This is a genomic window from Pseudomonas sp. AC193 (assembly GCF_979258075.1).
Genome location: NZ_OZ409832.1, coordinates 2187225 through 2244755, shown reverse-complemented (window position 1 = coordinate 2244755; position 57531 = coordinate 2187225). Strand labels below are relative to the sequence as shown.

50 protein-coding genes and 1 pseudogene (2 of these 51 running past the window's edge) are annotated in these 57531 nt (G+C 59.3%); 30 read left to right on the top strand and 21 right to left on the bottom strand.

The annotated features are described in order from the left end of the window. From ACZZ0D_RS10305 to ACZZ0D_RS10290, 4 genes are all read left to right on the top strand, one after another. Positions 1-93 carry the 3' end of an MFS transporter gene (locus ACZZ0D_RS10305; RefSeq protein WP_463553132.1) on the top strand. 1086 nt of this gene lie to the left of the window's left edge, so only the last 93 of its 1179 coding nucleotides appear in the window; its start codon lies beyond the left edge, outside the window; it ends in the stop codon at positions 91-93. 155 nt (positions 94-248) lie between these two features. Further along, positions 249-935 (top strand): HPP family protein, encoded by a 687-nt coding sequence (locus ACZZ0D_RS10300; protein ID WP_463553131.1) that lies wholly within the window; start codon positions 249-251, stop codon positions 933-935. Positions 936-1157: 222 nt separating this feature from the next. After that, positions 1158-2264, top strand: a complete 1107-nt coding sequence (locus ACZZ0D_RS10295) for an enoyl-CoA hydratase/isomerase family protein (RefSeq protein WP_463553130.1) — start codon at positions 1158-1160, stop codon at positions 2262-2264. A 3-nt stretch (positions 2265-2267) separates the two neighbouring features. Further along, on the top strand, positions 2268-3419 hold the full coding sequence (locus ACZZ0D_RS10290; protein ID WP_463553129.1) for an acyl-CoA dehydrogenase family protein: 1152 nt from the start codon (positions 2268-2270) through the stop codon (positions 3417-3419). 214 nt (positions 3420-3633) lie between these two features. Here ACZZ0D_RS10290 and ACZZ0D_RS10285 read toward each other — a convergent pair whose 3' ends face one another. The 6 genes from ACZZ0D_RS10285 to ACZZ0D_RS10260 all read right to left on the bottom strand — a co-directional run bounded on the left by ACZZ0D_RS10285 (position 3634) and on the right by ACZZ0D_RS10260 (position 10587). After that, positions 3634-4407, bottom strand: a complete 774-nt coding sequence (locus ACZZ0D_RS10285; RefSeq protein WP_463553128.1) for an enoyl-CoA hydratase — start codon at positions 4405-4407, stop codon at positions 3634-3636. A gap of 15 nt (positions 4408-4422) precedes the next feature. Further along, on the bottom strand, positions 4423-5550 hold the full coding sequence (locus ACZZ0D_RS10280) for an acyl-CoA dehydrogenase (protein WP_463553127.1): 1128 nt from the start codon (positions 5548-5550) through the stop codon (positions 4423-4425). Between the two features lie 142 nt (positions 5551-5692). Next, the gene (locus tag ACZZ0D_RS10275) at positions 5693-6886 is read right to left on the bottom strand and encodes an acetyl-CoA C-acyltransferase (RefSeq protein ID WP_463553126.1); all 1194 of its coding nucleotides are present in this window, start codon (positions 6884-6886) and stop codon (positions 5693-5695) included. A gap of 12 nt (positions 6887-6898) precedes the next feature. After that, complete coding sequence (locus tag ACZZ0D_RS10270; protein WP_463553125.1) at positions 6899-7660, bottom strand: SDR family NAD(P)-dependent oxidoreductase; 762 nt, start codon at positions 7658-7660, stop codon at positions 6899-6901. Positions 7661-7676: 16 nt separating this feature from the next. Continuing rightward, complete coding sequence (locus ACZZ0D_RS10265; protein WP_463553124.1) at positions 7677-9341, bottom strand: AMP-binding protein; 1665 nt, start codon at positions 9339-9341, stop codon at positions 7677-7679. A gap of 229 nt (positions 9342-9570) precedes the next feature. Continuing rightward, complete coding sequence (locus ACZZ0D_RS10260; protein WP_463553123.1) at positions 9571-10587, bottom strand: AraC family transcriptional regulator; 1017 nt, start codon at positions 10585-10587, stop codon at positions 9571-9573. A gap of 292 nt (positions 10588-10879) precedes the next feature. Here ACZZ0D_RS10260 and efeU point away from each other — a divergent pair, with 292 nt between their 5' ends. Genes efeU through efeO (ACZZ0D_RS10240) form a run of 4 tightly spaced genes read left to right on the top strand, consistent with a single transcriptional unit; the run spans position 10880 to position 15098 of the window. Then, positions 10880-11719 carry an iron uptake transporter permease EfeU gene (efeU, locus tag ACZZ0D_RS10255; protein ID WP_463553122.1) on the top strand — a complete coding sequence of 280 codons (840 nt, stop codon included), beginning with the start codon at positions 10880-10882 and terminating at the stop codon, positions 11717-11719. An 8-nt stretch (positions 11720-11727) separates the two neighbouring features. Continuing rightward, positions 11728-12927, top strand: coding sequence for an iron uptake system protein EfeO (gene efeO, locus ACZZ0D_RS10250; protein ID WP_463553121.1), 1200 nt, complete (start codon positions 11728-11730; stop codon positions 12925-12927). An 18-nt stretch (positions 12928-12945) separates the two neighbouring features. Continuing rightward, the gene (gene efeB, locus ACZZ0D_RS10245; RefSeq protein WP_463553120.1) at positions 12946-14244 is read left to right on the top strand and encodes an iron uptake transporter deferrochelatase/peroxidase subunit; all 1299 of its coding nucleotides are present in this window, start codon (positions 12946-12948) and stop codon (positions 14242-14244) included. Between the two features lie 29 nt (positions 14245-14273). Next, positions 14274-15098 carry an iron uptake system protein EfeO gene (gene efeO / locus ACZZ0D_RS10240; RefSeq protein WP_463553119.1) on the top strand — a complete coding sequence of 275 codons (825 nt, stop codon included), beginning with the start codon at positions 14274-14276 and terminating at the stop codon, positions 15096-15098. Between the two features lie 234 nt (positions 15099-15332). Here efeO (ACZZ0D_RS10240) and pssA read toward each other — a convergent pair whose 3' ends face one another. Next, complete coding sequence (pssA, locus tag ACZZ0D_RS10235; RefSeq protein WP_400748104.1) at positions 15333-16676, bottom strand: CDP-diacylglycerol--serine O-phosphatidyltransferase; 1344 nt, start codon at positions 16674-16676, stop codon at positions 15333-15335. Positions 16677-16882: 206 nt separating this feature from the next. Between pssA and ACZZ0D_RS10230 the strand changes: the two genes are divergently transcribed. Together ACZZ0D_RS10230 and ACZZ0D_RS10225 are read left to right on the top strand one after the other, a co-directional pair. Then, positions 16883-17446, top strand: a complete 564-nt coding sequence (locus ACZZ0D_RS10230) for a TetR/AcrR family transcriptional regulator (RefSeq protein ID WP_463553118.1) — start codon at positions 16883-16885, stop codon at positions 17444-17446. Between the two features lie 54 nt (positions 17447-17500). Next, positions 17501-17980 carry a nuclear transport factor 2 family protein gene (locus ACZZ0D_RS10225; protein WP_463553117.1) on the top strand — a complete coding sequence of 160 codons (480 nt, stop codon included), beginning with the start codon at positions 17501-17503 and terminating at the stop codon, positions 17978-17980. A 71-nt stretch (positions 17981-18051) separates the two neighbouring features. Here the strand turns inward: ACZZ0D_RS10225 and sfnG are convergent, their stop codons facing one another. Next, the gene (gene sfnG / locus ACZZ0D_RS10220; RefSeq protein WP_463553116.1) at positions 18052-19158 is read right to left on the bottom strand and encodes a dimethylsulfone monooxygenase SfnG; all 1107 of its coding nucleotides are present in this window, start codon (positions 19156-19158) and stop codon (positions 18052-18054) included. Between the two features lie 333 nt (positions 19159-19491). Here sfnG and ACZZ0D_RS10215 point away from each other — a divergent pair, with 333 nt between their 5' ends. After that, entirely contained in the window at positions 19492-20271 is a 780-nt protein-coding gene (locus tag ACZZ0D_RS10215; protein ID WP_053120291.1) for a TSUP family transporter, read from the top strand. Here ACZZ0D_RS10215 and nudC read toward each other — a convergent pair. From nudC to ACZZ0D_RS10200, 3 genes are all read right to left on the bottom strand, one after another. Beyond that, complete coding sequence (nudC, locus tag ACZZ0D_RS10210) at positions 20239-21069, bottom strand: NAD(+) diphosphatase (RefSeq protein WP_463553115.1); 831 nt, start codon at positions 21067-21069, stop codon at positions 20239-20241. The genes ACZZ0D_RS10215 and nudC overlap by 33 nt on opposite strands. 6 nt (positions 21070-21075) lie before the next feature. After that, positions 21076-21888, bottom strand: coding sequence for a crotonase/enoyl-CoA hydratase family protein (locus ACZZ0D_RS10205; RefSeq protein ID WP_053120295.1), 813 nt, complete (start codon positions 21886-21888; stop codon positions 21076-21078). 197 nt (positions 21889-22085) lie between these two features. After that, on the bottom strand, positions 22086-22856 hold the full coding sequence (locus ACZZ0D_RS10200; RefSeq protein ID WP_463553114.1) for a class I SAM-dependent methyltransferase: 771 nt from the start codon (positions 22854-22856) through the stop codon (positions 22086-22088). A 160-nt stretch (positions 22857-23016) separates the two neighbouring features. Here ACZZ0D_RS10200 and ACZZ0D_RS10195 point away from each other — a divergent pair, with 160 nt between their 5' ends. From ACZZ0D_RS10195 to ACZZ0D_RS10185, 3 genes are all read left to right on the top strand, one after another. Continuing rightward, complete coding sequence (locus tag ACZZ0D_RS10195; protein WP_463553113.1) at positions 23017-23550, top strand: tetratricopeptide repeat protein; 534 nt, start codon at positions 23017-23019, stop codon at positions 23548-23550. A gap of 63 nt (positions 23551-23613) precedes the next feature. Beyond that, positions 23614-24096, top strand: coding sequence for a sigma-70 family RNA polymerase sigma factor (locus tag ACZZ0D_RS10190; RefSeq protein ID WP_463554789.1), 483 nt, complete (start codon positions 23614-23616; stop codon positions 24094-24096). Continuing rightward, positions 24096-24851: an anti-sigma factor family protein gene (locus ACZZ0D_RS10185; protein ID WP_463553112.1), complete on the top strand. Its 756-nt coding sequence runs from the start codon at positions 24096-24098 to the stop codon at positions 24849-24851. The genes ACZZ0D_RS10190 and ACZZ0D_RS10185 overlap by 1 nt, the downstream gene beginning before the upstream one ends. Here ACZZ0D_RS10185 and ACZZ0D_RS10180 read toward each other — a convergent pair. The 3 genes from ACZZ0D_RS10180 to ACZZ0D_RS10170 all read right to left on the bottom strand — a co-directional run bounded on the left by ACZZ0D_RS10180 (position 24835) and on the right by ACZZ0D_RS10170 (position 29246). After that, positions 24835-27099: a hypothetical protein gene (locus tag ACZZ0D_RS10180; RefSeq protein ID WP_463553111.1), complete on the bottom strand. Its 2265-nt coding sequence runs from the start codon at positions 27097-27099 to the stop codon at positions 24835-24837. The genes ACZZ0D_RS10185 and ACZZ0D_RS10180 overlap by 17 nt on opposite strands. A 139-nt stretch (positions 27100-27238) precedes the next feature. Next, the gene (locus ACZZ0D_RS10175; protein WP_463553110.1) at positions 27239-28540 is read right to left on the bottom strand and encodes an ATP-binding protein; all 1302 of its coding nucleotides are present in this window, start codon (positions 28538-28540) and stop codon (positions 27239-27241) included. 4 nt (positions 28541-28544) lie between these two features. Next, positions 28545-29246, bottom strand: coding sequence for a response regulator (locus tag ACZZ0D_RS10170; RefSeq protein ID WP_053120306.1), 702 nt, complete (start codon positions 29244-29246; stop codon positions 28545-28547). Between the two features lie 275 nt (positions 29247-29521). Here ACZZ0D_RS10170 and ACZZ0D_RS10165 point away from each other — a divergent pair, with 275 nt between their 5' ends. The 10 genes from ACZZ0D_RS10165 (at position 29522) to ACZZ0D_RS10120 (ending at position 41606) form a co-directional block, all read left to right on the top strand. Continuing rightward, entirely contained in the window at positions 29522-30679 is a 1158-nt protein-coding gene (locus ACZZ0D_RS10165; RefSeq protein WP_463553109.1) for an efflux RND transporter periplasmic adaptor subunit, read from the top strand. A gap of 15 nt (positions 30680-30694) precedes the next feature. Continuing rightward, positions 30695-33787 carry a multidrug efflux RND transporter permease subunit gene (locus ACZZ0D_RS10160; RefSeq protein WP_463553108.1) on the top strand — a complete coding sequence of 1031 codons (3093 nt, stop codon included), beginning with the start codon at positions 30695-30697 and terminating at the stop codon, positions 33785-33787. A 142-nt stretch (positions 33788-33929) separates the two neighbouring features. Continuing rightward, the gene (locus tag ACZZ0D_RS10155; RefSeq protein ID WP_426620078.1) at positions 33930-34571 is read left to right on the top strand and encodes a DUF1345 domain-containing protein; all 642 of its coding nucleotides are present in this window, start codon (positions 33930-33932) and stop codon (positions 34569-34571) included. A 75-nt stretch (positions 34572-34646) separates the two neighbouring features. After that, positions 34647-35501, top strand: a complete 855-nt coding sequence (locus tag ACZZ0D_RS10150) for an AraC family transcriptional regulator (RefSeq protein ID WP_463553107.1) — start codon at positions 34647-34649, stop codon at positions 35499-35501. Positions 35502-35538: 37 nt separating this feature from the next. Then, positions 35539-36147 (top strand): LysE family translocator, encoded by a 609-nt coding sequence (locus ACZZ0D_RS10145; protein ID WP_463553106.1) that lies wholly within the window; start codon positions 35539-35541, stop codon positions 36145-36147. A 135-nt stretch (positions 36148-36282) separates the two neighbouring features. Further along, positions 36283-37308, top strand: a complete 1026-nt coding sequence (locus tag ACZZ0D_RS10140; RefSeq protein WP_463553105.1) for a LacI family DNA-binding transcriptional regulator — start codon at positions 36283-36285, stop codon at positions 37306-37308. A gap of 157 nt (positions 37309-37465) precedes the next feature. Next, positions 37466-38248, top strand: a complete 783-nt coding sequence (locus ACZZ0D_RS10135) for a sugar phosphate isomerase/epimerase family protein (protein WP_463553104.1) — start codon at positions 37466-37468, stop codon at positions 38246-38248. Next, a complete protein-coding gene (locus ACZZ0D_RS10130) occupies positions 38241-39260 on the top strand; it encodes a sugar kinase (protein ID WP_463553103.1) in 1020 nt (339 codons plus the stop codon). Before ACZZ0D_RS10135 ends, ACZZ0D_RS10130 begins: the two co-directional genes overlap by 8 nt. Before the next feature lie 56 nt (positions 39261-39316). After that, on the top strand, positions 39317-40615 hold the full coding sequence (locus ACZZ0D_RS10125) for an MFS transporter (RefSeq protein WP_463553102.1): 1299 nt from the start codon (positions 39317-39319) through the stop codon (positions 40613-40615). A gap of 13 nt (positions 40616-40628) precedes the next feature. After that, positions 40629-41606 (top strand): 2-hydroxyacid dehydrogenase, encoded by a 978-nt coding sequence (locus ACZZ0D_RS10120; protein WP_463553101.1) that lies wholly within the window; start codon positions 40629-40631, stop codon positions 41604-41606. A 462-nt stretch (positions 41607-42068) separates the two neighbouring features. Here ACZZ0D_RS10120 and ACZZ0D_RS10115 read toward each other — a convergent pair whose 3' ends face one another. The 4 genes from ACZZ0D_RS10115 to ACZZ0D_RS10100 all read right to left on the bottom strand — a co-directional run bounded on the left by ACZZ0D_RS10115 (position 42069) and on the right by ACZZ0D_RS10100 (position 47664). Continuing rightward, positions 42069-43256 (bottom strand): pyridoxal phosphate-dependent aminotransferase, encoded by a 1188-nt coding sequence (locus ACZZ0D_RS10115; RefSeq protein WP_159812343.1) that lies wholly within the window; start codon positions 43254-43256, stop codon positions 42069-42071. 41 nt (positions 43257-43297) lie between these two features. Then, positions 43298-44923, bottom strand: a complete 1626-nt coding sequence (locus ACZZ0D_RS10110) for a methyl-accepting chemotaxis protein (protein WP_463553100.1) — start codon at positions 44921-44923, stop codon at positions 43298-43300. A gap of 286 nt (positions 44924-45209) precedes the next feature. Further along, entirely contained in the window at positions 45210-46349 is a 1140-nt protein-coding gene (locus ACZZ0D_RS10105; RefSeq protein WP_463553099.1) for a glycerate kinase, read from the bottom strand. A 190-nt stretch (positions 46350-46539) separates the two neighbouring features. Beyond that, the gene (locus ACZZ0D_RS10100) at positions 46540-47664 is read right to left on the bottom strand and encodes a sugar diacid recognition domain-containing protein (protein ID WP_159812346.1); all 1125 of its coding nucleotides are present in this window, start codon (positions 47662-47664) and stop codon (positions 46540-46542) included. A 171-nt stretch (positions 47665-47835) separates the two neighbouring features. Here ACZZ0D_RS10100 and ACZZ0D_RS10095 point away from each other — a divergent pair, with 171 nt between their 5' ends. The 3 genes from ACZZ0D_RS10095 (at position 47836) to rarD (ending at position 51452) form a co-directional block, all read left to right on the top strand. Next, positions 47836-49146, top strand: coding sequence for an MFS transporter (locus ACZZ0D_RS10095; protein ID WP_053120336.1), 1311 nt, complete (start codon positions 47836-47838; stop codon positions 49144-49146). Positions 49147-49325: 179 nt separating this feature from the next. Then, positions 49326-50339, top strand: coding sequence for an aldo/keto reductase (locus tag ACZZ0D_RS10090; RefSeq protein WP_463553098.1), 1014 nt, complete (start codon positions 49326-49328; stop codon positions 50337-50339). 231 nt (positions 50340-50570) lie between these two features. Next, positions 50571-51452, top strand: a complete 882-nt coding sequence (rarD, locus tag ACZZ0D_RS10085; protein WP_463553097.1) for an EamA family transporter RarD — start codon at positions 50571-50573, stop codon at positions 51450-51452. Between the two features lie 144 nt (positions 51453-51596). Here the strand turns inward: rarD and hppD are convergent, their stop codons facing one another. After that, positions 51597-52673 (bottom strand): 4-hydroxyphenylpyruvate dioxygenase, encoded by a 1077-nt coding sequence (gene hppD / locus ACZZ0D_RS10080; protein WP_053120348.1) that lies wholly within the window; start codon positions 52671-52673, stop codon positions 51597-51599. A gap of 595 nt (positions 52674-53268) precedes the next feature. Here hppD and ACZZ0D_RS10075 point away from each other — a divergent pair. Further along, positions 53269-54805 (top strand): annotated as a pseudogene (locus ACZZ0D_RS10075) (EAL domain-containing protein). A gap of 233 nt (positions 54806-55038) precedes the next feature. Further along, a complete protein-coding gene (locus tag ACZZ0D_RS10070; RefSeq protein ID WP_463553096.1) occupies positions 55039-55404 on the top strand; it encodes a histone-like nucleoid-structuring protein, MvaT/MvaU family in 366 nt (121 codons plus the stop codon). Between the two features lie 207 nt (positions 55405-55611). Here the strand turns inward: ACZZ0D_RS10070 and ACZZ0D_RS10065 are convergent, their stop codons facing one another. Further along, a complete protein-coding gene (locus tag ACZZ0D_RS10065; RefSeq protein WP_400644941.1) occupies positions 55612-56130 on the bottom strand; it encodes a DUF4946 domain-containing protein in 519 nt (172 codons plus the stop codon). Between the two features lie 140 nt (positions 56131-56270). On the opposite strand from ACZZ0D_RS10065, the gene gloA reads away from it, so the two are divergent. Then, positions 56271-56792 carry a lactoylglutathione lyase gene (gene gloA / locus ACZZ0D_RS10060; RefSeq protein WP_401238134.1) on the top strand — a complete coding sequence of 174 codons (522 nt, stop codon included), beginning with the start codon at positions 56271-56273 and terminating at the stop codon, positions 56790-56792. Positions 56793-57046: 254 nt separating this feature from the next. Here the strand turns inward: gloA and ahpF are convergent, their stop codons facing one another. Continuing rightward, a protein-coding gene (ahpF, locus tag ACZZ0D_RS10055; protein ID WP_400644936.1) for an alkyl hydroperoxide reductase subunit F crosses the window boundary here: on the bottom strand, positions 57047-57531 show its 3' portion. It continues 1078 nt past the right edge of the window; the window shows 485 of its 1563 coding nt (coding positions 1079-1563); its start codon lies off the right edge, out of view — the gene reads right to left on this strand; it ends in the stop codon at positions 57047-57049.

Genomic DNA, 57531 nt, shown 5'->3' with positions numbered 1-57531 from the left:
CCGAGCATGTTCTACGCGTTGAGTGCATTGGCGGCGGTGGGTGGTTATTTGTGTGTCATCAGCGGACGTCGTGTCGCTTCAGTTCAATATTAATGCACTGAAACTGCATTTATATGAATTTGTCAGCATAGAAATAGATCGGCACACTGTGCGCGTTCCTCCCCCAATGTTGGAACACTTCGAGGGCTTTCCGGATTGCCGGACGAGTCCTTTTTTTTGTCCGGAATTTGTAGAAGGATCGGTTTTACATGCTCGCTCGCTGGTTGCCCGCCGCCATCAATACCCGCCCCACCGAATGGAGCCGCGCCGCGATCGGCATGGCGCTCGGCACGCTGTTCAGTGTGTGGGTGTGCGCGCAGGTGTTTGGTCATGACGTCGCGTACCACTTGATCGGGCCGCTGGGTGCTTCGGCGGTGTTGCTGTTTGCCGTTTCGTCCGGCGCCCTCGCGCAGCCGTGGTCGATTCTCGGCGGTTACTTGTGTGCCGGCGTCGTCGCTTTGCTGGTGGCTCATGTACTCGGGCGAACTCTCGGCAGTGCGTGCCTGGCGGCGGGCATGGCGCTGATTCTGATGTGTTGGCTGCGTTGCCTGCATCCACCGGCGGGTGCTTTGGCGTTGACGTTGGTGCTGGCCGACCCGGCAACGATCGCCATGGACTGGAAAGCCATGGAGCCGGTGATGCTCGGCGCCGCGTGCATGCTGCTCAGCGCTTTGGCGTACAACAATCTGACGCGGATTCGTTATCCGAAACGCGCGGCGGAACCGGCGCCATTGGTGGCCCAAGTGGACAGCCAGGCAATCACCGCCGAAGACTTGAAGCTGGCGCTGGCCGACATGGAAGCCTTCATCGACATCACCCCCGAAGACCTCGAACAACTGATCCACGCCAGCGAACTGCACGCCAAGCGCCGCAGCATCACCGCAACCTTCACCTGACCTTTGTAGGAGCTGCCGAAGGCTGCGATCTTTTGACTTTGTTTTTCAAGATCAAAAGATCGCAGCCTTCGGCAGCTCCTACAGAAGTAATCGCGTTAAGGCAAAAACGCAGACAGCCCCTGCACATATCCCCGTTGTACATGGCAAATTTGCACTGTTACGATCCGGTAACGCTCGCGCGCGAGCTTCTAAAATAAAGACAATAAAAGCAGGGAGTTACTGATGACAGCTCAGGCTTCATCCCCGCGGACTCAGTCCATGGATGCCACGCAAAACGAAGTGCTGACCGAGGTTCGCAACCACATCGGGCACCTGACCCTCAACCGCCCCGCCGGCCTCAACGCCATCACCCTCGACATGGTTCGCCTGTTGCAACAGCAGCTCGACGCCTGGGCGACCGATGCCGACGTCCACGCCGTTGTCCTGCGCGGTGCCGGCGAAAAAGCCTTCTGCGCCGGCGGCGACATTCGTTCCCTGTACGACAGTTTCAAAAGCGGCGACACGCTGCACGAAGATTTCTTCGTCGAGGAATACGCCCTCGACCTGACGATTCATCACTACCGCAAACCGGTGCTGGCCTTGATGGACGGTTTTGTCCTCGGCGGCGGCATGGGCCTGGTGCAAGGCGCGGATCTGCGCGTGGTCACCGAGAAGAGCCGTCTGGCGATGCCGGAAGTGGCGATCGGTTATTTCCCGGACGTCGGCGGCAGCTATTTCCTACCTCGGATTCCCGGTGAACTGGGGATTTATCTGGGCGTCAGCGGCGTGCAGATTCGCGCCGCCGATGCGCTGTATTGCGGCTTGGCTGACTGGTATCTGGACAGCAGCAAACTCGCACTCCTCGACGAAAAACTCGACGCGATGGAATGGCAGGACACGCCGCTCAAATCGCTGCAAAACCTGCTGGCGAAACACGGCGTGCAAACCCTGCCCGACGCACCGCTCGAAAAACTTCGCCCAGCGGTCGATCACTTCTTTGCCCTGCCCGACGTGCCGAGCATGGTCGAGCAATTGCGCGCGGTGACCGTTGCCGACAGCCATGAATGGGCAACCATCACGGCTGATCTGCTGGAAACCCGCTCGCCGCTGGCCATGGCCGTCACCCTGGAAATGCTCCGTCGCGGTCGCCACCTGAGCCTGGAAAATTGCTTCGCCCTGGAGCTGCATCTCGATCGCCAATGGTTCGCCCGTGGCGACCTGATTGAAGGCGTACGCGCCCTGCTGATCGACAAAGACAAGTCACCACGCTGGAACCCGCCGACCCTCGCCGCGCTGGACGCTGCGCACGTCGCGAGTTTCTTTCACGGTTTTGATGAGAGCGGGAGCTGAGCCATGCACGATCTCGAACTGACTGAAGAACAAGTGATGATCCGCGACATGGCCCGGGACTTTGCCCGTGGCGAAATCGCGCCGCACGCACAAGCGTGGGAAAAGGCAGGCTGGATCGACGATGCGCTCGTGGCGAAGATGGGCGAGCTCGGTTTGCTCGGCATGGTGGTTCCCGAAGAATGGGGCGGCACCTACGTCGACTACGTGGCTTATGCGTTGGCGGTGGAAGAGATTTCTGCTGGCGACGGCGCGACCGGCGCGTTCATGAGCATCCACAACTCGGTTGGCTGCGGCCCGGTGCTCAATTACGGCAGCGAAGCACAAAAGCAAACCTGGCTGGCGGATCTGGCCAGTGGCAAAACCATCGGCTGCTTCTGCCTGACCGAACCGCAGGCCGGCTCCGAAGCGCACAACCTGCGCAGCCGCGCTGAATTGCGTGACGGCCAGTGGGTGATCAACGGCGCCAAGCAATTTGTCAGCAACGGCAAGCGGGCGAAACTGGCGATTGTGTTTGCCGTGACGGATCCGGAGCTGGGCAAGAAAGGCATCTCGGCGTTTCTGGTGCCGACCGATACCGCTGGTTTTATCGTTGACCGCACTGAACACAAGATGGGCATTCGCGCGTCGGATACCTGCGCGGTGACGCTGAACAATTGCAGCATTCCCGAGGCCAATCTGCTCGGTGAGCGTGGCAAAGGTCTGGCGATTGCCCTGTCGAATCTTGAAGGTGGGCGCATTGGTATCGCGGCACAAGCGCTGGGCATTGCCCGTGCGGCGTTTGAAGCGGCGTTGGCCTATTCGAAGGATCGCGTGCAGTTCGACAAGCCGATCATCGAACACCAGAGCATCGCCAATATGCTTGCGGACATGCACATGCAGATCAACGCGGCACGGCTGCTGATCTTGCACGCTGCGCGACTTCGTTCGGCGGGGAAGCCGTGTTTATCGGAGGCTTCGCAGGCCAAGTTGTTTGCTTCGGAAATGGCCGAGAAGGTCTGTTCGTCGGCGATTCAGATTCATGGCGGGTATGGCTATCTGGAAGATTATCCGGTCGAAAAATACTACCGCGATGCGCGGATTACCCAGATTTATGAAGGGTCGAGCGAGATTCAGCGGATGGTCATTGCGCGGGATTTGAAGAACTATCAGTTGTGATTGTGTCCGGCCCCTTTTCCCTCACCCCAGCCCTCTCCCAAAGGGAGAGGGGGCCGATCGAGGTGTCTTTCGCCATGCATCGACCTGAAAGACCGTGTCGATTATGGATTCAACAAAGTTCTTTCAGGTCGGCGTACCTCTAAAGCATCCCCCAATCAGTCCCCTCTCCCCCCGGGAGAGGGTTAGGGTGAGGGGCTTTTAAGCTCAATTCAAATCACTTGCCCTTGAACTCCGGCGCACGCTTGGCCACAAACGCCGCCATCCCTTCTTTCTGATCCTGCGTCGCAAACGCCGCATGGAACACCCGACGCTCAAAACGCACGCCTTCCGTCAGGTTCACTTCAAACGCACGATTCACACTCTCTTTGACCATCATCGCAATCGGCAACGACTTGCTCGCAATCACCGCCGCAACCTTCAGCGCTTCATCCAGCAGCTCATCACTCGGCACAATCCGCGCGACAATCCCGCAACGCTCAGCCTCGACCGCATCAATCAAGCGCCCGCTCAGGCACATTTCCATGGCTTTGGCTTTGCCGACTGCGCGGGTCAAACGCTGGGTGCCGCCCATGCCCGGCAGTACGCCGAGGTTGATTTCCGGTTGACCGAACCTGGCGTTGTCGCCGGCCAGAATGAAGTCGCACATCAGCGCCAGTTCACAGCCACCGCCGAGGGCAAAACCGTTCACCGCAGCGATGATCGGCTTGCGGCGGTTGGCCACGCGATCGCTGTCGCTGAACAGGTCGTCCATGTAGATCTGCGGGTAGGTCAGCTCAGCCATTTCCTTGATGTCGGCACCGGCGGCGAAAGCCTTTTTCGAACCGGTGATGACGATGCAACCGATGTTCGCGTCCGCTTCCAGCGTATCCAGCGCCTGGTTCACTTCGCTGACCAGTTGCGCGTTCAGGGCGTTCAGCGCCTGCGGACGGTTGAGGGTAATCAGGCCAACACGGCCATGGTTTTCCAAGAGAATCGTTTCGTAAGCCATGGGTAAAATTCCTTGTCAGAGATTGCGCGAAATGACCATGCGCTGAATGTCGCTGGTGCCTTCGTAGATCTGGCAGACGCGCACGTCGCGGTAGATACGTTCCAGCGGGAAGTCGTTGAGATAACCGTAACCGCCGAGGGTTTGCAATGCCATCGAGCAGACCTTCTCGGCCATTTCCGAGGCGAACAGTTTGGCCATCGACGCCTCGACCAGTGCCGGCTGGCCGCTGTCACGCAGGGCCGCCGCGTAATGCACCATCTGCCGGGCGACGGCAATTTGCGTGGCCATGTCAGCGAGGCGGAACGCGACGGCCTGATGTTCGATGATCGGCTTGCCGAAGGTGTCACGTTCGCGGGCGTAATCACGCGCCGCTTCGAACGCCGCACGTGCCATGCCGACCGATTGTGACGCGATGCCGACACGGCCACCTTCAAGGTTGGCCAGAGCGATTTTGTAGCCCTCGCCCTCCTCACCCAAACGGTTGGCCACCGGCACCTTCACGTCTTCGAAGAGAATCTGGCAGGTGTCGGAGGCATGCTGGCCGAGCTTGTCTTCGACCCGCGCGACTTTGTAGCCCAGCGAATCGGTCGGCACGATAAACGCGCTGATGCCGCGCTTGCCGGCGCTCGGATCGGTGACGGCGAAGACGATGACGATCCCGGCGTTTTGCCCCGAAGTGATGAACTGTTTGCAGCCGTTCAGCACGTAGTGATCGCCGTCCAGACGCGCGCGGGTTTTCAGGCTGCTGGCGTCGGAACCGGCCTGCGGTTCGGTCAACGCGAAGGCACCGAGCATGGCGCCGCTGGCCAGCGGTTTGAGGAAGCGTTCGCGCTGATCGTCGTTGCCGAACTTGAGGATCGGCACACAGCCGACCGAGTTGTGCACGCTCATGATCGTCGAGCAGGCACCGTCGCCGGCAGCGATTTCTTCCAGGGCCATGGCGTAGGCCAGGTAGCCGGTGTCGCAACCGCCCCACTGCTCCGGCACGAGCATGCCGAAGAAGCCCAGCTCGGCCATTTCGCCGATGGCTTCCTTGGGGAAACGGTGCTCGCGATCCCACTCGGCGGCGAACGGCTTGAGGCGTTCCTCGGCGAACTGCCGGGCCATGTCGCGGATCTGGGTCTGGTCTTCGTTGGGAATCATGGTGAATCCTTAAATATCAGTCGCACCGCTTTCCCTGTAGGAGTGAGCCTGCTCGCGATAGCGGTGGGTCATATAAATCAGTGGTGACTGACACGACGTCATCGCGAGCAGGCTCACTCCTACAAGGGGATTGGTGTTGGGTTCAGTAGAGGCATTCCACAGCCATGGCCGTGGCTTCGCCGCCGCCGATGCAGATCGCAGCGATACCGCGTTTGAGGTTTCGCTGGCGCAGGGCCGACAGCAACGTCACCAGAATCCGCGCACCGGAAGCACCGATCGGATGGCCTAGGGCACACGCACCGCCATGCACATTCAACTTGTCATGCGGGATTTCCAGATGCGTCATCGCCGCCATGCCAACCACGGCAAACGCTTCGTTTACCTCAAATAGATCGACATCACCCAGCGACCAACCTGTTTTCTTGATCAGCTTCTTGATCGCCCCAATCGGCGCCACCGGGAACAGACCGGGGGTGTCGGCGAATGCAGCATGACCATGAATCACCGCCAGCGGTTTCAACCCCAGCTTCTGCGCTTGCGATTGACGCATCAGCACCAACGCCGCCGCGCCATCAGAAATCGAGCTGGAGTTTGCTGCCGTCACCGTGCCACCTTCGCGGAACGCCGGTTTCAGCGAGGCGATCTTGTCCAGTTTGGCTTTCGGTGGCTGCTCGTCGTTGCTGATCAGCACCTGCTCTTTGCCGACGGTCACAGTCAGCGGGACGATTTCGTGCTTGAAGCTGCCGTCCTGAATCGCCTGCTGTGCGCGAGTGGTCGAGGCAATGGCAAAAGCGTCCTGCGCCTCGCGACTGAAATGGTTAGTCTCGGCGCAATCCTCGGCGAAGGTGCCCATCAAGCGGCCCTTGTCGTAAGAGTCTTCGAGGCCATCAAGGAACATCGAATCAAGCACACGGCCATGGCCCATGCGGTAGCCGGCGCGAGCGCGATCCAGCAGATACGGCGAGTTGGACATGCTCTCCATGCCACCCGCAATTACCACATCGGCGCTGCCGGCGATCAACATGTCGTGAGCGAGAATCGTGGTTTCCATGCCCGAACCGCACATCTTGTTGACCGTGGTGCAACGGGTCGATTTATCCAGCCCGGCGCCCAGCGCAGCCTGACGCGCCGGCGCCTGACCGAGGCCGGCCGGCAACACGCAACCGAACAGCACTTCATCCACCGCGTCACTGGCGACACCGGCGCGTTCAACCGCAGCCTTGATCGCCGCAGCACCGAGTTGCGGCGCGGTGAGACTTTTCAGTTCGCCCTGAAAACCGCCCATTGGCGTACGCACGGCGCTGACGATAACAATCGGATCGTTGGAAATAGTCATGACAAATCCTCCTTACTTGGCGGCCATGCGCAAGGCGCCGTCGAGACGGATCACCTCGCCGTTGAGCATGCTGTTTTCGATGATATGCCGAACCAGTGCAGCGTATTCGGCAGGCTTGCCCAGACGCGGCGGGAACGGTACGCCGGCGGCCAGCGAGTCGCGGACTTCCGGGGTCATGCCGGCCATCATCGGGGTTTCGAAAATCCCCGGGGCGATGGTCATCACGCGGATGCCGAAGCGCGCCAGTTCACGGGCGGCGGGCAGTGTCAGGCTGGCGATTGCGCCTTTGGATGCGGAGTAAGCTGCCTGACCGATCTGGCCGTCGAATGCTGCCACCGAGGCGGTATTGATGATTACACCGCGTTCGCCGTCGGCATTGGCTTCGGATTCGGCAATCGCCGCAGCGGCCAGACGCAGCATGTTGAAGCTACCGATCAGGTTGACGTTGATCACTTGCGCGAAGCTGCTCAACGCATGCGGGCCGTTCTTGCCGAGGATTTTCTCGCCACGCACGATGCCAGCGCAGTTGACCAGACCATTGAGGCTGCCAAACGCGGCGACGGTCGCTTGCACAGCAGCTTCGGCGGCGGCTTCGTTGCTGATGTCAGCCACCACGCTTTGTGCGCCCAGACGCTGAGCCTGGGCGGCAACCGCCTCGGCGTTCATGTCCACCAGCATCACTTTGGCGCCGGCATTCACCAGCAATTCAGCGGTGGCCGCACCTAGGCCAGACGCACCGCCGGTGACGATAAAAACCTTGTTCTCGATCTGCATGACTGTCTTTCCTGATTCAAGCTGAAACGTTATGCGCCGCGGCCTCTTGAGCCTTGGCGATTTCCTGGTTGCGCAAGATAAAGCGCTGCAATTTGCCGCTCGGGGTCTTGGGCAATTCGCTGACAAATTCGATTTCACGCGGGTACGAATGCGCCGCCAGACGCTTGCGAACATGTTGCCGTAGTTCCTCGGCCAGCTCCGGCGCGGCGCGGTATTGCGCACTCAACACGACAAAAGCTTTGACCAGCTCGGTGCGCTCCGGATCCGGTTTGCCGACCACCACCGCTTCGACCACCGCCGGGTGTTCGATCAACGCGCTTTCAACGTCGAACGGGCCGACGCGATAACCAGAAGTGGTGATCACGTCATCGCTGCGGCCGACGAAACTGATGCTGCCGTCCGGGTTCCATTCCACGGTGTCGCCGCTTAAGTAGTAATCGCCGACGAAGGCCTTGGTCGGCGCGCCTTCGTAGCCGCCGAACCAGCACATCGGTGATTGCGGACGGTCGATGGCGAGGATGCCGGGCTGGCCGACACCGAGTTCGTGGTACTGATCATCGAGCACGACGATGCGATGGCCCGGCGAGGCGAAACCGGCAGCGCCTATGTGTACCGCGTGGTCGAGGCCGTGGTGGTTGCACAGCACCATGCCCAATTCGGTCTGGCCGTAGTGATCGTGAATAACCACGCCGAGGTTGTCGGCGAACCAGCGGATCACCTCCGGGTTCAACGGCTCGCCGGCGCTGCTGACAATGCGCAGCTTGCCTTTGATCGACTTGGCGAACTCGTCACCGCCGGCGATCAGCAGACGATAGGCCGTCGGCGAACCGGTGAGGTTGGTGATGCCGTACTTGTTGATCACCCGGCAGGTGCTTTCGAGGGTGAACGGGCCATCGTAAAAGGTGATCGGATGCCCCATCGACAATGGGCCGGTGACGCCGAAATAAATGCCGTAGGCCCAGCCCGGATCGGCAACGTTCCAGAATGCATCTTCCGGGCGCAGATCGACGGCATCGCGGGTGTAGCTCTGGAACGCGACGATGGCTTTGAGTGGCACCGACAGCGCTTTCGATGGGCCGGTGGTGCCCGAAGTGAACATCAGCAGAAACGGGTCTTCGCCGGTCAGCAGCACTGGCTCGCAGAGGTTGGAATAATTGGCCAGTTCGGCCCAAAAACTGAAATCGCCACGGACGATGCCCTGGCCTTTGGCGCCGCCGACAGTGACCAGGGTTGGGCAATCGGCGACTTCAGCGAGTTTCGGACGGTTGACCGCATCAGCGACCACGACTTTGGCCCCGGAGCTGTTCAGGCGATGTTCGAGGGCTTTCGGGCCGAACGCGGTGAACAGCGGTTGATAGACCGCGCCGATGCGCCAGGTGGCAAGCACGGTGATGAGCAATTCGATGTTGCGCGGCAGCAGGCCGGCGACCTTGTCACCCTTCTGCACGCCTTGGGCGAGAAGGAAATTGGCGAAACGCGCAGCTTTGTCCTGCAGGTCGCTGAAGGTGTATGTCGCACTGGCGCCGTCGCGACCTTCCCAGAACAGCGCAATGCGCCCGGGCAAGGCATGGCGGTCGCAGCATTCGACGCAGGCGTTGAGCGCCTCCAGCGTACCGCTGAGCGCGGCTTCCACGGTGTGCTGATAGTTGAACTGTTCGGTGGCAGACAAGTAATCGCGCATTGCCAGAATCCCTCTGTGTTTTTATTAGGCTGGGAACCGTAAACAACAGAGGGATAGTCGCGCTGTGCGGGGGATGGGGCAATGGTCAAAGCCATCAAAGTGGCTGACTGGTTTGGCCATGCCTTTAGAGATGGGTTGTCAGGTTCAGCCTCTTCGCGAGCAAGCCCGCTCCCACATTTTGGAATGCATTCACCCCTGTGGGAGCGGGCTTGCTCGCGAAGGCGTCAGTTCAGACAACCTCATTGAGGATCAGCGTCCGATAGTGGCCCGGATTCGACCCCGACCATTTACGAAACGCCTTATAAAACGAACTCGCATCGGCAAACCCCAGCCGGCTGGCAATCTCGACAAAACTGATCGAAGGCTCCGCCAGCCAGACAATCGCCAACTCCTTGCGCACACTGTCCTTGAGCCCCTGATACGTCTGCCCTTCCTCGGCCAGTCTTCGGCGCAAGGTCGAGGCCGACATGCACAATTGCTGCGCCAGGGCTTCGGTTTCCGGCCACTGCTCGGCCGGCAACTCTCGCAGATCCTGCTTGATCCGACTCGCCAGGCTCTCCGGGTCACGGTACTTCACCAGAATGTTCGCCGGCGCATGGGCCAGAAAGCGTTTCAACTCTTCGGCAGACCGCTTGATCGGCAGATCGAGGCAATCCGCCGAGAAGATCATCCGCGTGCGCGGTCGATCGAAACGCAGGTTCTCGGAAAACATCACCCAATAGTCATCGGTGAAATCCGGCTCAGCGCAACGCAATTCGATCGCCAGAATCGGAATCCGCCGCCCCGCCAGCCAGCAGGCGACGCCGTGAACGATCATCCAGTAAGTGAAATAGGTGAAGGCGCGACGCGGTTCGGGGTCATCCTCAAGCAGAACGATTTCGGCGAGGCTCTGCTGGTGCACCAACTGCGCTGGCATGCGCTCGAGCATCAGCGAGAGAAAACTCAAACCCGTGCTCAAACTCGCGGCAAGCGTCGGTTGTGCCATGGCGCTGCGGCAGAGGAACTCCAGACTGCCGGACTTGAGCCGGCGCGGATCCATGCCGAAAAATTCGTCGTCACCGCGCCGGGCCAGCAGGCGCCAGAGTTTGGCGTATTGCGAGGCCGGCACCCGACCGTTGTCGGTTTGCAGCAACGCCGGATCAATCCCGACTTTGTTCAAGACTTCGTCCGTGGCCACGCCCGGGGCACAACTTTGCAGCAGCGCTTCACGCACCAGTTGAACGGCGATGGTGTCTTTTTCCGACATGGAACGCGGTAAACCTTGTTGTTTTTGAGTGACCGGCATCTTACCGCACTGACCCGAATTCAACACGAATCCCCTGTGGGAGCGGGCTTGCTCGCGAAGGCGGTGGGTCAGCCAAAACCTCCTTTACTGACCCACCGCCTTCGCGAGCAAGCCCGCTCCCACAGAGATCTGTGTGAGGCGAAAATTGAGGTTGTTCAGCTTCTGTTCAGGTTCATGTCAATGATTGTCATGTGAGAATGGTTGTCATTATGTTACAACTTGTAACCCCTCAGAATGACTCATTGGACACCGAATGCTCGTTCCCTTTCTGATCATGCTGCGCGAAGGCATTGAAGCCGCGCTGATCGTTGGCATCATCGCCAGTTACCTCCAGCAAACCGGCCGTGGCCAGTGGATGCCTGCCGTGTGGATCGGCGTTTTCCTTGCCGCCGCCCTCGCCCTGTTGGTTGGTGGTGGTCTGGAGCTGGTCAGCGCCGAATTCCCGCAAAAGCAGCAGGAACTGTTCGAAGGCATCGTCGGGCTGGTCGCCGTGGGGATTCTCAGTTCAATGGTGTTCTGGATGCGCAAAGTCGCGCGCTCGATCAAACATTCGCTGCAAGCCTCACTCGATCACGCGCTGACTTCTTCGAAGCATCAGGTCATTGCGCTGATCGCCATGGTCTTCTTCGCCGTGGCCCGCGAAGGTCTGGAAACGGTGTTCTTCCTGCTCGCGGTGTTCCAGCAAAGCGAAGGCCCGGGCGCGCCGATCGGTGCCCTGCTCGGCCTGATTCTGGCGATCATCGTCGGGTTCCTGATCTACAGCGGCAGCATGCGCCTCAATCTTTCCGCATTCTTCAAGTGGACCGGCCTGTTCATTCTGGTGGTCGCCGCCGGGATTCTCGCCAACTCGGTGCAGGCGCTGCATGAAGCCGGGCTGTGGAATCACTTGCAAACCGTGCTGTTCGACTTCAGCGCGACGCTGCCGATGGATAGCCCGCTGGGCTCGGTACTCGCCGGCATGTTCGGTTATCAGGATGCACCGACCGTCAGCACACTCGGTGCCTATCTGCTTTATCTGCTGGTGGCGCTGGTGATGTTCTTCCTCCCCGCGCCCAAACCCGCCGCGCAATCGTCTTCCGTTTCCAGCCAATAAGGGCATTCATGTCAAAGCCTAATACTCCTCAGGCCTCCCCTCCCCGCGCCTTGCGTTGGGCGGTGGCCGGTTCGGTGGTCATCATGATCGCCGCCGGTGGCCTGTTCTGGTACGCCTCGAAAATGGCTGCGGCCAAGCGTCAGCACAACCACGATGAAGTGGTGGTGAACATCCATCCGGGCAGTTGCGAACCGAATGCGCTGACCGTTCCGGCCGGCCGCGCCAGTTTCCGCATCGTCAACCGCTCCGACCGCGCCGTGGAATGGGAAATTCTCGACGGCGTGCTGGTGGTCGAAGAACGCGAGAACATCGCTCCGGGCCTGAGCCAGGTGATCAACGCCAATCTGCAGCCGGGCGATTACGCGATCACCTGTGGCCTGCTGAGCAACCCGCGCGGCACCTTGCACGTCACGCCGACTGCCGCCTCCGACGCTGCCGCGAAAGCCAAACCGTCGATGGTCGCTTTCGTTGGCCCGCTGTCGGAATTCCGCGTTTATCTGGCCAGCCAGAGCAGCGTGCTGATCAAAGCCGTGACCGCGCTCAATCAAGCGATTGAAAGCGGCGACTTGAGCCAGGCTCAGGCGCTGTACCTGCCTGCCCGTGCGGCGTATCAGCGCCTGGCACCGGCCGCGCAACGCCTGGCGGAATTGGACAACAGCATCAATGCCCGCGCCGATTATTTCGAAAAACGCGAACAGGATCCGGCCTTCGTCGGCTTCCATCGCCTCGAATTCGGCCTTTTCCAGCAGCGCAAACTCGATGACCTCGAGCCAATAGGCCAACGCCTGCTCAGCGACGTCACCACGCTCAAGCAGCAACTGCTCGCGCAATCACTGCCACCGGAGCAACTGGTGAATATTGTCGTGCGCAACCTCAACACCCTCGCCGACGTGCGCGCTGCCAGCGGTGAAGAGGAACGCTACAGCCACAGCGACCTCAACGGTTTTGCTGCGAATGCTGAAACCGCGCACAAAGTCGTCGATCTGCTGCGGCCAATGCTGAGCAAGTCAGCCGCTGACCTGCTGCCGAAAATCGACAAGGCACTGGCGGACTTCGACACAGAACTCAACAGCTACAAGATCAAGGACGGCTACGCCAGCTACGACTCCGTCAGCGGCGAACAACGCAAGCAGATCGCCGACAAGGCCCAGGCTCTGGCCGACGCGCTTGATGGCATTGATCCCGCCCTTGGCCTCTCCGGCCTGTAAGCAGAAGACGAATTCGCGATGAAAGATTTGGAACCCCTCAACCTGCAACGTCGCCGTGTCCTGATGGGCATGGGCGCCGCCGGTGTCGCCCTCGCCGGCTCAGCCCTGAGCTGCCCGGCCATGGCCGCCGCGCCGGCGCAAGTCACCGAAGCGCCGAGCAGCGACAAAACCGAAGACCGCCACGATTTCCACGGCGTGCATCAAACCGGCATCGTCACCCCGCGCCCGGCATCGGGCATGCTCGTTTCATTCGACGTATTGGCCAGTGATCGTGAAGACCTTGAGCGACTGTTCCGCACCCTCAACGAGCGCATCGCGTTCCTGATGAAGGGCGGGCCGGTTGCGCAGATCGATCCAAAACTGCCACCGCCGGACTCCGGCATCCTCGGCCCGAACGTAACGCCGGACAACCTGACCATCACCGTTTCCGTCGGCGAATCGCTGTTCGACGAGCGCTTCGGTCTGGCCGACGCCAAGCCCAAGCGCCTGCAACGCATGGTCGGTTTCCCCAACGATGCGCTGGAGGCCGATTGCTGCCACGGCGACCTGAGTTTGCAGTTTTGCTCGAACACCACCGACACCAACATTCACGCCCTGCGTGACATCGTCAAGAACCTGCCCGACCTGCTGCTGGTGCGCTGGAAGCAGGAAGGCAGCGTGCCGCCGCAAGCCCCGGCGAAACCCGGTGTGCCGGCGCAATCGGCGCGCAACTTCCTCGGTTTTCGCGACGGTTCGGCCAACCCGAACTCCAACGATAGCAAAGCCATGGACAACATCGTCTGGGTGCAACCGGGCAGCGATGAGCCGGCCTGGGCCGCGCATGGCAGTTATCAAGCGGTGCGGATCATCCGTAACTTCGTCGAGCGCTGGGATCGTACGCCGTTGCAGGAACAGGAAAGCATCCTCGGTCGGGTCAAAGCCTCCGGCGCGCCGATGGGTGGCAAACACGAAACTGAAGTCCCGGACTATCACAAGGATCCGGAAGGCAAGCTGACCAAACTCGACGCGCACATTCGCCTGGCCAACCCGCGCACCGCTGCGAGCCAGGCCAACCTGATCCTGCGTCGGCCGTTCAACTATTCCAACGGCGTCAACAAGAACGGCCAGCTTGACATGGGCCTGCTGTTCATCTGTTACCAGGCCGATCTGGAAAAAGGCTTTATCACCGTGCAGACCCGCCTCAACGGCGAACCGCTTGAGGAATACCTCAAACCGGTCGGCGGCGGTTACTTCTTCACCCTTCCGGGTGTTACGGGCGACAAGGATTTCATCGGTCGCTCGCTGCTCAACGCCACACAACCCAAAACCGCTGCCTAAAAACAACATTCAACACTGGAGCCGCCCCCATGAAAAAGACGCCACTCGCGTTATTGCTGACCCTTGGTTTGCTCAACACCCCGCTGTCGGCGTTCGCCGCGACAGTGCCGCTGGATCTGGTCGGGCCGGTGTCGGACTACAAGATTTACGTCACCGAGCAACTCGATGAGCTGGGCAGCCACACCCAACAGTTCACCGACGCCGTGAAAAAAGGCGACCTGGCCACCGCGCAGAAGCTCTACGCGCCGACCCGCGTTTACTACGAGTCGATCGAGCCGATTGCCGAACTGTTCAGTGACCTCGATGCGTCCATCGATTCGCGCGTCGACGACCACGAGAAAGGCGTGAAGGCTGATGACTTCACCGGTTTTCACCGCATCGAATACACGCTGTTCTCGGAGAAAAGCACCCAGGGCCTGAACGAGCTGGCAGACAAGCTCAACAGCGACGTCAAAGACCTGCAAACCCGCGTCGCTGGCCTGACCTTCCCGCCTGAGAAAGTCGTGGGTGGCGCTGCCGCGCTGCTGGAAGAAGTCGCTGCAACCAAGATCTCCGGCGAAGAAGATCGCTACAGCCACACCGACCTGTATGACTTCCAGGGCAACATCGACGGCGCAAAGAAAATTGTCGATTTGTTCCGTCCGCAGATCGAGAAGCAGGACAAGGCGTTCATCGCGAAGGTCGACAAAAACTTCGCCACGGTCGACAAGATTCTGGCCAAGTACAAGACCAAGGACGGTGGGTTTGAGACGTATGACAAGGTGAAGGATAACGATCGTAAAGCGCTGGTCGGGCCGGTGAATACGTTGGCGGAAGATCTGTCCACGTTGCGTGGGAAGTTGGGTCTGAACTAAGACTTTGTAGCGTCTGGGCGGGCCCTTTCGCGAGCAAGCCCGCTCCCACATGGGAATGCATTCCAACTGTGGGAGACCCGTCCACGTTGCGTGGGAAGTTGGGTCTGAACTAAGACTTTGTAGTGTATGGGCGGGCCCCTTCGCGAGCAAGCTCGCTCCCACAGGGGAATGCATTCCAACTGTGGGAGCGGGCTTGCTCGCGAAGGCTATATCAGCCGCAATACATAATTCCGATTAGAGAATCCGGTACAGCAACCGCTCAATCCGCACCCGACTCACGCGCTTGAGAAACTTCGCCACCGCGCCCGGATACTCCGGCAACGTCTCAAGATTCTGAAAGCTGTCAATCCGCGTGGTATGGCGGAAAATCTCTTCCAGCTCCTTCGCCCGTGGCTCTAGCCACTCGCCTTTCGGGTCTTCAATCAGCAGCGCGTTTTCCAGATCCAGACGGAACGCTCGCGGGTTGAGGTTATTCCCCGTCAACAACGTATAACGCTGATCGACCCACATGCCCTTGAGGTGATAGGTGTTGTCGCCATCACGCCACAAGTGCAGGTTCAACTGGCCGCTGTCGATGTTGCGCTGATGCCGTTTGGCAAAGCGGCGCAGGCTGATCTCGTACAGGTACGGCAGCGCGGCGATCACCTTGAACGGCTCGCTCGGCGGAATGTAGAAATCGTTGGCGGTCTTGTCGCCGACGACGATGTCGATCTTCACGCCACGCGCCAATGCGCGGTTGATCTCGCGGATCACGCCCAGCGGCAAGTTGAAGTACGGCGTGCAGATGGTCAGCTGCTTTTGCGCGCTGGCAATCAGCTCGAGAATCGCCCGGTTCAGCGGGTTGTTCTTGCCGACGCCGAGCAACGGTGTCACCGACAGACCGTCTCTGGCGGTGCTGCCAGTGGCCGTGTCGTACGTTGCATATTTGAGGCGGCTGCGCAGATCACCGATGTCGTTGCGCAGGCTGCGCGTGGTCGGCAGGTTCGGCAGGTCGAGGCGATGCACGGCTTTGGATTCGATCAGGCCGTGCTTGACCAGATGATGCATCGAGTCCGCCAGTTCGTGGCTTTGCAGCACGTGATAACGGTCAAACCGGTACTTGTCGAACTTGTGCAGGTAAACGTTGTTCAGGCTCGCACCGCTGTAGACCACGCAATCGTCGATCACGAAGCCCTTCAAATGCAGCACGCCGAACAGTTCGCGGGTCTGCACCGGCACGCCGTACACCGGCACTTCGCTCTGGTGCGTGCGGGTCATTTCCTGGTACCACGCGGAATTGCCCGGCTGCTTGCCGGCACCGATCAGCCCGCGCTGAGCGCGCAGCCAGTCGACGACCACGGCGATTTCCAGCTCAGGACGTTTGAGCTTGGCGGCGTGGAGAGCATCGAGAATTTCCTGACCGGCTTCGTCTTGCTGCAGATACAGCGCGACGATGTAGATGCGCTGGGTCGCCGTGGCGATTTTTTCCAGCAGGCAACGACGGAACTCGGCGGCGCCGGACAGAATGGTCACGGCCTCGGCGGTCAGCGGAAAGCTGCGCAGTTTGGGCAGCAAGGAACGTTTGAAAAGCAACGGCATAGGGCTCGCAATGGGTCGAATCCGAAGAACCCGAGAGCTTACACCATCGCATCCTTCGGGTCTTGTTAGTGTCTGTGAAGCCCCCTTCGCGAGCAAGCCCGCTCGCACAGGGGAACGCATTTCCAATGTGGGAGCGGGCTTGCTCGCGAAAGCGATCTAAAATTCAATAATTGACGATGAAGAACAATCGTTCTACTGTTCGCCACATGAACGAAATAACAGACAACTCGACCCGCGACATCATCCTCGACGTCACCGAAAAACTGATCTACAAAAGTGGCATCGCCGCCACCAGCATGGATCTCCTGGTGAAAACCGCCGGCGTCTCGAGAAAAAGCATCTACCGTTATTTTGCGGACAAAGACCAACTGGTCGCCGCCGCTCTGCAACGCCGCGACATTCGCTGGATGCACTGGTACCGAAGCGCCGTCGATCAAGCCGAAACCTCGGCCGATCGCCTGCTCAACCTGTTTACCGTGCTCAAGGAGTGGTTCGCCTCGGAAGGTTTCCGTGGTTGCGCCTTCATCAACACCAGCGGCGAGACGGGCGACCCACTGAATCCGGTGCGTCTGATCGCCAAGGAACACAAACAGAAGCTGCTCGACTACGTGGTTGAGCTATGTACCGAACAGGGCGTCGCCGATCCGCAGCAACTGGCCAGACAGCTGCTGATCCTGATTGACGGCGCCATTACCGTCGCGCGGGTGATGGGCGATCACAGTGCCGCCGATAACGCGCAAAACATGGCGCGAAAGTTGTTGGATCTGTAATGCCTTTATAAGCCGGACTTGTTGTTAAACCGCAAACCCTATCGGGAGTCTGATATGTCTACTGCAGCGCAAGTACGTCCGCCATTGCCACCCTTCAACCGCGAGTCGGCGATCGAGAAAGTGCGTCTGGCCGAAGATGGCTGGAATTCCCGCGATCCGCAAAAGGTTTCGCTGGCCTACACCCTCGACACCAAATGGCGCAACCGCGCCGAGTTCGCCAACAACCGCGAAGAAGCCAAAGCCTTTCTGACGCGCAAGTGGGCGAAAGAGCTGGATTACCGCTTGATCAAAGAACTCTGGGCCTACTCCGACACGCGCATCGCCGTGCGTTACGCCTATGAATGGCACGACGATTCGGGCAACTGGTTCCGCTCTTATGGCAACGAGAACTGGGAATTTGATGAGCAGGGGCTGATGTTCCAGCGCTATGCGTGCATCAATGACCTGCCGATCAAAGAGAGTGAACGCAAATTCCGCTGGCCACTGGGCCGCCGCCCGGATGATCACCCAGGCCTGTCCGACCTGGGCTTGTAGCCAACACCGTTCCAAATGTGGGAGCGGGCTTGCTCGCGAAGGCGTCGTATCAGCTAACCTTTATGTCACTGTCACACCGCCTTCGCGAGCAATCCCGCTCCCACAGTGGATTGTGTTTCAGCCTCAAGTTCCCGAACTAGGGGCAACACCCGCTCACCGAAATATTCCACTTCTTCCTGAAAGTGCAGAAACCCCGCCAACACCAGATCCACACCCACCGCTTTCAACGCCACGATCCGCTCGGCGATCTGTAACGGCGTACCAATCAAATTAGTCTTGAAGCCGTCGTTGTACTGCACCAGATCCTCAAAGGTTGATTTCGCCCAGTTGCCTTCACCCTCCGGCGACGCTCTGCCCGCCTGTTTCGCCGCATCGCCAAACGCGCTCACCGCTTGCGGATCGGCCTGATCGATGATCTGCGCCAACACCGCTCGCGCTTCTTCTTCGGTGTCGCGGGCAATCACGAACGCATTGACGCCAATTTTCACCGAATGATTATTCGCCGCTGACTTGGCACGAATATCGTCAACCTGCGCCTTGATCCCTTCGACGCTGTTGCCGTTGGTGAAATACCAGTCCGACACCCTTGCCGCCATGTCCCGTGCTGCCCGCGAGCTGCCGCCCTGAAAAATCTCTGGTCGACCCAGCGGTTTTGGCTTGAGGGTGTAATGGTCGAAACGGTAGAAATCGCCGCGAAAGGTGAAGTTGTCCTGACTCCACACACCGCGCAGGCAGCGAATGAATTCTTCGGAACGGCGATAACGCTCGTCGTGCTCCAGCCAGTGCTCGCCAATCGCCTGAAACTCGCCTTTGAACCAGCCGCTGACGATGTTCACCGCGATGCGGCCGTTGGTGAGTTGATCGATGGTCGCCAGTTGCTTGGCCGCGAGCGCCGGCTGCCACGGGCCGGGCAGGAGCGCGGCGATGACTTTGAGCTTGGTCGTCGCGGCCAGCAGTGCATGACTGAACGCAACCGACTCATGCTGAAACTCGGCGCCATAACCGGCGGTGAAGCGGATTTGCGTCAGCGCGTATTCAAACCCGGCGGCTTCGGCGATTTGTGCCAGTTTGCGGTTGTAGTCGATGCCCCAATCGGTGCGCTGTTCGATCTTGCTGACCACCAGCCCACCGCTGACGTTTGGCACCCAGTAGGCAAATTTGACGGGTTGCTGGCTCATTGGCGTGTCCTCGGGATGTTTTGGGAGATGGGAGAGGTAGAGCAGCAAGTGTGCCAGCCTGAAAATGCCCGGTTTTGTTGGGTTTATCGGTTGTGCAGATGTTTTGCAGAAAGAGATTTGTTGGCTGCATGTTGGGTGGGCAACAGTGGGGTGATGGGGGGCTGGAGTGGCGTCTTCGCGAGCAGGCTCACTCCTACATTTGAAATGCGTTCCCCTGTAGGAGTGAGCCTGCTCGCGATTGGGCCTTACGGGTCGCCGCAACAGTTGGATACAGGTAACATAACCGCCCTCCCCGCAGCTCCCGTTCTGCGCCCTGCCGAATAAGCCGATTCCATGCCCTTCGAACTCAGCGTTGACCTCACCACCCTGGCGATTCTCGCCCTTGTCGCTTTCGTTGCCGGTTTCATCGACGCCATCGCCGGCGGTGGCGGTCTGTTGACCACACCCGCGTTGCTCACCGCTGGCCTGCCGCCGCACCTGGTGTTGGGCACCAACAAACTCAGTTCAACATTCGGCTCGGCGACCGCCAGTTTCACCTTCTACCGCCGCAAGTTGTTCCATCCACGGCAATGGGTTCACGCCATTGTCGGCACACTGGTCGGCGCATTGACCGGTGCCGTCGTCGCCCATTACCTGCCAGCCGAATGGCTGAACAAGATGCTCCCGGTGATCGTCTTTGCCTGCGGCTTGTACCTGTTGTTCGGCGGCACGCCCAAAGCGCCACTGGACAGCGATGCGCCGATCAAAAAGAAATGGCAATCGACCCAAGGCTTCAGCCTCGGTTTCTATGACGGTGTCGCCGGCCCCGGTACCGGCGCATTCTGGACGGTGAGCAGCCTGCTGCTGTACCCGATCGATCTGGTCAAGGCCAGCGGTGTGGCGCGCAGCATGAACTTCGTCAGCAACATTGCGGCGCTGTCGGTGTTCGTGTTTTCCGGGCAGGTGGACTGGATCATCGGCCTGAGCATGGGCCTGTCGGTGATGGTCGGCGCGTTCTTTGGTGCGCGCACCGCGATCAGCGGCGGCGCCAAGTTCATTCGCCCGGTGTTCATCACCGTGGTGCTGGGTTTGACCGTGCGCCTAGCCTGGCAGCACTGGTTCAGCGTGGCCTAAGCGCCGCGCCACGTAGACGTCGATCAGGTAACGGGCAATCGACTTGGACGCCGGCAACGGCGGCAGGTCGCGCACGTTGAACCACTGGGCGTCCTCGATCTCGTCTTCCTGACAGACAATCTCGCCCCCCGCGTATTCGGCATGGAAGCCGAGCATCATCGAATGCGGGAACGGCCAGCACTGGCTGCCCAGATACTCGATGTTCTTCACCTCGATCTGCACTTCTTCGCGCACTTCCCGAATCAGGCATTCCTCCGCCGACTCGCCCGGCTCGGCAAACCCGGCCAGCGTGCTGTAGACCCCGGTGACGAAACGCGGTGAGCGCGCCAGCAGAATCTCGTCGCCGCGAGTGATCAGCACGATCATGCTCGGCGAAATGCGCGGATAACTGCGCAGGTCACACGGCTGGCAATACATCGCCCGCTCGCGCGACACCTGCGTCATTGCCTGTCCGCAGTTGCCGCAGAATCGATGCTCGCGCGCCCAAGTGCCAATCTGCGCGGCGTAACCGAGCACTTTATAGATCGTGTGATCGCCCTCGAGCATGAACGCCCGCAGACCTTTCCAGATGCACCCCGGCACCTCGCTGGCGCTGCGCAACTCCAACAGATACACCGGCTCGCCGTCGAGATGGCCAATGCCGTGCTCGGTGAGGACTGACAAGTCCTGACGCTTGAGCCATTCCCGGGGGAACAGCGCGCCGTTGTCATCGAACAGAAAGCCTTCCGGGCTGCGCGCGACGGCCCAGCCGCCCGGTTGATCGGTGTCGAGTACTGCAGTGGTCCAGCGAGCTGTCATGGTTTCTCAGTCCAGGAATTCGGGTTTCTGTTTGCTCATATGGGCGGCCATGGCCACGCGCAAATCGGTGGATTGCAGCATGGCGGCATTCCAGGTGGCAACGTATTCGAGGCCGTCGTCGATGCGATGGTCGCGCATGTAGCTGATCATTTCCTTGGTACCGGTGACCGCAATCGGCGACTTCGAGGCGATTTCGCGAGCGATGTCGAGCACGCCTTCGAGCAACGTGTCTTTGTCGCTGTAGACGCGATTGACCAGGCCAATGCTGCGCGCCTCGTCAGCGCCGAAGGTGCGACCGGTGTAGGCCAGCTCACGCAGCATGCCGTCACCGATGATCCGTGGCAACCGTTGCAAAGTGCCAACATCGGCGGCCATGCCGATATCGATTTCCTTGATCGAGAATTGCGCGTCTTCGGCGGCGTAACGCATGTCGCAGGCAGCGATCAGGTCGATCGCGCCGCCCAGGCAGTAACCCTGAATCGCCGCGAGCACCGGTTTGCGGCAGTTATCGACGGCGTTGAACGAGGCTTGCAGAGTGAGGATCTTGCGCCGCAGCAGGCGCGCGTTGCGGCCGACGTCCTTGCCCAGCTCATTGGCGACACCGGCGAGCATCATCAAATCGATGCCCGAGGAGAAATGTTTACCGTTGCCGCTGAGCACCACCACGCGCACTTCGTCGGTGTCGTCGATCCACTGGAAGATCTCGACGATCTCGCTCCAGAACGCCGCGTTCATCGAGTTGATCTTTTCCGGGCGATTGATCTGCACATGGGCGATGTTGTCGGCCAGTTCGACGCTGAAGGCGGAGTATTGAGTCATGGCAGTGATCCTTTACCGGGCAGAAAATGAGGCCCGAACTATAACAAGGCATCACGGTGGCGGTTCGGACAAATGCGGGACTGACTTCAAAAGATGTAGTGCTTGGGATGGCCCCTTCGCGAGCAAGCCCGCTCCCACAAGGGGAATGCATTTCAAATGTGGGAGCGGGCTTGCTCGCGAACGGCCGCACCGCCGATTCAGTTGCCCTTCACCGCAACGAACGCCGCCGTCTCATAAGGCACCGTCACCACATCCCTGCCCCGCAACTCAGGCTCGGATGAGATCAACGCGCGAATCTGCTCATCCACCCTCGCCCGCTGCGCCTCTGGCAGCGAGGCAATAAAACTGGTCGAGCGCACCCGATTGAACAGCACATCCTCCGCCGAGCCGGTATGACCATTGTGAAACTGTTGCACCTGCAACGGCCCAAACGCCGGATGCGGAAACGCCTTGCGCCATTCGCCGGTGTAATAACGCGGTGTATCGCCCTCCAGCGCATTGACGATGGCGTCCAGCTTCGGCACCCAACTGACTCGCGTATCACGCAGGTTCCAGATCAACCCGAGCCTGCCGCCGGGCTTAAGTACCCGAGCGATTTCCGTCAGCGCCTCTGCACTGGCAAACCAATGAAACGCCTGCGCACAGACCACCACATCCACCGAGGCATCCGGCAAGGGCAAATCCGTCGCCGTGCCGTGTACAGCCAGCACCTGCGGCCAGGCATCGGCGAGTTTTTCCAGCATTTGCGCCACCGGTTCAACGGCAATCACCTGCGCGCCCGTCGCTACCAACCGGCCAGTGAACTTGCCGGTACCGGCGCCCAGATCGATCACGGTTTGGTGATTATCCAGCCCCAACGTTGCGCTCAGCCAGGCGCTGACTTGAGGCGGGTAATCCGGGCGTCCTTTGACGTAGGTATCGGCAGCGGTTTTGTAGCCGCCAGTGGCGTGATGGAGCTGATCGTTCATGGCAGTTCCCCTATATGGCAGAGCTTCGGATCAACGGCAGACGCTCACGAGCATAGCGCCGGAATTTGTGCCTCACTTGAACAGTCACTGACAAAGCAATGAATAAAATTTCACGCTGTGGTGTTCAAAGTGAAACATAACCTCCTGTGGAGCCTTGCCCATGACTATCCGTTCCGTTATGTTCGCCGCCCCGTTGCTGCTGGTCGCCGCGATGTCCAGCCATTTGGCCTTCGCCAACGGTGATGAAGACGAGCCGGTGAAGAAGCCCGAATGCCCGAAAGGCCAGGTCTGGGACAGTAAATCGCAGAAATGCGTGCTGCAAACCAGCAGCCTGTTGCCGGACGCCGATCGCACCGACTACGCCTATCGACTGGCCAAGGACGGGCGCTACGAAGAAGCCCTGGCACTGCTCGACACACTGAAACAACCGAACACCGCCAAAGCCCTCAATTATCGCGGTTACGCCACGCGCAAACTGGGGCGCACCGACGAAGGCATCGGCTATTACCTGCAGTCGGTGAAACTCGATCCGCAGTACGCGCAAGTGCGCGAATACCTCGGCGAAGCCTATGTGATCAAAGGCCGCGTCGACCTGGCGCAAGAACAGTTGCAGCAGATCAAATCGATTTGCGGCACGTCCTGCGAGGAATATCAGGATCTGGCGCAAGCCATCAACGACTCATCGAAAACCTGACCTATCACAGCGGAGGCCATCATCGTCAGCGATCAGGCATTCAGAGCGGAACTCGGACAGCATCTGGCGCGATTGTGGCGCTACGGTTTGCTGCTGTCGCGCAATCGGCATGTCGCCGAGGATCTGGTGCAGGCGACGTGTGTGCGGGCACTGGAGCGTTCTGCTCAATACGCGGCGGGCACGTGCATGGATCGCTGGCTGCTGAGCATTCTGCATTCGATCTGGCTCAATGAAGTGCGCGCCCGCCGGGTACGCAACGGCGCCGGCCAAGTCGATGCCGACGGTCAACTGGCGTTTGATGGCGAGTACGCGGCGCAGACACACGTGATGGCTGCGCAAGTGATTCGCCGCGTTGATGCGTTGCCCGAAACCCAGCGCGAAACCGTGTATCTGGCCTACGTCGAAGGATTGTCTTACCGCGAAGTCGCCGAGATCCTGCAAGTGCCGATTGGCACGGTGATGAGCCGCCTCGCCACCGCGCGGCTGAAACTCGCCGAATACCCGCCGCTGCAAGCCGTACCGAAAGCCACCGAAGGAGATTGCTGATGAACACGCCTTCGGATGAGCAATTGGTCGCTTACCTGGACGATGAACTCGACCCCGACTATCGCCGCCAACTCGACGACGCTATCGCCGACGACCCGCTACTCAATCTGCGCGTGCAATGGCTTGCACGCAGCAACCTGCCGTACAAAAACGCCTATGACGAACTGGCGCAACAAGCACCGATGGAGCGCTTGCAGGCGCGGCTTGATGCGATCGCGTCGCCAGAACGTCCGGGAATAAGTCGACGCTGGTTCATCGGCGCGGCGGCGGCAGCGCTTGTCTGCGCAGGCGTACTGGCCGACCGCGTGGTGCTCGGTTGGCAAGCGAAACAATCGCACAACTGGCGTGAATTGGTCAGTGACTACATGGCGCTGTACGTGCCGCAAACGCTCGCGCACTTGCCTACCGACGACGCCACGCAACGGGCGCAACTGCAGACCGTGGACAAGCGATTGGGTCTGAACCTTTCAACGGCAAAACTGAAACTGCCCGGAGCCGAATTCAGGCGCGCGCAAGTCCTCGAATACGACGGCGTGCCGATCGCGCAGATCGTCTATCTTGACGCCAAATACGGGGCGCTGGCGCTGTGCGTGACGCGATCGAACAGCGGCAGTCGGCCAATCGCCCAGGAACACCGGCACAACATGAACGTCGTCTATTCGACCGAACGCGAACATGCCTGGATGCTCATCGGTTACAACCCCCCCTCCGAGCTGGCAGGGATGGCCAAGTCACTGATCAGTACTCGACTCTAATGTTGTCGAGGCTGAACCAGTCTCCGGTCGGACACGTAATCTTGACGAACTTGATTCCCGCTGCGGCGAACGAAACCCCTACCGGAGTGCTGTATGAAGCCCCGAGGAATTGGCTGCCGAGCAGCGCTCCGTCAGCGGCGAAATATTCCGCAAAGCTGTCACCGAAGTTGACACTCACATGATAGAAGCTGATTTTTGAACAGGCCTTCTTCAATTCCAGTTCTACGACGACCGGTTTCGGATTAAACGCATCGCGACCAATGCTCAGCACTTGGCCTTCGATCTGGCCGGGGAATGATTCGCCGATGTCAGAACGCTGCATGATTGCGCATTCGCCGTCGCCCGACTGGAAGGTGAATTTGAGGTTCGACGTTTCCATGACGCCTCCCTGTTTCACCGCTTGTGGGCTGGCGCTGGTGAAGTCCTCCAGCAGCGTGGCGGGAGAGTCGAAGACTTTGTAGTCGATCGTCTTGTACGTCACGGCCGCACCCTCGTCATTGCTTCCGTCGAAAGACACCTTCAACTCCAGCGTGACCGCACTGCCCGGTTTGAATCTCTCAAGCTCTGCGCGGGGCAAAGTATTGTCCAGACCTACAAGCACTTCAGGCGCCGTAACAGGTGCTCCGTTGGCAATCAGGATTTCGTACGGCGAACCGCTGCGATCAATGCCGATCAGGCGAAACCAGCGTAATTGGCCGGCCGCCATCGCTGCCCACGACTTACAGACCGCCTGAGCCGGGCCGATGAAGGCCCCCATGTCCAGCGTGTCACCCAAGGCTTGAGCAATGCGAGGCAGGGGCAGCTGCCAGTTGCCGTGCGCGATTGGCTGCACGATGACGTCAACGGCGATTGATGGTTGTGAACCACCAGCGCGCAACAATTCCCAGTAAAGCTTGACGGTTCTACCGTGATTGGCAGCCAGTACTGCGGGTTTGAGCAAAAAGTTGGCACGCTTGTTTTTATTGAAGCCGATGGCTGCAAATACCGGAGAACCCAGCAGCGGCCTCCCCTCTAACATCAAGCGTGCCTGATCGCCGTCCTGTGCATCCGGGTAGTCCACGCGCGCAGTAAGGCCGTCCGGGAAGGCCAACGGTTCAATTTCGCTGCCGGCGCCGACCAGCGTCGGCGGTTCCAACTCGGAGGCCGCAGAACCCGTAATGCTGATTGTCAGCGTTTCTGAACGATCCAGCGAGACACCGCCGCTCACCCGTGTGTAGTGAAAAATTGCTTTACCGCCTGCCGCCGCAGCGAAGTGCGCATAGGGCACAGGAATCGAATACATGAACGGTGTGTTCTTGATTGTCTCGATGAGGGTCACGGCTACTTCGTCGCCACTGGCAGGGCGGAAGGTGCAGCGCAAGTGGATTTCATCGTCCTTCAACCAACTGCGCGGCACATAAATCTGCGCAGTGGCCGGCTTGCCGTCCAGCTTGCTCAAATCAATTGTGTCCGGGTCATCTTCGGCATCGTTCGGGTCTTCGCTGACAATCGGTGGGTCGTACCAATTGCCTTTGAGATTTACATAAATGTGTTGAACCGCTGAATCGGGATTATTGGTGTCCGGGCCGTTCCCGGCACAGTCGTACACGGTGTAGCTCAGCGGGAAGTCCCGATGATCGCCCGCTGCAATGAATGTTGCTTCATCGATGGTCATTGCCACTGGCAGACCGCTGTCAGCCTCCGCCTGATTCACTACGTGCTTCAAAACCACGCCGTTGCAATTGAGCAGGATCGTATCGAACGCTCTCATCAGCGGATAAAAAACACTTACGTTGACGCCATCGCGCGCACGGTCGGCGTTCACGCCCTCATCGCGGATTGCCTGCGCGATCTCCAGCGCCAGCTCCGAGTGGCCCTCGTTACCCGGATCGAAATCCACACCGCCTGGGCGCTTGCTGTGAAACCAAAGCAGCAATGGATGCGAAGTTTCGTGCTCCACACCGGCCCGCTCAAAGCCGTACTCAAGCGTGTTGACCGCGTCCTTCCACTGCTTCGCCGGTACAAACAGGGTCGCCTGCTGGCTCTCCTCGCCTGCAGCAATGATTTTTTTATCAACCACCGCACCGTTCAGCCGCAACAGCAGCGAATCATTTGCCACCGTGCTCAACGATGGCTCAATGAATACTTTCACGCCTTCGGGATTGAGCTGAGTCAGCGCAAGTTGTACGGCGCCATCGACCGGTTGCGGTGCGGTCACCGGTTCTTTCATTCCGGGAACAATAGGCTTGTCGAGAGTTGGCGCGGCCATCGGCTTCAGTCCTTTGCGAGGAGACGGGATTGATCAGGGCAGGAACCTGTCCCCTGTATCAAATCCCGTAACACCGAAGGCCGCAACTGTCAGATCTGACAGGGTGTTCAAAAACCCAGCGGTCAACCGCCGGAAAAAATCACTTGAATGACGGCAACCAAAGTCGAAAGCGAGCGCCGCCCAACGGCGAAGCTTCTACCGTCAAAGCGCCGCCCTGTGCTTCCAGTGCACGGCGACTGATTGCCAGCCCGAGACCGAATCCGCCCGTAGCGCGATCACGACTGCGGTCGAGGCGATAGAACGGCTCGAAAATCCGCTCACGCTCGTCATCCGGAATTCCGATACCGTCATCGTCGACCCAGATTTCACAACCTTCATCCTTGACCTGCACGCCAATCTGAATGCGTTTCTCGCAATAACGCATGGCGTTGCGCAGCAGGTTCTGGATCGCCCTGGCAGTCAGGCGCGGATCCAGCGAAAAACGCTCAAGCTGCCCGTGCAACAACACGTCGATGACGATTTCCGGCGATTCCAGTTCTTCATCGACACTGCCCAGAATGCTGTCGATAAACTCATCCAGCGAGACTTCGACCTGTTCCGGCAACTGCGCCGGGTTCTGCAAGCGGCTGTAGGAGAGCAACTCCAGCACCAGTTCATCGAGTTCACGAATGTGCGCGACCAGTCCTTGCAGACGTTCGCGGCTGGCCGCCGGCAGATCATCGGACAAGGCCAACGCAAGGCCGAAATCCAGACGCGTCAACGGTGTGCGCAGTTCGTGGGACACCGCATTGAGCAGATCGCGTTGCTGATTGAGCAGGTTCTCTATGTCGCCGGCCATGGTGTCGAAAACGTTGGCGAGACTGCCGATGTTCGAGCTGCGGGCGATCTTCGTACGTTCGCTCAAATGGCCTTTGCCGAAACGTTCGGCGGTGCCTTTGAGGCGCTCGAGATCGCGCCAGTGCGGGCGCAACCACAGCAATAGGCATGCGAGCAACGACGCGCCGATCAGCACGTTGATGCTCCAGTACAACAAGTTGACGTCCATCGGATCCGGCGGCACCACCATTTGCACCGCAACGTCATCATTGAGCGGCGCCACCGCCAGCGTGCGCCAGCCCCAATCACCGATGCGCACGACGTTTTCGCCACGGCGCAGGCGTTCCTGCTCGATGGCGGTGAAGTCGGCGCTATCAATACGGGCGAGGACGATGTGCAGCGGCTGAAAGTCTTTGTCCATCGACTGCGCCAGCGCCGGCCACTGATCTTGCGGCACGGCGCGGAACTGCTTGGTGATCAACGATTGCAGACCACGGGAATAATCGAGGTTGTAGGTGACAAAGCGTTCGCGGAACGCCATCACCACCAGATCCGGCACCAGATAAATCGCCGCGCTGTACGAGATGATCGTCACCAGATACAGGCGAAACAGGATGCGAAACATCAGCTCAGCATTCCCATTCCGAACGGCTGAACAGGTAACCCTTGCCCCACACGGTTTTGATCTTGCGCGCCTCGCCGGCGTGATCATCAAACTTGCGACGCAACTTGGAAATCGCCACGTCCACCGAACGATCGGTGCCGTTGAATTCGATGCCGCGCAGGCGTTGCAGAATCTGATCACGGCTGAGCACTTCGCCGGCATGCCGGGCCAGCACCACCAACAGGTTGTATTCGCCGCTGGACAGTTCCACCGGTTGATCGCGCCAGGTTACGGTGCGCTCGGACAGGTCGATGCACAGATTGCCCATCAAGATACGGTCGTTGGCGGTCACCGGTTCGCCGAGGCTGCTGCGCCGTAACAACGTACGGACGCGGGCGAGCAAGACTCGCGGCTCGCAGGGTTTGGTGACGTAATCGTCGGCGCCCATTTCCAGGCCGAGCACTTGATCGTGACTGTCATCGCGCGCGGTGAGCATCAGGATCGGCAGCGTCGCCGAGTCGGCGCGCAGCAGGCGACAGACCTGTAAGCCATCAAGCCCCGGCAGCATCAGGTCGAGAATCACCAGATCCGGCGGATTGATCCGCGCCCGTTCACGCACGTGATCGCCACGGCCAATGACGCTGACGCTGTAGCCGTTACGTTCGAGGTAGCTGGAAATCAGTTCGGCGAGGGCGGTATCGTCTTCGACCAGGAGGATGTTGGGCATGGGTGTTCCAGAAAAGTGCTGTGGCGACTGATAAATCCCAATCGCGAGCAGGCTCACTCCTACAAGTGATTTGTGGTCAACACAGAACAGTGTAGGAGTGAGCCTGCTCGCGATGGCGGTTCATCTGTCGCAATAAATTTCAAGGGCTAAAGGATATACGCCCTCACCCGCCCCTGAGTAAAACCCTTACACAATTTCACACAGCGCCTACAAAGCTTCACCGCTACTCTCGGCGACTGTCCGTAGGATGCGGGCATCAATATTGGGGGTAGTACATGTCGAACAAACTGCTGGCCGGGCTCGGCCTGATCGCATTGGCGCTGACGCTGAGCGCGTGTGATTCATCTTCGAACGCCGAAGAACAGGCGCCGCCGGCCACGGTGCGCATCGAAACCCTTGAAGCCCGCCCGTTAACGCTGAGCAGCGAACTCAGTGGCCGCATCGCCGCGCCGCGTATCGCCGAGGTGCGCGCACGGGTGGCTGGCGTGGTGCTGGAGCGCACCTTCCGCGAAGGCAGCGACGTCAAAAAAGGTCAGGTGCTGTTCCGCATCGACCCGGCGCCGTTCAAGGCTGACCTCGACAGCGCCGAAGCCGCGCTGCGCAAGGCCGAGGCCAATGCGTTTCAGGCCAAGTTGCAGGAACAGCGTTATGCGCAGCTGATCGGCGACAAGGCCGTCAGTGCTCAGGATTACGACAACGCCCGAGCCACCGCTCGCCAAACCGCCGCGGACGTCGCGGCCAACAAGGCTGCCATTGAACGAGCGAAACTGAGTCTGGGTTACGCCACCGTCACTGCGCCGATTTCCGGGCGTATTGGCCGGGCGCTGGTGACGGAAGGCGCGCTGGTCGGGCAGAACGAAACCACGCCATTGGCGCTGATTCAGCAGCTCAACCCGATTCACGCCGACGTCACTCAGTCGACCCGTGAACTCAATGAACTGCGCCGTGCGTTCCGCTCCGGGCAGTTGCAGCAGGTCGGTCAGGATCAGGTCAAAGCCACGTTGATTCAGGATGACGGCAGCCTTTATCCACTGCCGGGCAAGTTGCTGTTCGCTGATATCACCGTCGATCCGGGCACCGGCCAGATCATCCTGCGCAGCGAATTCCCTAACCCGGATCTCGATTTGCTGCCGGGCAGTTTTGTCCGCGTGCGTCTGGAGCAGGCAACCATTGCCAATGGCCTGACCGTGCCGCAACGCGCCGTGCAACGTGACAGCGCCGGTATCGCTCAGGTGCTGACGGTCGATGAGCAAATGCGCGTCGCCCTGCAACCGGTGCAACTGGGCGCGGTGCAGAACGATCGCTGGATCGTTACCGGCGGCCTCAAGCCCGGCGACCGCATTGTCATCGAAGGCCTGCAACACGCCCGTCCCGGCGAGAAAGTGCAGATCGACGACACCCCTCTTCCACTTGCCCAGACCTCTGGTCAGTAAGCAGGACGCTTTTATATGCCGCAGTTCTTTATCGACCGCCCGGTGTTTGCCTGGGTGGTCGCGTTGTTCATCCTCTTGGCCGGCGCGCTGGCCATCCCGCAATTACCGGTGGCGCAGTACCCCGACGTCGCGCCGCCACAGATCGAAATCTATGCCGTGTACCCCGGCGCCTCGGCGCAGACCGTCGATGAAAGCGTGGTCAGCCTGATCGAAGAAGAACTCAACGGTGCCGATCACCTGTTGTACTTCGAATCGCAGAGCAGTCTCGGCAGCGCGACGATCAAAGCCACGTTCCAGCCGGGGACGAATCCCGAGCTGGCACAGGTTGACGTGCAGAATCGCTTGAAAGTGGTCGAGTCGCGCCTGCCGCAAGCGGTGAATCAGCAAGGCTTGCAGGTGGAGAAGGTTTCTTCTGGCTTCCTGCTGTTGATCACCCTGACGTCCAGCGACGGCAAGCTCGATGACGTAGCGCTCAGCGATTACCTCGCGCGCAACGTGATGAACGAGATCAAGCGTCTCGACGGCGTCGGCAAGGCGCAGTTGTATGGCGCCGAACGCGCGATGCGCATCTGGGTCGATCCGCAGAAACTGATCGGCTTCAACCTGACCCCGGCCGACGTCAATGCCGCGATCACTGCGCAAAACGCTCAAGTCTCCGCTGGCAGCATCGGTGATTTGCCGAATCCGTCGAGTCAGGAAATCACCGCGACGATTCTGGTCAAAGGCCAATTGTCGACGCCGGAAGAATTCGCCGACATCGTGCTTAAGGCCAATCCGGACGGTTCCACGGTGCGCATCGGTGATGTGGCGCGGGTCGAGATCGGCAGTCAGGAATACCAGTTCGGCACGCGCCTCAATGGCAAACCGTCCACCGCCGTCGGCGTGCAGCTGTCGCCGGGCGCCAATGCACTCGCCACTGCAACCCTGGTGCGGGCGAAAATGGATGAGCTGTCTCGCTACTTCCCGGCTGGTGTTGAATACAAGATCCCGTACGACACGTCACCGTTCGTAAAGGTCTCGATCACCAAAGTGGTTTACACCTTGGGCGAGGCGATGCTGTTGGTGTTTGCGGTGATGTTCCTGTTTCTGCAAAACATCCGTTACACGCTGATCCCGACGCTGGTGGTGCCGGTCGCTTTGATGGGTACCTTCGCGACCATGTTGGCGCTGGGTTTCTCGATCAACGTACTGACCATGTTCGGCATGGTGCTGGCCATCGGCATTCTGGTCGACGATGCCATTGTGGTGGTGGAGAACGTCGAGCGGATCATGGCCACCGAGGGTTTATCGCCCAAGGAAGCCACGCGCAAAGCGATGACGCAGATCACCGGCGCGATCATCGGCATTACGTTGGTGCTGGTCGCTGTGTTTATTCCGATGGCCTTTATGCAGGGCTCGGTCGGGGTGATTTACCAGCAGTTCTCGCTGTCGATGGCGACCTCGATTCTGTTCTCGGCGTTCCTTGCCCTGACCCTGACCCCGGCGTTGTGCGCGACATTGCTCAAGCCGATTGCCAAGGGCGAGCATCACGAGAAAAGCGGATTCTTCGGCTGGTTCAACCGCCGTTTCGAGCAACTGACCGAGCGTTATCAGGGCTGGGTCGGCTATGCGCTCAAGCGTACCGGTCGTTATCTGCTGATTTACGTGGTGCTGCTGGTCGGTCTGGGCCTGTGCTTTATGCGCCTGCCCTCCTCGTTCCTGCCGGTTGAAGATCAGGGTTACACCATCACCGACATCCAGCTGCCGCCGGGCGCGACCAAAAACCGTACGGTGCAAGTGGCCGAGCAGTTTGAAGCGCACAACGCCGGCGAGCCGGGGATCAGTGACAGCGTGGTGATTCTCGGTTTCAGCTTCTCCGGTAGCGGGCAGAACGCCGCGTTGGCGTTCAGCACACTCAAGGACTGGTCTGAACGTGGCAGCGATGACTCGGCCAGTTCGATTGCCGACCGTGCCAACGCCGCCCTTAGCCAGATCAAGGATGCGATGGCGTTTGCCGTGTTGCCGCCGCCAATCGATGGCCTGGGCACCTCCAGCGGTTTCGAATTCCGCTTGCAGGATCGCGGCGGCCTCGGCCACGCGACACTGATGCAGGCGCGCACAGAGTTGCTCGCTGCTGCAGAAAAAAGCCCGGTGCTGATGAACGTGCGTGAAAGCGCACTGGCCGAAGCGCCACAAGTGCAGCTTGAAGTCGACCGTAAACAGGCGAATGCCTTGGGTGTGTCGTTTGCGGATATCGGTAACGTGCTGTCCACGGCTGTCGGTTCCTCGTACATCAATGACTTCCCCAACCAGGGCCGTATGCAACGTGTGGTGGTGCAGGCCGAAGGTGATCAGCGCAGTCAGGTCGATGATCTGCTGAAAATGCACGTGCGCAACAACGCCGGAAAAATGGTGCCGTTGTCGGCCTTCGTCCAGGCCAAATGGATTCAGGGCCCGGCGCAGTTGACGCGTTACAACGGTTATCCGGCGATTGCGATTTCCGGTGAGCCGACACCGGGGCACAGCACCGGTGAGGCCATGGCTGAGATTGAGCGCCTGGTCGCGCAAGGGCCGAAAGGCCTGGGTCAGGAGTGGACGGGGCTGTCGTTGCAGGAACGTTTGTCTGGCAGTCAGGCGCCGATACTGCTCGGGTTGTCGCTGCTGATTGTGTTCCTGTGTCTGGCGGCGCTTTACGAGAGCTGGTCGATTCCGACTTCGGTGTTGCTCGTAGTGCCGCTCGGCGTGCTCGGCGCGGTACTGGCGGTGACCTTACGGGGCATGCCCAACGATGTGTTCTTCAAGGTCGGTCTGATCACCATTATTGGTCTGTCGGCAAAGAACGCGATCCTGATCATCGAGTTCGCCAAGAGCCTGTATGACGAAGGCCATGACCTGATCGACGCGACGTTGCAGGCGGCACGACTGCGTCTGCGGCCGATTGTGATGACATCGCTAGCGTTCATTCTTGGTGTTGTGCCGTTGGCGATTGCGACCGGCGCCAGTTCGGCGAGTCAGCAGGCGATTGGTACGGGGGTGATTGGCGGGATGATCACGGCCACGTTGGCGGTGATTTTCGTGCCGGTGTTCTTCGTCGTCGTCATGAAGCTCGTACACCGCTCCAAAAAATAATGCACCCCCTGTAGGAGCTGCCGCAGGCTGCGATCTTTTGATCTTTAGAACCAGGGTCAAAAGATCGCAGCCTGCGGCAGCTCCTACAAAAGCCCTCTGGCGTGCGCTATGGTGCTGGGACAGTTCGCTAACGTGAGTCCTCATGCGCTTTCTTGCCCGCACCCACCCTCGCCTGTCCGCCGCCGCACTGGTCGGTCTCGCTACCGGACTTCTGGCCCCCGCCGATTCCATCGTCAGTAAAATCCTCATTGGCTGGAACGCCGGGGTCTGGACATACCTGATTTTGATGTTGTGGCTGACAATCCGTGCGAAAGCGCCCGACGTCCAGCGCATCGCCGAAGTCGAAGACGAGAACGCCGCGCTGGTGTTGTTCGTCGTGTGCATCGCCGCCATGGCCAGCCTTGCCACCATCACCTTCGAACTGGCCGGCAGCAAGGACCTGGAAACCAACCGCAAGTTGATTCACTACGCCTTCACCGCGCTAACGGTGATCGGTTCGTGGCTGCTGATTGGGGTGATTTTCTGTGTGCATTACGCGCGCCTGTATTACACCTGCAAAGACAAGGAGCCGGCGCTGCGCTTCGCCGAAGGGCTGACCACGCCCAATTATTGGGACTTTTTGTACTTTTCCTTCACCATCGGCGTCGCAGTGCAAACCTCTGACGTGGGCGTGGCGACCCGGCAACTGCGCAAGATCGTGCTGTTGCAATCGTTGCTCGGATTTGTGTTCAACACGGCGATTCTGGGTTTCTCGATCAACATTGCTGCCGGTCTGTTTGGTTGAGCGCTGCACAAATCTTCTAGGCGACTCGCCAACAGCAGCGCTAAATTGCCCGAAACTTTGCCCTACAGGTGCGGCATGGACTCTCAAAACTGGATCGATCTGGCCCAGGATGCCGACACCGGCATCGAGACTCTGCGCGCGCATTTCAAGGGGCATGCTTACGATCCGCATTGGCATGACAGCTATCTGGTCGGCATCACCGAACAAGGCGTGCAGCAATTCAACTGCCGCCGCACCAAACACCAGAGCACGCCGGGCAAAGTGTTTCTGCTGGAGCCGGGCGATATTCATGACGGCGACGCGCCTACCGAGGGCGGCTTCACCTATCGCATGCTGTATCTGGATCCGGCGTGGATCGAACGCGAACTTGGCGCCCTGTTCGAAGATGCTCCGCTCAATAGCCAACTGAGTGTCGCCAACACCTTGATCACCGATCCGCAACTGATGCAGGCCACGCAAATGGCCTTTCAGACGCTGCACGGTGGCGAACTGAAAATCGTCCGCCAGACTGCGCTGGACAATCTACTCGGCCAACTCACCCGCCATTTGCACTGGCGCACGCGTTACGGCGCTGACCCGCGCTTGCCGCTGGTGGCGCAAAAGGCTCGCGACTATTTGCATGCCCATGCGCATCAGGACATTGGACTGGAGCAAGTGGCGGCCGCTACCGGTGTTGACCGCTTTCGCCTGACCCGCGCCTTCAAGACTGCGTATGGACTGGCGCCCCACGCGTATCTGGTGCAACTGCGTCTGGCCAAGGCACGGCGCCTGCTATCCAGCGGCGAACAACCGGCTGCGGTGGCGGTGGAACTGGGTTTTTCTGATCAAAGCCATCTCGGTCGCTGGTTCGTTCGCGCTTACGGCCTGACCCCGGCGATGTATCGCAATCGCTGCTCAAATCTTCCAGACATAGCAGCGGGCAAGCACTGAAGATCGGCTTATCGATCTTCAACGGAGTTTGCCTGCGATGCTCTCTACTTTCCCGACGTTACTGCCGTTTTTGCTGTTCGCGTTTGTCGCCTCGATTACCCCCGGTCCGACCAATATTCTGGTGCTGAGCAACAGTGCCCGTTATGGTCTCGTTGCCGCATTGCCAATCATTTTCGGGGCTTGTGCAGCGGCTGCGTTGCTGGTGTTGGTGGTCGGCAGCGGTGCCGGCTCGGCGTTGACGGAATTACCTGGCGTACAGAAAGCCATGCAGTGGATCGGTGTGGCCTGGCTGAGTTACTTGGCTTGGCAGATATTTCGTGCGCCCGCCGTCGAACTGAATACACAACAAACAGGGGCTCGATTAGGGCTGGCGGGAGCGGCCAGTTTGCAATTGATCAATCCGAAGACCTGGATGATGGCATTGGCCGTGGTCAGCGTTTTTGCCGACAACGGTGAAGCCCGAATGACGCATGTGGTGATCCTGTCACTGGTGTTTTTCCTGATCTCGCTTCCTTGTTTGGGCATCTGGGCGCTGCTCGGCGCCGGCTCTGCGCGATGGTTGCGCTCACCGCGCGCGTTGCAACGATTCAACCGTTTGATGGCGATTCTGCTGCTCTGTTCTGCATGGCTGAGCGTGTTGATTTAAGCCGCTCGTCGGTGCTCATACACCGCGCGGCGATCATTTACTTGACGGACGATTTGATTCTGGTGTTTCCTGAAACCGGTTTCAGCGCCTCTCACAGCGACTGAACCTATAAATCCAATAACAAGGTTTCAGACCGTGAACGACTTTTCCGCCGCCCAGCGCAGCCGCGTGACCATGCTTGACGTTGCCGAACGCGCTGGCGTTTCCAAGGCCAGTGTCTCGCGCTTCATTGGCGAAGATCGCGCCCTGCTCTCCGATGCCATTGCCCTGCGCATCGAACAGGCAATCGCCGAACTCGGCTATCGCCCGAATCAAATGGCTCGTGGTCTGAAACGTGGGCGCACGCGCCTGATCGGCATGCTCGTCGCCGATATCCGCAATCCTTATTCAATTGCCGTGATGCACGGGGTGGAAACCGCCTGCCGCGCGCACGGCTACAGCCTGGTGGTGTGCAACACCGACCGCGATGACGAGCAGGAACGCCAGCACTTGGCGCTGCTGCGCTCGTACAACATCGAAGGCTTGATCGTGAACACCCTGGGTCATCATCGCGACGAATTGCACGAACTGCACCGTGAAATGCCGATGGTGCTGGTGGATCGCAAAGTCGACGGGCTCGACAGCGACATGGTCGGCCTGAACAACCCGCACGCCGTGGAAATGGCCCTCACCCACCTTGAGCAACGCGGCTATCAAGAGGTGCTGCTGGTGACTGAGCCGTACGACGGCACCAGTTCGCGTATTGAGCGAGTCAGCAGTTTTCAGCAACAGATCGCCCAGCGCTCGAAGCTGAATGGCGCAGTGCTGGAGACCTCCGACGACCTTGCCGCCGAACTGCAAACCTTTTTGAAAACTTCATCTGCCGGCCCTAAAGCGCTGTTCTGCGCCAATGGCGTGGCGGCGTTGGCCAGCACCCGCGCGCTGAAGGAAATCGGCTGCCGCTTGTTTGAGGATGTCGGGCTGATCGCGCTGGATGATCTGGATTGGTATCCGTTGGTGGGCAGCGGGATTACTGCGCTGGCCCAGCCCACTGAAGAGATTGGCGCGCGGGCGTTTGACTGTTTGTTCAAGCGCTTGCGTGGGGATGATGCGGCGGCGCGGGTGCTGGATTTTGCGCCGGTGTTGGTTGAGCGTGGGTCGACCCGGGGGGATTTGCGGTGACTGTGATGGCCCCTTCGCGAGCAAGCCCGCTCCCACAGGGGATCGCATTTCAAATGTGGGAGCGGGCTTGCTCGCGAAGAGGCCCTAAAGGCTCAGCACAAAAACCACCTGATATTTTTTTGAACAAAAATGAAACCGGTTTCAGAGGTCAATAACAATGAATAAACCCGCCGTTTCCATCAGCCTGTCCAGCTACGGTGCCGAGCTCGTGCGCCAGCGCGGACAAGACTTTTTCATCGACGTTCTGGCCGCCGCTGGTGCCGATCGCATCGAATGGCGCGAGGAATTGCTCACCCGCGAAATCCCCGCGCAACTCGCCGAAGCCACTCAGGTTCTAGGCCTGCAAAGCATCTATTCCTCGCCAACCGAACTGTGGCTCGCCGGCCACGCGCAGCCCAACCCGGAGCTGATCAACGCGCTGCAACACGCCGAAGCGTTCGGTTCGAAATGGCTGAAGGTCTCCCTCGGCTACTTCACCGACACCAACGACCTGCAAGCCTTGGCCCAGCGTCTGCAACAGAGTCCGGTGCAACTGCTGGTCGAGAACGACCAAACCCTGCACGGCGGTCGCATCGAGCCGTTTCAACGTTTTTTCACCGCCGTCGAACAGCACAACCTGCCGATCAAGATGACCTTCGACATCGGCAACTGGCAGTGGCAAGACCAGTCCGCCGCCAGCGCCGCGCGTCTGCTCGGGCGCCACGTCGGTTACGTGCATTGCAAAGCCGTGGCCCGCCGCGCCGACGCCAAACTGGTCGCCGTGCCGCCCGCTGCCACCGACCTGCACGTGTGGGAACAACTGCTGCGGCACATGGCCCAAGGCGTTATGCGCGCCGCTGAATACCCGCTGCAAGGCGAAGACCTGGTGCAACTGACCACTGAACACGTCGCCGCCCTCGCCCGCCTCGGCCAATCCCGTCTGGAGCCTGCTCATGTCTGAGATCGATATTCTCTCGTTCGGCGAAACCATGGCGATGCTGGTCGCTGAGCAGAGCGGTGATCTGGCCACCGTCGAACAGTTTCACAAGCGCATTGCCGGCGCCGACAGTAACGTCGCCATCGGCCTGTCGCGACTGGGTTTCAACGTCGCGTGGCTGAGCCGTGTCGGCAATGATTCGCTCGGTCGCTTCGTGGTGCAGACGCTGGCCAATGAAGGGCTGGATTGCAGCCATGTCGCGGTCGATCCGCAACACCCGACCGGCTTTCAGTTCAAGTCGCGCAGTGACGACGGCAGCGATCCGCAGGTCGAGTACTTCCGTCGCGGTTCGGCGGCCAGTCACTTATCGCCGCGTTCGATCAACGAAACGCTGCTCAGTGCCCGCCATCTGCACGCCACCGGCATTCCGCCAGCGCTGTCCGCCACGGCACGGGAAATGTCCTTCGAACTGATGACGCGCATGCGCAATGCCGGGCGCAGCGTGTCGTTCGATCCCAACCTGCGCCCAAGTCTTTGGGCCAGCGAGCGCGAGATGATCAGCGAGATCAACCGCCTCGCCGCCCTCGCCCACTGGGTGCTGCCGGGGTTGAGTGAAGGTCGTTTGCTCACCGGGTTTGATGATCCGGCGGACATCGCTGCGTTCTATCTCGATCAGGGTGCAGAAGCCGTGGCGATCAAACTTGGCCCGCAAGGTGCCTATTACCGCACGCAGAACATTCAAGGCTTTGTCGACGGTGTGCCGGTGGCTCAGGTGGTCGATACGGTCGGCGCCGGTGACGGTTTTGCGGTCGGGATGATCAGCGCTTTGCTCGAGCACCAGAGTTTTGCCGAGGCGGTGCAACGGGCGAACTGGATTGGCAGTCGAGCGGTGCAGAGTCGCGGGGATATGGAGGGTTTGCCGACCCGCCTGGAGTTATCCGTTGAATTTGAAACCGCTTTCGCGAGCAAGCCCGCTCCCACATTTGGAATGCAGTCCCCTGTGGGAGCGGGCTTGCTCGCGAAGAGGCCCGCATAAGCGCTACATAAATTTGAACCTGCTGCGACAAAAACAACAAGCTCAGGAGCAACGCCATGAAAACTGCAACCCTCGCCGCCCGCCGCTGGTGGTACATCATGCCCATCGTGTTCATCACCTACAGCCTGGCGTACCTCGATCGCGCCAACTACGGTTTCGCCGCTGCTTCGGGCATGGCCGCTGACTTGATGATCACCCCGGGCCTGTCCTCCCTGCTCGGTGCACTGTTCTTCCTCGGCTACTTTTTCTTCCAGGTGCCGGGCGCGATCTACGCGCAAAACCACAGCGTGAAGAAGCTGATTTTCGTCAGTCTGATCCTCTGGGGCGGCCTCGCCACGTTGACCGGTGTGGTCTCCAACGCTTACTGGCTGATCGTCATCCGCTTCATGCTCGGCGTGGTCGAAGCCGCTGTCATGCCGGCGATGCTGGTCTACCTGTGCCACTGGTTCACCCGTGCCGAACGCTCGCGCGCCAACACCTTTCTGATCCTCGGCAACCCGGTGACCATGCTGTGGATGTCGGTGGTGTCGGGCTATCTGGTGCAGCATTTCAGCTGGCGCTGGATGTTCATCATTGAAGGTCTGCCGGCGGTGCTTTGGGCATTTATCTGGTGGCGTCTGGCCGATGATCGTCCGTCCCAGGCCAAGTGGCTCAGCGACGAGGAAAAGCACGATCTGGAAAGCGCCCTCGCCGCCGAACAGGTCGGCATCAAAGCGGTGAAAAACTACGCCGAAGCGTTCCGTTCGCCAAAAGTCATCATTCTCGCCCTGCAGTTTTTCTGCTGGAGCATTGGCGTCTACGGTTTTGTGTTGTGGCTGCCGTCGATCCTCAAGGCTGGCGCAGAAATGGACATGATCGAGGCCGGCTGGCTGTCGGCGCTGCCATATCTGGCCGCGGTGATCGGCATGCTGGTGGTGTCGTGGGGCTCGGACAAATTGCAAAAGCGCAAACGCTTCGTCTGGCCTCCGCTGCTGATCGCCTCGATTGCGTTCTACGGTTCTTACGCCTTGGGCGCGGAACATTTCTGGTGGTCGTACACATTGCTGGTGATCGCCGGCGCCTGCATGTACGCGCCTTATGGGCCGTTCTTTGCGATCGTTCCGGAGATTCTGCCGGCCAATGTCGCCGGCGGTGCGATGGCGTTGATCAACAGCATGGGTGCGCTCGGCTCGTTCGGCGGCTCGTACCTGGTCGGTTACTTGAACAGCTCAACCGGTTCGCCCGGCGCCTCGTATTTGTTGATGAGCGGCGCGTTGCTGCTGTCGGTGGTGCTGACGATTTTCCTCAAGCCCGGCGCCAGTGATCGCGTCGTCGCCAAAGCCGTGGCCACGCGCGCCGTGCCGGCTCACTCCTGAAGAGATTTCTGCCATGAAAAAACACGTCGTGTTGTACAAAAAACTGTCGCCCGCGCTGATGGCTCGCCTGCAAGAGCAGTGCGAAGTCACGCTGATCGATAGCCTCGATGCCGACGGCCTCATGCAACTGCGTGACGCCCTGCCCCGCGCCCAGGGTTTGCTCGGCGCCAGTCTGAAACTGGATGCGGCGCTGCTTGATCTGGCGCCGCAACTGGAGGCCATCGCCAGTGTTTCGGTGGGCGTCGACAACTACGACATCGACTACCTGAGCCAACGAAAGATCCTGCTGACCAACACTCCGGATGTCCTCACCGAAACCACCGCCGACACCGGTTTCGCCCTGATCCTCGCCGCTGCTCGCCGTGTGGTGGAACTGGCAAACATGGTCTGCAGCGGTCAATGGAGCCGCAACATCGGCCCGGCGCATTTCGGCACCGATGTGCATGGCAAGACGCTGGGGATTATCGGCATGGGCCGCATCGGTGAAGCGTTGGCACAGCGCGGGCATTTCGGATTTGGCATGCCGGTGATCTATCACAGCAATTCGCGTAAACCGGCGGTTGAGGCGCGATTTGCTGCGCAGTATCGAAGCCTTGAAGACTTGTTGCAGCAAGCCGATTTCATTTGCCTGACCTTGCCGCTGACGGCGCAGACCGAAGGCTTGATCGGTGCTGAACAGTTTGCGTTGATGCGGCCAGAGAGCATTTTCATCAACATCTCGCGGGGCAAGGTGGTTGATGAGACGGCGATGATTGATGCGCTGCGCAACAACCGCATTCGTGCGGCGGGGCTGGATGTGTTTGAGCGAGAGCCGTTGAACCACGATTCGCCGTTGTTGCAGCTCAGCAATGTCGTGGCAACGCCGCACATGGGTTCAGCCACGCATGAGACGCGCGAAGCGATGGCGCGGTGTGCGGTGGAGAATCTGCTGGCGGCATTAGCTGGGCAGAAACCGGCGAATCTGGTGAATCCGTCGGCTTGGCAGGGCTGAGGTTTTGTAGCGCTTTCAAGGCCGCCTTCGCGAGCAAGCCCGCTCCCACATGGGAATGCATTCCAAATGTGGGAGCGAGCTTGCTCGCGAAGAGGCCGGATCAGTCAATGCAAATCCATCAGCCACTGCGCACCTGCAACAGTCGGTGAATCCAACTGCCTGGCAGGGCTGAGGTTTTGTAGCGCTTTCAAAGCCGCCTTCGCGAGCAAGCCCGCTCCCACATGGGAATGCATTTCAAATGTGGGAGCGGGCTTGCTCGCGAAGAGGCCGGATCAGTCAATGCAAATCCATCAGCCACAGCGCGCCTGCAACAGCCGGTGAATCCAACTGCCTGGCAGGGCTGAGGTTTTGTAGCGCTTTCAAAGCCTCCTTCGCGAGCAAGCCCGCTCCCACATGGGAATGCATTTCAAATGTGGGAGCGGGCTTGCTCGCGAAGAGGCCGGTGAAGACAACACACATTTATCAGGCGCTACGCACCTGCAACAGCTGCGCCGCACACAGCGCAATCCGCGCGCACGCATCCGCCAGTTTCACCCGATCGACCACCAACCCAATGCGAATATGCCCCGCCGCACTCGGCCCGAACGCTTCACCGGCCAACACCGAAACCCCATAACCCTCCAGCAACTGCGAGGCAAACGCCTGCGCGCCCAATCCGGTCTGGCGCACATCGACCATCACAAACATCCCGCCATCCGGCCGGATCGGGTGCAAACCCGGGCATCCGCGCAAGCGATCGCAGACCAGATCCCGGCGCAAGCGATATTCCTCGCGCATCTGCGTGACCTCCGGCAGATCCGTCGCCAACGCCACTTCTGCCGCTTTCTGCACAAAGTCCGGCAGCCCGAACAACATGCTCAACGACAGATTGACCAAGTGCTCAGCCAACGACTTCGGCCCGATCGTCCAGCCAATGCGCCAACCGGTCATGGCGTGGGATTTCGACAGACTATTGATCGTCGCCGTACGCTCGGCCATGCCCGGTAAACTTGCCGGGCTGACGTGCTGTCCTTCATAGAGCAGATCGCTGTAAACCTCGTCGCTGATCAGCCACAGATCATGACGAATGCACAGCGCCGCCAGTTCCTGCCAGATCAGCAATGACAGGCTCGCGCCGCTGGGATTGTTCGGACTGTTGAGCAACATGGCGCGGGTTTTCGGCGTGATGCGCGCAGCGACATCGGCAGGATCCACGCGAAAACCGTTCTCCGGCCGCACCGGCACCGGCACGACTTTCGCCCCGCAAGCACCAAATACCCCTTCGTAAGTCACGTACATCGGCTCAGCGACAATCACCTCGTCGCCGGGATCCAGCAAACATTGCGCCACCGAATACACCGCACATTGCGCACCCGGCATAACGATCACATTGTCAGCATCGACGGCCTGACCACTGCGCCGACGATGCCGCTCGGCAATCAACTTGCGCAACTCCGTACGGCCACGCACTTCGGAATAATGCGTGTCGCCGGCCAACAAACTGTCTATGGCGCCGTGAATGATCGGCAACGGCGTATCGAAATCCGGATCCCCCACACTCAACAACAAAACATCGACCCCCTCGGCGCGCAGCTCCAGCGCGCGGTCGTGAATCTGCCAGGCAGCGGCTCCTTCCCCGGCGATTCGTTGGGTCAAGGCTGAATAGCGCATGTACGTCTCCTGATGGCGCGGATTCCAGCCTTCACCCTATCTCAAATCACAAAACGCGCCACCATCGCATTCAAATCCACCGCCAGGCGCGACAATTCATGCGTCGCGGCACTGGTCTGGTTGGCCCCGGCTGCCGATTGCGTGGCCAGATCGCGGATGTTGACCAGGTTGCGATCGACTTCGCGCGAGACTTGCGCCTGTTCTTCCGAGGCGCTGGCGATGACCAGATTGCGCTCGTTGATTTGTTGGATCGACTGGGTGATTTGCTCCAGCGCAACACCGGCGGCCCGGGCCATTTCCAGGGTGGATTGGGTACGCTGGTTGCTTTGCTGCATCGACGAGACCGCTTCACCGGTGCCGTTCTGGATACCGGCGACCATTTTTTCGATTTCCTGCGTCGACTGCGCGGTGCGATGGGCCAAGGCGCGGACTTCATCCGCAACCACGGCAAAACCACGGCCTGCTTCACCGGCTCGTGCCGCCTCAATCGCCGCGTTGAGCGCGAGCAGGTTGGTCTGTTCGGCGATGGCGCGGATCACGTCGAGTACTTTGCCGATGTCGCGACCTTGCGTGGCCAGGCCTTCGATCATGTGCGCGGTGTTCTGCACGTCGTGGGTCATGGTCTGAATCGCGTCGACGGTTTTCACCACTTGATCGCGACCTTCGCGGGCGGCTTGCGTTGACTGGTTTGAGGCTTCGGAGGTCGAGACGGCGTTGCGCGCGACTTCTTCGACGGCGGCGGTCATCTCGTTGACGGCGGTGGCGGCTTGCTCGATTTCGTTGTTTTGCTGCTGCAGGCCACGGGAGGCTTCTTCGGTGACGGCGCTGAGTTCTTCGGCGGCCGCGCCCAGTTGCGTGGCGGATCCGGCGATCTGTTCGATGGTTTTGCGCAGGTTGGTCTGCATCGACGCCAGGGCCTGAAGCAAACGTGCCGGTTCGTCGTTGCCGTCGACTTCGATGGTTTTGCTCAGGTTGCCGTCGGCAATGGTTTGCGCCGCGAGCACGGCGCGATTCAACGGAGTGACGATGCTGCGGGTCAGCAACAGCGCCAGCAACACTGTGGCAAGGGAGGCAACCACCGCGACGATAATGATGCCGGTGATGGCGCTGTCATAATGTTCACCAGCCTGACTGGACGCGGTTTTCGCGTCGGCGGCGTTGATCGCGATCAGCTTGTTGAGCTGTTCGCCCATCTGGTCGGTGCCGTCCTTGATCCGCGTGTTGATCAGGGTGCGCATCTCATCGACCTTGTCCTGACGCGACAGCTCCATCATCTGATTTTGCGCTTGCATGTAATTGTCGAGCGTCGCGGCGAACGCCTTGTACTGCGCGAGTTCTTCGCCGCCGGCCGGCAATGCGGCATAGCTGGCCTGAGCGCTGCGAACCTTGTCGACGAGCACGCCGATTCGCGTTTGCGCTTCCTGCAAACTCGCCGGCTCACGATTAACCAACACCCGAAACGACAAAATGCGCAGGCGCAGGACGTTCTCGGTCACGACGCCGAGATAACCGACGCTGGGCAGTTGGTTGGTTTCCATGTCGATGGAGGCTTGGCGGATGGTGGTCATGCGATTGACGGCGAACACGCCGAGCACAATCACCAACAAGGCGATAAAAGCAAAACCGAGGAAAGCACGCGGGGCGATGTTCAGATTGCGCAAGGACATAGTTGGACTCTCGGATGATAGAAACTACGAGCGTCCATGCCCTGATCACTGGCCCGTGGGGGCTTCAGTCCGGCGTCACTGTTTTAGAATGCTTGTGCTCGCCTGATAGCTGTATCGGCCAGGCTTGAGGAAGGTTGTGGGTAAAGCGCAAATATTTTTCCGAGTGTTTCAGCAATGAAACACTTGAACTGTAGGAGCTGCCGAAGGCTGCGATCTTTTGATCTTGCCTTCAAAAAAATCAAAAGATCGCAGCCTTCGGCAGCTCCTACAGGGGAAAGCATGCAGGTCAGGAGGTAGCAGCCATCTGCCAGACGCGGGCGATATCAGTGGCGCGTTCACGCAGCAAACGCGGCGCTTCGGCGCACGCCTGTTCCAGCGTCATCGGGCCGCTGGTCACGGCAAATGCGGCATCGATGCCGTGACCGTAGAGTTCCTGATAGCCCTCGCCCAAGGTGCCAGCGATCACGATCACCGGTACGCTGTGCTGCTTGGCAATCCGCGCCACGCCAAACGGGGTTTTGCCGCGCAAGGTCTGCGCATCGAAACGCCCTTCCCCGGTGATCACCAGATCCGCGCCTTCGACGGCCTCTGCCAGGCCAACCAGTTCCGCAACCACTTCTACGCCCGCCTGAAACTGCGCACCAAGAAACGCCTTGGCGGCGAAACCCAGTCCACCCGCTGCGCCGCTGCCTGGCTCATCACGAACGTCTTTAGCCAATGCCTGCGCGCACAACTCAGCGAAATGGCCGAGGGCCTGATCCAGTTGCTGAACCTGCGCCGGTGAAGCACCTTTCTGCGGGCCGAAAATCGCCGAGGCACCGTGCGGGCCGCACAGCGGATTGTTCACGTCAGCGGCAATGTCGAAACGCACAGCGGCCAGACGCGGATCGAGGTCACTCAGATCCAGTCGCGCCAGTTGCGCCAAAGCCAAACCGCCCGGCACCAATGCTTGTCCTTGCGAATTGAGCAATTTCACGCCCAACGCCTGCATCGCCCCAGCACCCGCGTCATTGGTCGCACTGCCGCCAATCGCCAGAATCACCCGTTGCGCGCCGGCATCCAGCGCGGCACGAATCAATTCACCGGTGCCGAACGTGCTGCTGATGCACGCATCGCGCTGCCCCGGCGGCACCAATTGCAAACCACTGGCCTCGGCCATTTCGATAATCGCGGTGTGGTTGTGCGGCAACCAGCCCCACGCCGCCTCAACCGGCGCGCCCAGCGGGCCACGCACGCGGGTGCGGCGCAGTTCGCCTTCGCAGGCTGCAAGAATCGACTCGACCGTGCCTTCGCCGCCATCAGCCATCGGGCATTTGACCAAAGTGGCTTGCGGCCAGACTTGCGCCAGGCCAAGGGCAATGGCCTCGGCAACGCCTTGGGCACTCAGGCTGTCCTTGAACGAATCGGGGGCGATGACGATTTTCATGCGAATTCTCCAGTTCCAATGCCCCTCATGCTGCCAGTCGGCATGCGCATTGACGCCTGTCCGCTGCACAAGTGGCGCGGGCGTTTATTGTTCATTTCCACAAAAGCAGGTTGCATACGCCCGTGTAGGAGCTGCCGCAGGCTGCGATCTTTTGATTTTGCTTTTAAAAGAACGCAGCCTTCGGCAGCTCCTACAGAGGGTTTGAGTCAGTCTGGGGAAGCAGCTGCACCCCAAGATAAAGCGCCAACATCCCATCCAACCGCAGCGGATCAACCCCACTGAGCTCGGCAATCCGCTCCATCCGGTAACGCAGGCTATTGCGATGAATCCCCAACGCATCGGCACAGGCCTGACTCTGCCCGTCGTGCTCGCACCAACTGCGCAGCGTCGCCAATAACTGGCCGTTAGCGTCCTTGGCGATCACCTTGCGCAGTGGCTTGAGCAACTCATCCAGCGCATCATCGTTGCGATGCCGCCACAACATCACCGGCAATCGATAGCGATTGAGCGTCAGCAAACGCGAGTGCGGCAACACCTCGCGACCATAAGCCAGCAGATCGCCGACGCGCCGATAACACCGGCGCAACCCGCCGAGCCCATCCGCCTGCCCACCGACCGCGATGCGCAGCACCTTCCAGCCGAGGCCATCGAGTTTTTCCAGCAAGCGATCGTGCTCGACGTTCTGGCTCGCCGGCCGACACCACAGCAACGAAGTCTTCGCCGAACTCACGCACCAACTGTCCGGATAGCGCGAGGTTAGCCAAGCACTTAGCGCCTCAACTGTTTGCCCCGGCCCGTGCTCCAGCCCCAATTCGAACAGGTATGGGATCCGCGTCAATTGCGGTTTGAGCCCCAGTTGCTGCGCCTCATCCACCAGGCGCGGCGAATCCCCCGCCTCACTCAGCAGCAACGCCAGCAGATCATCACAACGCTGACGCCGCCATTGCTGCTCGGCCTGCTGATTGCGCTGGCCGACGAGCATTTCCGCGGTCATGCGCACCAACTCGGCGTAGGTGCGCAGCAATTCCGGCTCGCCGGTGATGCCGAGCACGCCGATCAAACGCTGATCCAGCAGCAGCGGCAAGTTGATCCCGGGCTGCACGCCCTTGAGATGCACCGCCGTCTGTGCATCGATTTCGACCACGCGACCGTTGGCCAACACCAGTTGCGCACCCTCGTGACGAGTGTTGATGCGCTCCGGTTCGCCACTGCCCAAGATCAGACCCTGGCTGTCCATGACATTGACGTTGTAGGGCAAAATGGCCATGGCCCGGTCGACGATGTCCTGGGCGAGGTCGTGATCGAGTTCGAACATATCGGCTGCAATCCTTATTTTCTGGCACTGGCAGTTGTTCAGCCGCACAGGGTCTGGCGGCAAACCCTGTGCTCAGGCACAAAGACAATCCGGCCACAGGTGACCGAGACTCTCGGGGCGATCAACGTTAACCTGTGCATCGCAAAAAATCATAATAAAGAGAGAGCCGCTATGTCGCACAGCGCCGCAGCTACCCAGACCAAAGACGACGATAAAAATGCCGTTTATAAACGCATCACCCTGCGTTTAATCCCCTTCATCTTCATCTGCTACTTGTTCAACTACCTCGACCGGGTCAACGTTGGATTTGCCAAACTGCAGATGCTCGACGCACTGAAATTCAGCGAAACCGTATACGGCCTCGGTGCCGGTATTTTCTTCATCGGCTACGTGCTGTGCGGCGTGCCGAGCAACCTGGCGCTGACCAAGTTCGGTCCGCGGCGCTGGATTGCGGTGATGATGATCACCTGGGGCACGCTTTCGACCTGCCTGTTGTTCGTCACCACACCGACCGAGTTCTACACCCTGCGCCTGTTTACCGGTGCCGCCGAAGCCGGGTTCTTCCCGGGCGTCGTGCTGTATCTCTCGCAGTGGTTCCCGACGTTCCGTCGCGGCCGGATCATGGCGCTGTTCATGTCGGCGATCCCGGTTTCCGGTTTGCTCGGCAGCCCTTTTTCCGGCTGGATTCTCAACCACTTCGCCGCCGGCCAAGGTGGTCTGGCCGGCTGGCAGTGGATGTTCCTGCTGCAAGGCATTCCAACCGTGGTGCTCGGCGCCCTCGCCTATTTCCTGCTGAGCGACAGCTTCGCCAACGCCAAGTGGCTGACCCCGCATGAGCGCGCAGTGCTTGAGGCGGATCAGGCTGAAGATCTGGCGAACAAGCCGAAGACCACGTCCGACTCGTTGCTCGCAGTGTTCAAGAATCCGGCGATCTGGGCGTTTGGCCTGATCTACTTCTGCATCCAGAGCGGCGTATACGCGATCAACTTCTGGCTGCCGTCGATCATCAAAAACCTTGGTTTCAGCGATAACCTGGTGATCGGCTGGTTGAGCGCGATCCCGTATCTGCTGGCAGCGGTATTTATGCTGGTAGTCGGCCGCTCGGCGGACTTGCGCAAAGAACGTCGCTGGCACTTGGTGGTGCCGATGCTAATGGGCGCGATCGGTCTGGTGATTGCGGTGAATTTCGCGGCTAACCCGGCGATTGCGATTCTTGGTCTGACCATTGCGACCATGGGCGCGTTGACCGGTTTGCCGATGTTCTGGCCGGTGCCGACGGCGATGCTGAGCGCAGGTGCTGCTGCCGGTGGTCTGGCGTTGATCAACTCGATGGGGCAGATGGCTGGGTTTCTCAGCCCGTACCTGGTGGGTTGGGTCAAGGACAGCACCGGTTCGACCGATGCGGCGCTGTATCTGCTGGCGGGTGTGATTGTCGGCGGGAGTTTGCTGGCGTTGCGCATGACGCGGACGTTGCGGGCTTAAATAGCAGCAAAGGTCAAAAGATCGCAGCCTGCGGCAACTCCTGCCTTGGAATACGTTTCCTGTAGGAGCTGCCGCAGGCTGCGATCTTTTTGCGTTTAGCGAGCACAACAATTCACTTTGCCCCGCACCACGCTTCTGGTATTTGATTAACGCTTTCCCACCGATAAAAGGATGTCGGCATGAGCTATCGCACACTGGGTCACTCGGGGTTAAAGGTGTCCACCCTCACCCTCGGCACGATGATGTTTGGCGAACAAACCAGCGCCGAAGATTCGTTGCGCATCATCGACAAGGCCTGGGATCAGGGCATCAACTTCATCGACACCGCCGACGTTTACACCCAGGGCCGCTCCGAAGAAATCGTCGGCGAAGCGATTGCCCGTCATCGCCATGACTGGGTGCTGGCGACCAAGGTCGGTTTCGGCCCGGTGGACGGCGTGCCGAACCGCAGCGGTTTGAGCCGCAAACATATTTTCAATGGAATTGATGCAAGCCTGACGCGGCTCGGCACCGACTACCTCGACATCTATTACCTGCACCGCGAAGACCACAACACGCCGCTGGAAGTGACCGTTTCAGCGATTGACGATCTGATTCGTCAGGGCAAGATTCGCTACTGGGGCCTGTCGAACTACCGTGGCTGGCGGATTGCCGAGGTGATCCGCATTGCTGACCAACTCGGCGTCGATCGCCCGGTGATCAGCCAACCGCTGTACAACATCGTCAATCGCCAGGCCGAAACCGAGCAAATCACTGCCGCGCAAACTTACGGCCTCGGCGTGGTGCCTTACAGCCCGCTCGCCCGTGGCGTGCTCAGCGGCAAGTACGCGCCGGACGTAACGCCAGACGCCAACAGCCGCGCCGGGCGTCAGGACAAACGCATTCTGGAAACCGAGTGGCGCGTGGAATCGTTGCGTATTGCTCAACAAATTCAGCAGTACACAGAACAGCGTGGTGTCGGCATGGTTGAGTTTGCGATTGCCTGGGTGTTGAACAACAGTGCGGTGACCTCGGCGATTGTCGGGCCTCGGACTGAAGATCAATGGGATGCGTACACCAAGGCGCAGGCGGTGAAGATTACGGCCGAGGATGAAGCATTTATCGATTCGCTGGTGACACCGGGACATGCGTCGACGCCGGGCTTCAACGATGTGAGCCATTTTGTGTCTGGCCGTAAACCGCATCAGGCCTAAAAAATACACTTGGCTTCAACACAAATCCAATGTGGGAGCGGGCTTGCTCGCGAAAGCGGTGTATCAGGCAACCAAGATATTAATCTTGCCGACGCATTCGCGAGCAAGCCCGCTCCCACAGGTTCTATGCTTACACTCAAGATGTGGGAAATATTGAGCGCTTGCGCAATATTCAGCACAGAAACCACGTATCCTTCGCGCCCCGTTTGATCACCCACCCGCGAGGACAGTTTGTCTAAAGGTATCGCTTTATCGGTTTCGGCCTCGGTGCTGTTTGCCGTCATGTATTACTACACCTCGCTGCTCACCCCGTTGAGTGGCGTGGAAATCTTTGGCTGGCGAATGCTGCTCACTGTGCCGTGCATGACCGTGTTCATGCTGGTGTCCGGTGAATGGCGGCGGGTGGTGGAGCTGGTTCGGCTGATGGCCGCGAAGCCAAAGTTGATCGCCGGACTGATCGTCTCGGCCGCCCTGCTCGGCGTGCAACTGTGGCTGTTCATGTGGGCGCCGCTCAACGGCTACAGCCTCGATGTCTCGCTGGGCTACTTCCTGCTGCCGCTGGCGATGGTGCTGACCGGGCGAATTGCCTACGGCGAAAGTCTGTCGTACCTGCAAAAGATTGCGGTGTTCTTCGCCAGTCTCGGCGTGTTGAACGAGTTGTATCAGGTCGGCGGATTTTCCTGGGCGACGCTGGTGGTCGTGATCGGCTATCCGCTGTACTTCGTGCTGCGCAAATACCTGAAGACCGATCACCTCGGTGGTTTGTGGGTCGACATGACGCTCATGCTGCCAATTGCCTACTGGTTTGTGCAGGGTGGCGAGCAAGGTTTCGGCGTGTTCGATCAACACCCGGGGCTGATGTGGCTGATTCCGCTGCTCGGTTTGATCAGTGCCTCGGCGTTGGTGGTGTACATCATTGCCAGCCGTTTGCTGCCGTTTAGCCTGTTTGGTTTGTTGAGTTATGTTGAGCCGGTTTTGTTGCTCGGCGTGGCGTTGTTGCTGGGTGAGAGCATCAAGTCAGGGGAATGGCTGACGTACATTCCGATCTGGCTGGCGGTGATTGTGCTGGTGTTCGAAGGCTTTAAACACCTGATGCGTCAACGCCGACCTTAAAAGCAAAAGATCGCAGCCTTCGGCAGCTCCTACATTTGGAATGCATTTTCCCTGTAGGAGCTGCCGGAGGCTGCGATCTTTTGATCTTAAAAAAATCCCGGCCCTGCATCTCTGCAAGCCGGGATTTTTCATTTCGTCAGCGGATTACTCAGTCGCAAGCACACCACGACGCACCTGGTCACGCTCGATCGATTCGAACAGCGCCTTGAAGTTGCCCTCGCCGAAACCATCATCGCCTTTACGCTGGATGAATTCGAAGAACACCGGGCCCATCAGGGTTTCCGAGAAGATCTGCAGCAACAGACGCTTGTCGCCCGACTCGGACGAACCGTCCAGCAGGATGCCGCGCGATTGCAGTTCATCGACTGGCTCGCCGTGGTTTGGCAGGCGGCCTTCGAGCATTTCGTAATAGGTTTCCGGCGGCGCAGTCATGAAACGCATGCCGATTTTCTTCAGGCGATCCCAAGTGTCCACGAGGTTATCGCTGAGGAACGCCACGTGCTGGATGCCCTCGCCGTTGAACTGCATCAGGAACTCTTCGATCTGGCCGGCGCCTTTGGACGACTCTTCGTTCAGCGGAATGCGGATCATGCCGTCCGGCGCGGTCATCGCTTTCGAAGTGAGGCCGGTGTATTCGCCTTTGATGTCGAAGTAACGGATCTCACGGAAGTTGAACAGCTTCTCGTAGAAATTCGCCCAGTAAGCCATGCGACCGCGATAGACGTTGTGCGTCAGGTGGTCGATGATCTTCAGGCCGGCGCCCACAGGGTTGCGATCAACGCCTTCGATAAACACGAAGTCGATGTCGTAGATCGAGCTGCCTTCGCCAAAACGGTCGATCAGGTACAGCGGCGCGCCGCCGATGCCTTTGATCGCCGGCAGGTTCAGCTCCATCGGGCCGGTTTCGATGTGGATCGGCTGAGCGCCGAGTTCCAATGCGCGGTTGTAGGCTTTTTGCGAGTCTTTAACACGGAACGCCATGCCGCAAACGGACGGGCCGTGCTCGGCCGCGAAGTACGAAGCAACGCTGTTGGGTTCGTTGTTGAGGATCAGGTTGATCGCGCCCTGACGGTACAGGTGCACGTTTTTCGAGCGGTGGGTGGCGACTTTGGTGAAGCCCATGATCTCGAAGATCGGCTCCAGCGTGCCCGGCACTGGCGATGCGAGCTCGATGAATTCAAAGCCCATCAGGCCCATTGGGTTTTCGTATAAGTCTGTCATGGTGACGCCTCATCATTTCTTATCAATTAACCAGGGTTATTTGTCAGTCATGCGAGGTCGGTGGGTGGCGCACAGGAGATGCCGCGCACACTGCGGGCGAGGAAGTCACCGTAGATCAGTTGAAACCCGAATATCTTCATTGTCGACCCAAGGCTCTTGCGGGCGAGGCTTCTGCTGCCAGAAGACGATTATTATTGTATGCGTAACCCGATTCTACACAGCGTAAATGGGCTTGTCTGCCCTCCCTATAAAATCCGCTTTTTTGCGCCCGGCGCAAGGGGTTTGTTGCACAGGTTGATCAGGCTCAACCCTTGCGCGGCACCGGGGCCGAACAGCGCCGGCCCTGTTGATTCGCCGTGTCGGGCCGACGGAAAAGAGTCGCAGATGCCGTATCATTGCTGCCCCTTGATGCTCACCGAAGCGTTTGTTCGACGCTGGCGTGGTTTTTACCCAATTGGCAACACATATGCATCACCGATGAGCGGCGCAAGCGTCATCCGCCATCTATCATCCCTTCTGCCTGATCTCTTTTTCGGCGGCGCACGGTTGCCCGGCCTACATTCAAGAGCTCCACTTTTTGCGACAGGAAGCGCCCATGCCGTTAACCGTCAGACATCGCCGCAAACGCAGCACGCGCCTTATCGTGACGCTGCTCAGCGGTTTGCTTCCCGTGATTCTGGGCAGCGTGATTCTTTACATGCAGGCCGAACGCACGTTGCAGCAGAGCACGGCGCACACGGCCGAAGAAGCGTTGCGTCAGTTTGACCTGATGCTTGATAACACTGCGCAAGCGGCGCGACAGCTGCTGCCATTGGCCGGGCAACCGTGCAAGTCGGTCACGCTGGCGTTGCGCGAGCAAGTCACCCGCCGGCCTTTCGTGCGCTCAACCAATCTGGTGTGGGACGACAATCTTTATTGCAGTTCGCTGTTCGGTGAGTTCAGTGAACCCGTCAACGCGGGCGATTACGCGCAGGGCAAATTGTGGTTGATGAATGGCAACCCGGTGACGCCCAACACCGCCCTGCTGATTTATCGTCTCAGTGAAGGACGCGGCGGCGCCTTGACCACCCTCGATGGTTACCACTTGAGCAATGTGCTGCGCCTCATTGGTCGGGACACGTTGTTGTTACTGCAAGTCGGCGATAACTGGCTGTCCGCCGACGGCAAAACCCACCAAGGCGCACTGCCGGAATTGCCGGTCGCGCAAAGCATGCGTGAATCTGCTCACTATGCTTTCAGTGTGAGTGCAGGATTCCCCGAAGGTGAAACCTGGCGTTACATGAGCGATGAATATCCACCGTTGTTCAGCCTGCTGATCTTTTTCGGCGTGGTGTCTGGCGCGATTGGCCACATCGTGCAGAAGCGCTCGACCTCGCCTAGCCACGAAATGTTACGTGCGCTGGAGGCCGGTGAGTTCATTCCGTACTTTCAACCCGTGGTGTATGGCGACAGTAAAAAATCGAACCGGGACTGAAGTGCTGATGCGCTGGAACCATCCCAAAGAGGGGCTGGTTCGGCCTGATCTGTTCATTCCGTTCGCCGAGCATTCCGGACTGATCGTGCCAATGACCCGCGCGTTAATGCAGCAGACTGCCGCCCTCCTCGGCCCATTGTCGTCGACGTTTCTCGCGCCGTTTCACATTGGCATCAACATCACCGCCAACCACTGCCAGGATCTGGAACTGGTCGAGGATTGCCGCGAGTTTCTTTCGGCATTCAGCGCGGGCAGCATCACGCTCGTGCTGGAGTTGACCGAGCGCGAACTGATCGAGCCCACCGATATCACTCGTCAGCTGTTCGAGCAATTGCACACTTTGGGGGTGAAGATCGCCATTGATGACTTCGGTACCGGACACTCGAGCCTCGGTTATCTGCGCAAATTCAATGTCGACTACCTGAAGATCGATCAGAGCTTCGTCGCCATGATCGGTATTGATGCGCTGTCGCGGCATATTCTCGATTTCATCATCGAACTCTCTGCCAAGCTCGATCTGGGTATTGTTGCCGAAGGCGTCGAAACGCAAGCGCAGGCCGATTACCTGACCGCACATAACGTTAACTTCCAGCAAGGTTATCTGTACGGCAAACCGATGCCGGCTGCCGACTTCATTAGTGCATTAACTCATCATTAACTAAATGGGCTTAAGCCGGGTGCGCCGACCGCGCGCACCAAATTGATACAAAAGATCGCTGTTGTTACATGAAGACAACAACAGGATTTACTCTTGACGCATTAACAACTACAATTTTTGTTGCCTGTGCAGAATTGGCAGGTGAGCCATTATCACCGAGTCGCTACAAGGCTCTTGGCTTATAGCTTTGTTTGCGGTTGGTATCAGCCAAATACATTATTGGAGTAAAGATATTGTCCAGACTCGCTGAATTTCGTGCAGCTGAAAAGGCCCTTCAGGAACAGCTCAAGCAGCTGGAATCGCTGAAGAACGATGCCGGGCTCAAGAAAGAAATCGAATTCGAAGAAAAGCTCCAGGGGCTGATGAAAACCTACGGCAAAGGCCTGAATGACATCATTTCCATTCTCGATCCGAACCCGTCAAAATCCGGCCTGCAAACATCCGCAGCCCCTAAGACCCGCCGCGCACGCGTGGTCAAGGTTTATCAGAACCCGCACACCGGCGAACTGATCGAGACCAAGGGCGGCAACCACCGCGGCCTGAAAGCCTGGAAAGAACAATACGGTGCAGCCACCGTTGATTCCTGGTTGCGCGGTTAATCTCACGCCAACACAAAAGCCCTGCAGAAGCAGGGCTTTTTTTTGACGATATCTAACAAATGCAACGAATGTCGCCAAGCAAGTTGCGATTGCCGTGTAACGCGCACGAGTCATTTGCATCTATTGTTTCTTGGCTGAATGTTGCGAACGCTGCTGAAATTAAACTTTCGGCTTAATGCCTTTGGGTATCTAGCACAGAATGGCGAATTAAAGTTTCAGGCTGTTTCGAGCCGCCGCTATTTCCTCAGCGCTTGCCTTATAAACCTCAGCCTGCCCCGCGTAAGAAAGAACATAAGCCTTGTCCGCATCGACCGCCGCGACCAAAGTTTGCGACAGCACATGACGACCGTTTTCAGTCACCGTACAAGTCGTTTCAAGTGCACTCAACGAGCCTAGATTCGCTGGATGCACGCGGTTGCAAACACTTTGATAGCCGCTCTGAAAAAAGTCCTTCTGTATCGACTTGCGCATTTCCAGCAACACGCCTTGCAGGTTGACCTGGTGACCGCTCTCGACTGGCGTCATGGTCAGCTCCATCACCATCACCTGATTGCCGTCGGCGTCATTTTTGACTGCGCGCTGACGTGAAACCTGCGGCGCGGCGTCCGTCAGAGTTTGCACCTCCCAGCCCGCAGGCCAGGTGATGCTCGGCGCATCGGCCAATGCTGCAGCGCTGATCAAGGCTACGCCGAAGAAAACCAACAGGGATTTGCACGGTCGGATCATTACCAAAGGCACTCAAAGGTTGAACCACAAAGTCTGAGGCCCGCCCGCACACAGGGCAAGCCCGCGCTTTGGGTTTGGCGATGCCGTTTGGCATGCGTATCATTGCGCCCATTCACTCGCCCATTGTTATTGGAGGGCCCATGAGCCTGCACGAACTGAACACTTTCCCCGGCGTCACCGCCACGCCAGACAGCGCAACCCAAAATTTCGTTTTCAACCACACCATGCTGCGTGTGAAAGACATCACCAAGTCTTTGGACTTTTACACCCGCGTGCTGGGTTTCTCGCTGGTTGAAAAGCGCGATTTCCCGGAAGCCGAGTTCAGCCTGTACTTCCTCGCACTGGTCGATAAAGCCCAGATCCCGGCCGACGCAGCTGCTCGCACCGAGTGGATGAAGTCGATTCCGGGCATTCTGGAGCTGACGCACAACCATGGCACTGAAAACGATGCCGACTTCGCTTACCACAACGGCAACACCGATCCGCGTGGCTTTGGCCACATCTGCATTTCGGTACCGGATATCGTCGCTGCTTGTGCACGGTTTGAAGAGCTGGGTTGCGATTTCCAGAAACGTTTGACCGATGGCCGCATGAAGAGCTTGGCGTTTATCAAGGATCCGGACGGTTACTGGGTTGAGATCATTCAGCCTGCGCCGATGTAATAGCTGAAGAGCCCCTCACCCTAACCCTCTCCCAAAGGGAGAGGGAACTGATTGGGGGATATTGTAGGGTTACGCCGACTTGAACGATTGGTGTTGAATCCATAATCGACTGGGTTCATCAGGTCGATGTACCCCTTCAGGCACTTCGGTAGGCTCCCTCTCCTTCGGGAGAGGGCTGGGGTGAGGGGCCAGATTTCACGCATAACAAAAAACCCCATGATCTCTCATGGGGTTTTTCATTTCTGGCTTTGCAGTTACGCCGGCGCCGAAGTCCGGATCAGGTGATCAAACGCGCTCAACGATGCTTTCGCGCCCTCGCCCACCGCAATCACGATCTGCTTGTACGGCACAGTCGTCACGTCACCCGCTGCAAAGATTCCCGGGATAGAAGTCTCGCCACGGTTATCGACAATGATCTCGCCACGCGGCGACAACTCGATGGTGCCTTTGAGCCAATCAGTGTTCGGCAACAAACCGATCTGCACAAAGATCCCTTCCAGCTCGACCGTGCGCAGTTCATCACTGTTGCGATCCTTGTAGCGCAAGCCGTTGACCTTCTGCCCGTCGCCCGTCACTTCAGTGGTTTGCGCACTGGTGATCACGGTGACGTTCTTCAGGCTGTGCAATTTGCGCTGCAATACCGCATCAGCGCGCAGTTGCACATCAAATTCCAGCAGCGTGACGTGAGCAACGATACCGGCCAGGTCGATAGCTGCTTCAACGCCGGAGTTACCACCGC

Excerpts from the sequence above, each read along its gene's own strand:
- pssA (WP_400748104.1), bottom strand. The coding sequence starts at position 16,676 with ATGCCGTTGCTTTTCAAACGTTCCTTGCTGCCCAAACTGCGCAGCTTT.
- ACZZ0D_RS10155 (WP_426620078.1), top strand. The coding sequence starts at position 33,930 with ATGCGCTTTCTTGCCCGCACCCACCCTCGCCTGTCCGCCGCCGCACTG.
- ACZZ0D_RS10165 (WP_463553109.1), top strand. The coding sequence starts at position 29,522 with ATGTCGAACAAACTGCTGGCCGGGCTCGGCCTGATCGCATTGGCGCTG.
- ACZZ0D_RS10100 (WP_159812346.1), bottom strand. The coding sequence starts at position 47,664 with ATGTTCGAACTCGATCACGACCTCGCCCAGGACATCGTCGACCGGGCC.
- hppD (WP_053120348.1), bottom strand. The coding sequence starts at position 52,673 with ATGACAGACTTATACGAAAACCCAATGGGCCTGATGGGCTTTGAATTC.
- gloA (WP_401238134.1), top strand. The coding sequence starts at position 56,271 with ATGAGCCTGCACGAACTGAACACTTTCCCCGGCGTCACCGCCACGCCA.
- ACZZ0D_RS10265 (WP_463553124.1), bottom strand. The coding sequence starts at position 9,341 with ATGCGCGATTACTTGTCTGCCACCGAACAGTTCAACTATCAGCACACC.
- ACZZ0D_RS10290 (WP_463553129.1), top strand. The coding sequence starts at position 2,268 with ATGCACGATCTCGAACTGACTGAAGAACAAGTGATGATCCGCGACATG.
- ACZZ0D_RS10225 (WP_463553117.1), top strand. The coding sequence starts at position 17,501 with ATGTCTACTGCAGCGCAAGTACGTCCGCCATTGCCACCCTTCAACCGC.
- ACZZ0D_RS10230 (WP_463553118.1), top strand. The coding sequence starts at position 16,883 with ATGAACGAAATAACAGACAACTCGACCCGCGACATCATCCTCGACGTC.
- ACZZ0D_RS10295 (WP_463553130.1), top strand. The coding sequence starts at position 1,158 with ATGACAGCTCAGGCTTCATCCCCGCGGACTCAGTCCATGGATGCCACG.
- ACZZ0D_RS10275 (WP_463553126.1), bottom strand. The coding sequence starts at position 6,886 with ATGACTATTTCCAACGATCCGATTGTTATCGTCAGCGCCGTGCGTACG.
- ACZZ0D_RS10260 (WP_463553123.1), bottom strand. The coding sequence starts at position 10,587 with ATGTCGGAAAAAGACACCATCGCCGTTCAACTGGTGCGTGAAGCGCTG.
- ACZZ0D_RS10065 (WP_400644941.1), bottom strand. The coding sequence starts at position 56,130 with ATGATCCGACCGTGCAAATCCCTGTTGGTTTTCTTCGGCGTAGCCTTG.
- ACZZ0D_RS10200 (WP_463553114.1), bottom strand. The coding sequence starts at position 22,856 with ATGAACGATCAGCTCCATCACGCCACTGGCGGCTACAAAACCGCTGCC.
- ACZZ0D_RS10205 (WP_053120295.1), bottom strand. The coding sequence starts at position 21,888 with ATGACTCAATACTCCGCCTTCAGCGTCGAACTGGCCGACAACATCGCC.
- ACZZ0D_RS10270 (WP_463553125.1), bottom strand. The coding sequence starts at position 7,660 with ATGCAGATCGAGAACAAGGTTTTTATCGTCACCGGCGGTGCGTCTGGC.
- efeO (WP_463553119.1), top strand. The coding sequence starts at position 14,274 with ATGAAAAAGACGCCACTCGCGTTATTGCTGACCCTTGGTTTGCTCAAC.
- ACZZ0D_RS10105 (WP_463553099.1), bottom strand. The coding sequence starts at position 46,349 with ATGAAAATCGTCATCGCCCCCGATTCGTTCAAGGACAGCCTGAGTGCC.
- efeU (WP_463553122.1), top strand. The coding sequence starts at position 10,880 with ATGCTCGTTCCCTTTCTGATCATGCTGCGCGAAGGCATTGAAGCCGCG.
- ACZZ0D_RS10150 (WP_463553107.1), top strand. The coding sequence starts at position 34,647 with ATGGACTCTCAAAACTGGATCGATCTGGCCCAGGATGCCGACACCGGC.
- ACZZ0D_RS10125 (WP_463553102.1), top strand. The coding sequence starts at position 39,317 with ATGAAAACTGCAACCCTCGCCGCCCGCCGCTGGTGGTACATCATGCCC.
- ACZZ0D_RS10090 (WP_463553098.1), top strand. The coding sequence starts at position 49,326 with ATGAGCTATCGCACACTGGGTCACTCGGGGTTAAAGGTGTCCACCCTC.
- ACZZ0D_RS10170 (WP_053120306.1), bottom strand. The coding sequence starts at position 29,246 with ATGCCCAACATCCTCCTGGTCGAAGACGATACCGCCCTCGCCGAACTG.
- efeB (WP_463553120.1), top strand. The coding sequence starts at position 12,946 with ATGAAAGATTTGGAACCCCTCAACCTGCAACGTCGCCGTGTCCTGATG.
- ACZZ0D_RS10145 (WP_463553106.1), top strand. The coding sequence starts at position 35,539 with ATGCTCTCTACTTTCCCGACGTTACTGCCGTTTTTGCTGTTCGCGTTT.
- ACZZ0D_RS10175 (WP_463553110.1), bottom strand. The coding sequence starts at position 28,540 with ATGTTTCGCATCCTGTTTCGCCTGTATCTGGTGACGATCATCTCGTAC.
- ACZZ0D_RS10120 (WP_463553101.1), top strand. The coding sequence starts at position 40,629 with ATGAAAAAACACGTCGTGTTGTACAAAAAACTGTCGCCCGCGCTGATG.
- ACZZ0D_RS10115 (WP_159812343.1), bottom strand. The coding sequence starts at position 43,256 with ATGCGCTATTCAGCCTTGACCCAACGAATCGCCGGGGAAGGAGCCGCT.
- nudC (WP_463553115.1), bottom strand. The coding sequence starts at position 21,069 with ATGACAGCTCGCTGGACCACTGCAGTACTCGACACCGATCAACCGGGC.
- ACZZ0D_RS10285 (WP_463553128.1), bottom strand. The coding sequence starts at position 4,407 with ATGGCTTACGAAACGATTCTCTTGGAAAACCATGGCCGTGTTGGCCTG.
- ACZZ0D_RS10195 (WP_463553113.1), top strand. The coding sequence starts at position 23,017 with ATGACTATCCGTTCCGTTATGTTCGCCGCCCCGTTGCTGCTGGTCGCC.
- ACZZ0D_RS10185 (WP_463553112.1), top strand. The coding sequence starts at position 24,096 with ATGAACACGCCTTCGGATGAGCAATTGGTCGCTTACCTGGACGATGAA.
- ACZZ0D_RS10135 (WP_463553104.1), top strand. The coding sequence starts at position 37,466 with ATGAATAAACCCGCCGTTTCCATCAGCCTGTCCAGCTACGGTGCCGAG.
- sfnG (WP_463553116.1), bottom strand. The coding sequence starts at position 19,158 with ATGAGCCAGCAACCCGTCAAATTTGCCTACTGGGTGCCAAACGTCAGC.
- ACZZ0D_RS10180 (WP_463553111.1), bottom strand. The coding sequence starts at position 27,099 with ATGGCCGCGCCAACTCTCGACAAGCCTATTGTTCCCGGAATGAAAGAA.
- ACZZ0D_RS10215 (WP_053120291.1), top strand. The coding sequence starts at position 19,492 with ATGCCCTTCGAACTCAGCGTTGACCTCACCACCCTGGCGATTCTCGCC.
- efeO (WP_463553121.1), top strand. The coding sequence starts at position 11,728 with ATGTCAAAGCCTAATACTCCTCAGGCCTCCCCTCCCCGCGCCTTGCGT.
- ACZZ0D_RS10280 (WP_463553127.1), bottom strand. The coding sequence starts at position 5,550 with ATGATTCCCAACGAAGACCAGACCCAGATCCGCGACATGGCCCGGCAG.
- ACZZ0D_RS10160 (WP_463553108.1), top strand. The coding sequence starts at position 30,695 with ATGCCGCAGTTCTTTATCGACCGCCCGGTGTTTGCCTGGGTGGTCGCG.
- ACZZ0D_RS10130 (WP_463553103.1), top strand. The coding sequence starts at position 38,241 with ATGTCTGAGATCGATATTCTCTCGTTCGGCGAAACCATGGCGATGCTG.
- ACZZ0D_RS10300 (WP_463553131.1), top strand. The coding sequence starts at position 249 with ATGCTCGCTCGCTGGTTGCCCGCCGCCATCAATACCCGCCCCACCGAA.
- ACZZ0D_RS10110 (WP_463553100.1), bottom strand. The coding sequence starts at position 44,923 with ATGTCCTTGCGCAATCTGAACATCGCCCCGCGTGCTTTCCTCGGTTTT.
- ACZZ0D_RS10095 (WP_053120336.1), top strand. The coding sequence starts at position 47,836 with ATGTCGCACAGCGCCGCAGCTACCCAGACCAAAGACGACGATAAAAAT.